This is a genomic window from Maribacter sp. 2-571 (genome assembly GCF_050589625.1).
Lineage (GTDB): Bacteria > Bacteroidota > Bacteroidia > Flavobacteriales > Flavobacteriaceae > Pelagihabitans.
This window is the reverse complement of the sequence record NZ_JBNGOP010000021.1, coordinates 1-57203: the sequence shown is the minus strand read 5'-3', so window position 1 is coordinate 57203 and position 57203 is coordinate 1. Positions and strand designations below refer to the sequence as shown.

The window sequence follows — 57203 nt, the reverse complement described above, 5'->3', positions numbered from 1 at the left end:
TTCAAAACTAATAATTTACGAGGTTGGCACTGAAGGCGACATCCTTATTAAGGATACAATTCTATTAAATTACAACTAGGAAAATGTGAATTATGAAGGATGGAGTCTGTATGAGGTCAACCGTTAAAGGCCTGTATTTTTTGGTGTGGGGTGAAATAAAGAAGTAAATTTTAGAGCGCCTTTAGTTGACTGCAGAGGTACCGAGTTACCCCCAGGAATTCTTGCTTCTGCCTCCGCTTATGACAACATAACATTCGACTGATAAGACCAGATTGTAGTCATAGTATGGATGACACTCAAGGATACTATGGCATGGACTAAACTGGAGGAGGAAGAGAGAGATATACACTGATATATTTTCATATGAACTGACCGGATTTGAACTATTGAGCGTAGGAAAAAAATGTACTGAGGAATGAAAAATACATTGTTTTTTGTGATGCTGTGCCTTGTAACTTCAGGTGTGGCACAAAACTTGGAAAAAGCGACCCATAAACTGATTTCCGATCTGATAAGAGAAGATACGGTTTTTGATGCCATAAAGCAACGGGCGGTGAAGGCCATGATGTCCAGGAACGAGTTGAATACAAAAGATAGTTTACAATACGTGAACTTTGTCAAGAGCCGGCCATTAAGATTAAATAGGCGGAAGATTAATAGTAAATTCAAAAAGCTGTTAACGGAAGATTATGTTACCAATGGCAACTTATCCAAGGAATTCTCTTCGGCAATGGTTAAAAGAATGAACGAGAGTTTACCCGAAGAAGGAGAATGGGAAAAAATCTCCATGTTTGATGGATTTGAACTGTTAGAGATGGTTAACGATAAAGATGGCTACCACGGATTCTCCGATCCGGTTCTGATACGGGACAACAAGTATTTGATTCATCATGTTAGACTGGGTATCGACATTCAGTTTGTAGAAGAATACCTCGTTTTTGAGATAGACGGTGAAAACTATAGTCTCAAGAAACCGATAGGGCTGTACTATCATTGAAGCGGGTACATTTGGTTATTTCGAATAGCATCTAACCGAATTTGCTTTCGGAAAACGGGTCGTTTTTAAGTCAACTCGAATATCTTTTGTGGTGGGGCCGTAAGCTATTTACAGGACTGTTCTTATGGTAATAGCCAAGTATCCTGATTATAAGGCTTAAAAAGGAAAAACTTGATGAAACCCCTAAGAAAAGAATTCGCAATGCACACAACGGGCACGGTATTAATTGCGATTTTAGTTCCATGTTTCTGCGTAAGGACCTTTCGAGTAAATTCTACTCAACAAAAATGGAGTTATATTGAACAAGATCTGCGCAAAACCGTTTTAGAAGTAAATTTAATATAGTCAGAAGCCGTACGTGTTTTGAATGTTTCAGAATTTGATCAAACCCTATGAAGTAAAACCATGGACAACTATAATTTCGAAGATATACCTATGGGTAAGTTCAGTTATTTTAATGCATTTTTTTTAAACCATCCAATTTGATTTCATATGAATTTCAAGGTTTCAATTACTATTGTCAGCGTTTTAGTTCTAGGTGGAATGTTCCGTGATTCGACATTTTCGATTAACATCCACGACACCTATTATCTTTTAAGTTGGTTTGAAATTTCTGTTGTATCGGTTCTGGCTATAGGCGTATACTTTACCTCTAAACATCTTTTTAAAATTTTATCCGGTGTGGAAAACTGAGTTTCTCCTTTGATATTACGGGCCATTGAAATTAGTTGTTCTGGACTACGATATAATAGAGTAGTCCAATAGGATACGATATAAAAATCAAGTATCGGAACAGTATATCGATTTTTTGGAAAAAAGATAAAATACTGAAAAAGTAAAGTAGCTAAATGTAATGGTAATGGCTTTGAATTAGACAATAGGCCAAACGATGTAACCTTACTTTATGCGCTATTCAACTTAACCGATACACCCTTACATTTAGAAAATAATGAAAAATTGGATAATATCAGAATCACAATCAACCGCTACATATTTAATAGCGAGTGAGAAAGCTATTTGGTTGACCGAACAAAATAGCGACACAAACATTGATGAACTTATCGAATCGAAAAGTTTAGGGTCGATCAGGAGTATTCGCTTCGAGGATTTAAAAGAAATCGTATTTATAGATTCGGATTTTACCATTGAAATGAATTTTAGAGATGATAAAACCACGGACGAAGAATTTCAACTGAATAAGAATGTGTATTTAGAAATGCGTTCCTATTTTAAAAAGAACCTGAAAGGAATAGAATTAAAAAACTATTCGGTGCTTAAGCAAATTTACGCTAACCTTATAACCTTGGGTATCGCCATCATTTTTACCAGTGCTACCTATATTTCCGCTATGGAATTGGAAAAGGGAGGCACTGTTAGAATTACTGGCAGAAGGGCATGGTTAAGAAAAATAATAGCCACAATAGCGGAGTTTCTTGGAACAACAGGTACACTAATCGTAGGATTTATTTTTATTGGCGGGATATTATACTTCCTGATGAGGAAAATCCAGAACCCAAAGAAAGGTGTGGTTCTCAAAATCACAAATGCTCCAAAACTAAACGTGTAAAAAAGTGAACTCATCTTGAGTTGTTGTTTGTAACCAGGAACGAAGGCTTTTGTGACGTAATGAAGCCATTTTATGGTTGCATAGCCGGGCTACGGAAGCTGAAAATGGGGAAATTACGGAGCAAAATGCGACCCCGACGCATCGGGGTTAGGTAAAAGAACAACTCAAGATGAGTTCAGTATGTAAAAATGGAATGAACAAATTACTATTAAAGTTAATACTGCTTTTTAGTCTATTTCAGACCAATACATATGGGCAAGAGAAGGACGGTATCTCGTTTCGCCTTGTAAACCAAATAATGCTCCAAGATACTGTGTTGAACAAGTACAAATTGGACATGATCCATGATCGCGTTTTCAAAGGGGTACTCACCAAAAGGGATAGCGTTGCTTATGTAGAGAAGATAAGAAATCAGCCATTACATTTATTTGCATTATGTTATAATTCAGGAATGCAGAAAGCATTAAAAAGCGATTTGAGACAGTCCGGTATAATGTCCAAAAAGCTAACGCCCGAAGAAGTGGTCAGGGCAGCTTTAAAAACGATTTCTTATGACCGGGAATGGCCGAGGAAAGGGTTGGTCGATAGGATCGATCTGGTCTATGACCCTGAACCGTTATCAACCTACCATAAATTTTCGGAGGCGGTTCCTCTTGGAGACGGACGCTATCTACTTTATCATGTAAAACATATCGGAAAATTTAATGTCGAAATCAGGTTTTACCTTCTGGGAGATGATGAAAATGGCATTTTCTCCATTGATGAGACCGTGGAAGTGTACTACCATTAATTTTTTTGTTGAAGGCCATAATTCAAAACGCTTTTCGGAACAATTGTTGAGACCTAACCAATTATGAAAGCACTGTTTACCTTGCTATTGGCGCTCATGGGACATCAGGTATTTGCCTGTGTGTGTTTTCCGATGAAGTTGATGGAGCGGTATATCCGATCGGATTTTGTGGCGACGGCAAAAATTATTGACATCGCTCGGGATGGACAGAATGAAGATTTCCACACTGCTGAAATTTCCATCGCAACTTTATACAAGGGTAGTGCTATCAACTCCCTAAGGATATATACCAGTCTCAATAGTTCCTGCGGATTTTATACCCCAAAGAACACCACCTGGCTCATCTTTGCTTCGAAAAACAACAGCGGCGACCTTGTTTTTGGCAGCTGTTCCGGATCGGAACAAGTTGATAAAACATATGATTCCGAGTACTTCGTTCGAAAATATACCGAAGAAGAATTGATAGCCATCAGGGCCAAGCGCTATAAAACGATGCAGCAGAAACTTGAAGTACTACAATATATAAAGGATAGTGACCTTTACCCTACCAACGAGTACCGGTTAAAAACCTATTTTATGGATGAGTGCCTATGGCAGCCCAGAAGTTTTACCATTACAACGCCACCTTACGCTTTTTATGAGCTGGCCGTCGATACCAACTTGAAAATCAAAATGATCAAACCCCTAAAGGAGTTGGGTAACGCTCCCTTGGATGCCGCGTTGTTGAACTGTATTAAGGAGCATACAATTCTGCGTGGCCTTAAAAATAAAAAAAGCATACCGACCGATACAAAATTGACCCTTTAACTCTATTTTTATGAAGGTACCGATACGTATGAGAGCTTTGTGAGCTCGTTTGGGCCGTGACCCCGAACGGATGTCGGTGTCAGTACCATTGTAACGTAAAAACGGTATAATCGGTTTCTTGGCAGTTATCGAACGAAGTCGGTCATTTTGAAAAACAAGGTAGATTTAACCAAAAACAAGTTGAAATGGATGCGGAAGAATACAAGTGGCGAGTAAACCTGGATAAAAGTCGTTTGGAGTATTTGAACCTGACTTTTGAGCAGGCCGAAAAAGTGTATGCCCATGAAGAAGAAAAACGGATTTCTTCCGAGCATCATTTTTTTTCGGATTGGGAAGAATGGGATTATGACCTAAGTATGTTCAGGGAAATTTTAGATGCTGCCCAATTCGAACGTTTTGAACGCCGCCATATCGAGAATATCCGTAGGTACGAAAAAGCATTGGTCGACGGTGACAAACCAAATACGGTCGACATAGCCTATACACGGGACATACAGGATTTTTACGAACAGCGATTGCTACCGGCCTTTCAAAAAAACAAATATGGACAGCCCTTTTTAGGGACCTCCATGGAAGCCGCAAAAGTGGATTATTTGAGGAAAGAACACCAAAAGTTTCTTCAGGAACAAAAAAAGAAAATGTTGACCCAACATTTTCGCCATTGCAGAAGCTTTAAACCGAACGCATTGGCATTATCGTTACAAAAACATAAACTAGGGTGTACGTTTCCGGATTACCCGTACTTTAAACATTATATGGATGCTCCCACCAAGGCGGTAGCGACCTATCTTGAATCCCGTTTTCAAAATTTGACCGATGACGTAACACGGACCATAGCGGAAAAATTTGAAGAACTGGCAAATTTTACGAACGATCGTTTTGAAAAGCATTACGGAAAAATATCCTTGGCCGATACCTATGTTGTAACGGTTCCACCGCTGGGCGAAACGGAACGGGCCATCCAAAATACGATGACGATTTTATTGCTGGATCAAGAAAAATGACGACTACATTTCTAAAACCTTTCCAAATGGCCAACACACTTTTACATCGTATGGTAGCCTATTTGAAAAATACCAATATGGCGTTGGGTCTGTTGCGGTTCCTATTTCTTTTTGGCCCTTTGACCTCGTTTTCGCAAACAATTACCGAAACGGCCTATGGAATAGTCCCCGAAGTAATACGGCAAGACACCGTACCCGATCCCATGTTGGCAGAGGTGCTTCACGACCTTATTTTAAAGGGAAGGTTTACCGAACAGGACAGTATCGACCAAGTGGAAAAAAGAAAAGAGCGTTCGTTTATCCTGTTAAACTGGGCCGTTAACACGGAGGCGGAGCGCAGTTTGGCCAAGGCCTATTTGGACACTTCCAAAATTGCCGAACATTTTGGGAGGGAACGGATCATGGAATTTTTTGATCGAATAGGCCCGGATAGGCCGCACCCTGATTTTTTAGGGGGTACCGGTGTCACCATTGTCGAAAGAGTAGCAAAACAAATGCACAACCATCGTTTCTCCGAACCGCTGCACGTAACGGAAAACCAATTTTTAGTGTACCACGAAAAGTACTGGGGAAGTTTTGCGCAACTACAGGAGTGGGTTCTTTATCGGGTAATGCAAGAAGGGGTGGTGGTAGAGCAGTATTTTGAGGTTTGGGACAGGGAACAACAAGGAATCATCTGCTTTCCCCATCGATAGCGAAAGCTACCGCTCGGTTGTAACAAGTGCCGTTGGCCAAGAAACCATAACACCAGAAATGGTATAATACACTTCACCTTAAGGTTCTCATTAAATAGAGGGTAACAAATGGATATAGGTAATAGGGATATTCAGTTGTCCGGGGTCATTGAGTAAAACATTCGACTGTCAATTTAATCGCTTTACTCTCCAATATTTGTCCTATAAACTCAATAAATGTAATTATAGAGGGTTTTAAATCTTCTTATTTTGTGTATTTTTGTATATTTAAGAAGAAAACACAACAATGTTAAACCCTATTCCGACAGCAAAGATTATCGAACGCCTTCGCTATGAAAATCCATGGTGGATTACCAGGGAGATACCGAACACGTATAGTGCAATGTCCAAGAGATTGTACTTTGATCTCTTTTATCCATTCGTTCTTGAAAGAAACGTCAAAAGAGCTTTAGTTTTAATGGGACCTAGAAGGGTTGGTAAAACGGTAATGTTATTTCATTGCATTGAAAACTTACTGAAAGAAGGAACAAACCCCCATAAACTATTCTTTATAGGCATTGATAACCCGATTTATGTCAATTTAAGCTTAGAGGAGGTTTTAACGCTATGTAAAAAAGCCTTAAACCTTGAAAACCTTAATGGCTGTTCTGTCTTTTTTGATGAAATACAATACTTGAAAGATTGGGAAAGACATTTAAAGGTATTGGTCGACTCATATCCTGAAACGAAATTCATTGTTTCAGGCTCAGCGGCCGCAGCTTTGAAATGGCATAGTACGGAAAGTGGAGCGGGCAGATTTACCGATTTCTTGTTACCTCCGTTGACATTTCAGGAATATATCCATTTGAAAAATTTAGACCATCTAATTTTTGAAGGTGAAATTCAATATGGAGATAGGGATATACGGTATTGCTTAACCCATGACTCAAAAGCTTTAAATAAAGAATTTGTTCATTATTTAAATTTTGGGGGCTACCCTGAGGTCGTATTATCCGAGAAAATACAAGGTGCTATGGGAAGATACGTAAAAAATGATATCGTAGATAAAGTGCTGCTCAGAGATTTACCAAGCTTGTATGGAATTAAAGATGTCCAAGAATTAAACAGATTTTTTACATATATAGCTTATAATACCGGAAACGAATTTTCTTATGAAACAATGTCCAGGGAAAGTGGGATTCAAAAGGATACCTTAAAAAAATATCTAGAATATTTAGAAGCAGCATTCCTCATTAAAGTATTGAACAAAGTTGGGGTCAATGCAAAAAGATTGAAAAGGATAACAAGCTTCAAAGTATATCTTACTAATTCATCACTGCGCACAGCTTTATTCTCACCGATAAGTGAGACGGACCAGGAGATGGGAAACATGGTTGAAACGGCAATACTTTCACAATGGATGCACCGAGAACAGCTAGATTTAACTTATGCCAGATGGAAAGACGGCAGAATTGAAGGAGAGGTAGACCTTGTTTTAGTAGATGATAAAAATTACAAACCTGTTTGGGGAGTAGAAATCAAGTGGAGTAATCGATATTTTGATAAACCCCAAGAATTGAAAAGTCTAATTAAGTTTTGTGAAACAAATAAACTCAAGGCTGCCGTTGTTACCTCAATTGATGAAATGGGAACGAAAGAAACACAAGACTTGAGTTTTACTTTTCTTCCAGCATCAATATATGCCTATAATATCGGAGAGATTACACTTAAAATGAAAACGAACAATTAAAAAACGAAAGCACAACAATAGGTTTCTTGCATTTCGGCACCCTACGGAATACTAAAACTGCATACCGTAAAAGTTTTAGAAAATCTGAATAAAGTTTATAAAGTATCTTTTTTCCTTTGGCGTCCTTCTCAAATAAACGTTCCACCGTGGGTATTTTCGCTGCAAAAATGCGTACACCTATTTTATAACAATGCTTATTTTTTTGTGCGATAAATATGGCGGATGATGCCAATAGCACACAAATACCTATCTTTAGTATCAAGGCCAACAGTGGTGTCCAAATCGGTGCGTAATAGTTTAGATGTTGTTTTAAGTATTTGAAAATAAGTAGGTTATGGAGTATTTTCGATTTTTTCCAAGACTATTTTTTATACATAATCGTTCTAAAAACGGACGCTTTTAAAAGAGAAACTACTTTTCCTTAAATCACCGAATGCTTAGTTGTTTTGGCCTTAAAAGTACCAAGGCCTTAATTTCTGCATCGGTGCCCCCCAAAGCGGGTCAAATAGAAAGGAAAAGAGCGTATCTTGACCTGACCGCCAAAAACAGCAACGCCGATCTAGGCGTAAATTGAAACAAGATATGACGGATATAAAAAAAGACTTGCGAAGCCAAAAATGGTTCGGTAAAACGGGGAAGGATGGGTTCATTTATCGGGCTTGGATGAAGAACCAGGGTTATCCGGCAGATGAATTTGAAGGCAAGCCCGTTATCGGTATTTGCAATACCTGGTCCGAGCTAACCCCGTGCAATGGACATTTGCGTCAATTGGCCGAACATGTAAAAAGGGGCGTTTGGGAAGCCGGGGGCTTTCCGTTGGAGTTCCCCGTAATGTCCTTGGGAGAAACTTTAATGAAACCCACCACCATGCTATATCGGAATTTGGCGAGTATGGACGCCGAGGAGAGCATTCGCGGAAATCCTATGGACGGCGTCGTATTGTTGGGTGGTTGCGACAAAACAACACCTTCGATCCTGATGGGGGCCGCCAGTGTAGATCTTCCCACCATATTTCTATCGGGAGGGCCAATGTTGAACGGCAAACACAAAGGTAAGGACGTGGGCACGACCGATCTTTGGAAATTAAGCGAGGCCAATAGAAAAGGAGATCTAAGTCAGAAAGAATTTGTGGAGATCGAAGCGGCCATGTGCCGCAGCGATGGGCACTGCGCGGTCATGGGAACAGCTTCCACAATGGCCTGTATGATAGAAGCTTTGGGAATGTCCCTCCCCCATAATGCCGCCATTCCGGCGGCGGACGCACGCAGAAAAGTATTGGCACACCTGACCGGTAGGCGCATTGTGGATATGGTAAAGGAAGATTTGAAACTTTCAAAAGTGCTGACCCGGGAAGCCTTCGAAAATGCGATTATGGTAAACGCGGGTATTGGGGGCTCCACCAATTTTGTGGTGCATTTGCTTGCAATTGCCGGGCGGGTAGGGGTACCACTGACCCTTGAGGATTTTGATGAATTTTCGGCGAAAATACCGCTGTTGGCCAATTTACAGCCATCGGGGAAGTACATGATGGAAGACCTGTATTATGCGGGGGGTTTACCGGTAATCCTAAAAGGGCTGCGTGCCCATTTAAACAACACCGCATTAACGGTGAACGGAAAATCCATCGGCGCAAACTCCGAAGCGGCGGCATGCTATAACGAAGCGGTCATAGGAACGGTGGAAAAACCCGTAAAACACGATTCGGGAATAGCGGTAGTGAAAGGCAACCTATGCCCCAATGGTGCAATAATCAAACCTTCGGCGGCCACTCCGGCCTTGATGCAGCACAAGGGAAGGGCCTTTGTTTTTGAGGATATTGAAGATTATAAGGCCCGGGTAAACCTGCCCGATCTGGATTTGGATGAAAATTCGGTTCTGGTATTGAAAAATGCCGGTCCGAAAGGCTATCCGGGAATGCCCGAAGTCGGGAATATCGGATTGCCGAAAACGATGCTGGACAAAGGGATAACCGATATGGTACGAATTTCCGATGGCCGTATGAGCGGTACCGCCTTCGGAACGGTGGTGTTGCACATATCTCCGGAAGCTGCGGTCGGCGGTACGTTCGGATTGGTGCAAACGGGTGACATCATTGAATTGGACGTACCCAATAGAAAATTGACGCTACACGTTTCGGAGGAAGAATTGGCGGAGCGTAAAAAAAGGTGGAAGGCCCCAGATCTTGGTTATGCCAGGGGATACACCAAAATGTATATCGAACATGTAGAGCAGGCCCACGAAGGGGTCGACCTGGATTTTTTAAAGGGAAATTCGGGGAGCGAGGTCAAGAGGGATTCCCACTAAAGTTTGGAACAAAAAAAACAATAAATATTAACAGATGAAACCAATATTCGACTTGTCGGGAAAAGTTGCCGTTGTTACCGGAGGCGCAAAAGGCATTGGAGAAAGCATCAGCAAGGTATTTGCCAGACAAGGGGCTTTTGTTCATATTTTGGATATTGATGCCGAGAAGGGAAATCTTGCAGTAAAGGAAATTGAAGCACAGTCGGGAGCGGCAAAATTTCACCAATGTGATATCGGCAGTCACGAAGACGTCGGGGCCGTTTTTCAGAAAGTTTATGATATTTCCGGTTCCATAGCTATTTTGGTAAATAATGCAGCTATTGCCCAAATCGGTAATGTGGAACAAACTTCCTTTCTGGATATGGATAAAATGTGCGCCATAAACATCATGGGCGCGTACAATTGTTTGCACTTTTGTGTGCCGTTGATGAAAAAGTCCGGTGGTGGCGTCATTCTCAACATGGCCTCCGTTGCGGCCGTTGTGGGACTTCCCGATAGGTTCGGGTATTCCATGAGCAAAGGGGCCGTGTATGCCATGACCACATCGATAGCCAAAGATTATATCAACGACAACATCAGGTGTAACGCTATTGGTCCCGGACGAGTGCATACCCCTTTTGTAGACAATTATTTGGAGGAGAACTATCCGGAAAACAAACGGGAAATGTTCGAAAAATTATCAAAAACACAACCGATCGGGCGTATGGGACGGCCCGATGAAATTGCGAACCTCGCCCTATACCTCTGTTCCGATGAGGCCGGTTTTGTAACCGGTAGTTTTTACCCGATCGATGGTGGTTTTTTAACGCTTAACAGCTAGTGCAATGATACATTTTTCTTATGATGGCAAAGTAGCCATAATAACGGGTGCGGCAATCGGTATCGGGTTCGAGATTGCCAAAATGCTTTCAAATTCGGGCGCATCGCTCGTATTGAACGATATTGATGACAAAGCGCTTGAAAGGGCTATCGGCGAAATTCGTGCTCATCATGGGAAATGCAGTTCGGTAGTCGGGGATTCCGGCGATCTTGAGGTCATTCAAAAGATGGTGCGGACGGCAATAGCCGACTTTGGGAAGTTGGATTTTGTAATCGCAAACTCGGGCATCACTACTTTTGGTGATTTTATCGATTACAAACTGGAGAATTTTCAAAAACTGACGTCCATTAACTTGCAGGGTTCCTTTTTTCTCGCCCAAGCGGCAACCAAGCAATTCATTGAACAAGAAACCGGCGGACGGATCATTTTTATGTCGTCGGTCACTGGGCATCGAGCACACCCCAAGCTGTCGGCATACGGGATGACCAAAGCCGCCCTGGAGATGTTGGCCAAAAGCTTGAGTGTTGAATTGGCAAAGTATAAAATAACCGTAAACGCGGTAGCTCCCGGGGCAACATTGACCGAACGCACCCAATCGGATGAAAACTACAAGGCTATTTGGGAAGAAATTACGCCTACCGGAATCGTTTCTACAACATCGGATATCGCGAAGACCATTCTGTTTTTATTGGCGGATAGTTCGGGACAGATTACGGGCCAGACAATTATCGTTGATGGTGGGTGGACATCCGTAAGTCCGCCCCCCAAGGAAAGCTAAAAGTATTCCGTCCGTTCTATGAAAAAGGTCGGGCAATGCTTTTGGTGATATCGGCTGAAAAGGTAATTTTCACTCCTAACTCCTAACTTTCGCCAACAATCTTCTCCAGCAGATAGGCCCCTCCCAAAATTTCGGAACAGGTAAGCACACCGCTAATGGTGACCCCTAAAATACCGTGCATGTTAAGGCTTTGTCCGGTAAAAAGCAGGTTCGGAATTTTGGTCCGGGGCGATATGAACGATTTTAACGGATTGCTCACGTCCTTTACATAGCCGTACATGGATCCCCGATTGCAACCTATATAATCACGGTAGGACAACGGTGTTGAGGTATGTACCGATTGAACGCACTCCCGGATGTTCGGAAATTTTTTCTCCAGTTCGTCAAGAAAAATTTCGGTCCGTGCTTTTTTAAAATCCTCATAGGTTTCCCCCCTGTTATTTTTATGGGCAACGGTATTGAAGGTTGCCGCCCATGGCTCCACTTCCTCGTAACGCATATAGGAAATGGCCGTTAATTGGTCGCCCCATTCGTCCTGGTCCTTTCTAACGCCCATGGAGACCATATAGGTTTCCGGCCAGCTTTCCGCCGTGTATTGGTGGCCGTTCCAAACCGCATCATGGTTTTTAAAGTGGTAGTAATTTTTATTGAGGTACGGGAAGGTTTTTGGTTTGAGCACCAAATGGATGCTAAAGGCCGAAATGGTACTATCGATTTCCGAAATGCGTTTGCCGTACGATTTTCGAAAATGCTGTTCCCCTACCAATTTTACCGTGGTTTTGGGTTCGATGTTCGAGATAAAAATATCCCCGCGGACAACATCCCCTTTTTTGGTGCTGACCGAAACCACCCTTTTGTCCACCACTTCAAAATTGACCACCTCTTGGTGTTTAAAGGCATCGCCCCCGTGTTCTTTTAGCTTGCGGATCAACCTTTTGGTGATCTGGCTGCCTCCATCTGCGCACCGATAGGCACTTTCAATATAGGAATTGACGGATAGCGCATGCACATAAAACGGACTTTTATCGGCATCTCCCGCATACAACAGATTGGACCCGGCCAGTACCGCCCGAAGTTTTTTGTTTTGTGTCAGCGAATCGATATAGGGCTTTGCCGGGGCCTCGAACATATCGGAATCTTCGTAATAGGGTTTGCCCAATTGGAGGTTGTACAAGGGAAACTTGGCGCAGATCTCCCGTAATTTGGCGGTATAGGTTCGAATGGCTTTGGCCTCTTCGGGGAATTGCGCGATAAGGCTATTTTCAAAATTTTCATAACCCTGCGCATGTGGATATTCATTGGGATCGTCGTCGAAAGTAATGATGTCAAAACCGTCCCGATCGAGTTGTTTGAATTCCAAGCCGTCCAAAACATCCAAATACTCAAAATACCGATAAAGGTTTTGGCCTTTGGAGAGCCCGCCCAAATAGTGTACGCCCGTATCGAAAATCGTTTTTTCGCGCACAAAGGTCTGTAAGTTGCCCCCGAATTGGTTGTTCTTCTCCAATACGCAGACCGATTTCCCCTCACGGGCAAGAATATTGGCAGCCACTAGGCCGCCCATACCACTGCCGATGATGACCACATCGTATCGTTCTTTCATTCCCTTTGCAATTTTTATGCGATACCTAGGTTTTACCGTGCCGCTAAAACGGTCCCAACTGCTTTACATTTTACGATCATAACATTCTTGATAGCGGAGGATGACCGGTGTTCCATGGCTATGGACCTAAGCTATAAAGATATCACTTTTGTCGTTCTATTTTAACTTTGAAACGATGTACCGATCAAGAGGTCTTTAGCGCATATTCCGTCCAAGAACCATCATAAACGGCCAGTTGGTTCTGCAATAGTTGTTCGCCGGCCAGTAAAACGATACATGCCGTAATTCCGGAACCACAGGAGAATACCAAGGGTCTTGTTTCACCTTGTAAGGGTTCGAAGACCGGTTTTAGGGCCCGGGGCGATTTGAATTTACCATTTTCCAATACTTCGGTATAGGGAATGTTCATGGATCTCGGAATATGACCACCCCTAAGGTCCGCTCGGGGTTCGGGGACCCGGGCATAAAAACGATCTGCCGAACGGGCATCGATGACCAGTGCTTCGGAGCTGGAACTATTGGATCGGATAAACTCGAATTGTTTAACGGCATCGGCATCAAAGCTTGCCTTAAAATTTCCTACCGCTATGGGCCGTTCCGTTACGGCCTCGGTTGCATAGCCCTGCCGTTCCCATTCCGGCAGTCCACCGTCGAGGACCAGTACATTTTTATGCCCCATGGTCCTTAACATCCACCAAGCACGCGGACTTGAATAGATTCCCAGATCGTCATACACCACAACAGTACTCTCGTTATCGATGCCAAGGGCACGGCAGGCTTCTTGAAATTGTTCGACTTGGGGGAAGGTATTGGGAAAAGGACTGTCCCTATCGCTAAAGGCCTTTTTGATATCAAAAAAGCGTGCCCCTGGAATACGCCGTTTTCCTTTTGGTGGAGCGGCACCGGCTACTTTTGGAATGGTCGCATCCAATACGATAAGGTTCGGCGTACCCAAACGATCGCTTAATTCGGCAACATCAATGGTATTCTTTTTCATGGCTAATGTTTATTGTAGGTTAAACGGGGTTGTCCTTGAAAATTGAAAATAGTCCGTAAGCTCCTGCTGCCGTTCAAGGCCAACGGAGCGCAATTTTTCCATCAAAGGGCCGTCTACGGTGCTTTTTAATATGATTACCATAGAAAAACGGCCTAAAAAATCATTTTCCCAACTATCGAACGGTTCGAGATCGGTATCCAAGATAAGTACATCTGCCGTTGTTTCCAGAAGGGCTTCCCGATCATCGGCTACCGTCAAGCGACGGCGCTGTTGGACAAGAAAATTATTTCGGACAAGGGCACGGGTCGAAGCGTCTTCCAGATACAGGGTTACGTTCCGAGTACCGGAATCGAGCATGAGCAGAAAATCCAATTGTCCGTATCCTTCGGAAATATGAACGATGCGGTCCGTTTTTCCGATGTTCCGTAACAGCTGAAAATAGATTTTTGAATATTGTTTTAGGTCCTTTTTCACCGTGCCGTATACCTGGTCCCCTTTGTACCGAAAATGTTCCAACAGGGTAGCATGCCAATAGTTTTCCGTTTCTATGGTGTTGCGCAGGCGGTCGAATTCGTTTCGAAACAGGGCAGCGACCTTTTTGCTACGTTCGGTATAATCTTTTCCGAATTGTGTTGTTTGTGATGGAATTCTAGGAAGTATTTCAACGGTGATGCTCCCGTCCCGAATGCTAAACGTGCCTTTGGGCAGTACTTCCGAATTGCCATGGATAAGTACGGGAAGGATGTCCAGATGGAACGATTCCGCCAGAAAGAAAGCGCCCTTGTGAAAACGTTTTATGGTATTGCTGGTGGATCGGGTACCCTCCGGAAAGGCGATCAGGCTAAAACCCTGTGCCACTTTCTCCTTCAAATAGGCAGTACCGTTTTCGAGCCCGCTCGATACCGGATAGGCCCCCGCCAATTTAGCGGCCCAACCGAATACCGGGGAGTGGTACACCCAGTCGTTGACCAAAAAGATAATTTTGGGATGTAGCATACCGATGCACAAAATATCGAGGAAAGAGGTATGGTTCGCAATGATCATTGCCGGTTTTGCAAAAGTTTCCCCATGCGGGTTCCGAATCGTTTTCCGAACAAAGGGATTGGTGTAAAGTACGGAACCCATAAGTTTGGACACCACGGTATGAAAACCGAGTTGCTTTTTGTTGCGACTGTTGGGAGAAATTTTCAACACGATCCAGGCATACAACGAGAGCAACAATCCCCCCAGGCCGAAATACCCGAAAGAAACAATGGAATGGATGAGATAGCGCACCGAAATGGGCCGTTTTTTTCGATTTCCGATAAACAACCGAAACAATAGGGGTTGTATGGTAAAGGCAACAAAAGCGGCACAAAAAATCCCGATAAGCGATACCAACGATATGGTATACAACACCGGATGTTTTGCAAAAACGAGCACGCCTACCCCTGCAATGGTGGTAATGACCGATAGGATGATGGCCGTTTTATGCGTCGGTAATACCTTTTCGCCCGTACGGTATTCGGTCAACAGCCCATTGGTGACGAAAATGCTATAATCCACCCCTAGACCAAAAATAAAACTGCAAATGATGATGTTGAAAATATTGAACTCGATATGGAACACGCCCATAACGCCTACCGTTAAAAACCACGTGAGGAAAATGGGAATGCTGGTGACCAGGGTTAGGGAAAGGCTACGGTAAAAGAAGCCTAAAATGAGGACTACCACTATTAAGGAATACCCGATAAGACTATTGAAATCGTCCTTTAAATTTCCCAGAAAAGTCTCGTTTAGCTGCTGCCTATCGATCAATAGGGTATGGGGTTCGTTCGCAAAGGCGGCCCTAACGGAATCAATATGGGCGTCCCCGACCTTTACCAGGGACGTAATGGTGGTGCCATTGGCATCTTGCACGATAAAATCGTCCACCGCGAACGATTTTACGGTTTCCAAGTCGGAAATTTTTATGGGGCGAAACTCTCTTTTTAGTAGTCGGTAAAACCCATCGAAGGTGGTTTCCTTAAGCCCTAAGGGCGTACCGCTTTTTATCAGGTTTTCCGAGGTTTTCATTGCCCTGTCGCCTTCCCAAAACGCGTTCCAGGCCGCTATTTTCTGCCGCTGTAGTTTTTGCGACCGTACCAGCGCCCCAATGGAACTAAAGCTGATAATGGCTTCCTTTTCGGCCATGCCTTCCAAAACCCTGTATAGGGAATCGTTTCGTTGCAATACCTTTTCCTGTTGTTCCCCATAGGTGGAAAGGTAAATGGATTTGGAACTGATGTCCGTTAAGGTCTCCAAGCGTTTGCGGGCCGATAGCAGTACCTCAGGTTCGTAATTCAGTTTGGTAAGGTCTTTATTGAATTTGACCGTACCGTACGTAAAACAACTGATTACGGTAAGCAACAACACGGCAATAATGGCCCATTTGTTCCTATGAAAGGCATGTGCCGCCAAACGGTCCAAAATCGTTTTTCCGGGCGTTTTTTTTACGGTTTTATATACCTGTGGGATAAAAACCAGGGCGAATACCGATGCGCCCAAAACGCTTACCGCCGCAAAAATGCCCAAATCTTGCAGGGCCTGCGACTCTAGGAACAACAGGCATAAAAATGCGGATGCCGTGGTGGCACTGCTCATTAAAATTGATGGGGCCACATCGGTATAGAGGCTTTGCACGCTATTGCCGTTTCGGATATGCGTGAGGATATGCAGCGCATAATCCAAGGTAACGCCCAACAGTACGGATCCGATACCAAGGGAAATGATCGATATTTTGGCCCGGATCAAGCATAGAAAGGCCACTGCTAATAGTACCCCGAACAGGGTAGGGGCGAACAGGATGAGCGGTAGGGACCATTTGCGGTAAAAAAAAATCATTAAAATGAGCAGTACGGTCATGGCGATGCTGACCGTAAACTGAATGTCCTTCCGAATCTGTTTGGCATTTGCAACCGCTACCAGCGCGGCACCATAGTATTCGCTTTTTACCGTGCCCTTAAATTGTGCGTTCAACTGCTCTTGAAGGGCATATAGCCGCTCGGAAAAGGGCAGGTTTTTGTCCGTAGCGTTGGAGCTGTGTATCGGGGTGACAAAAAGAAGGATATTGGTTTCTTTTGCATCGAGCAAAAAGCCATTTTTGAGTTTAAAGTCGTCGCCGATACCCAATTGCTGTAATTTTTTTAGCGCAAGGAACGACAGCCCCAAAGGATCTTTTAAAATGGTTTTTCGGGTTACAATTCCCGAAGGTGAAACCAGGGAACGGTAGTTTTTGGCCGTAATCTTGGCAATGCTATCTGGCGTGAGTTGTTCCTGTATGCCCTCGTAATCGGCAGCGTCCAAGAACAGCGGTAAATTGTTGTAGACCAGGTCCAGGGTTTTGGGAAGGTCGTCCTCGTTGATGCGTCCCTGAATGTTTTTGATGTATTCGGAACCGTTCTGTTCCAAACTATCCAAAAAAACCGTGGCGTATGCCGTAAGGTCGTCTATGGTGCCTTGTTCGCCCTTCTGGATGTTGACGACGATCTTATCGGTAAACGTAATGGATTTCAGCACTTTCTGAATGCGTTTGGCATCGTCGTTTGCGGGAATCAGGGAAGTGATGTCATCTTCAAAGCGAATTTGGCGTACAATGGCCAGTAGCGCCGCAATAAGGAGCAACAAACCCAAGAAATTACCCCATTTCCATCGCCGTATCCCGCGGTATATGTTTCCGAACACCTTATCCATTGTCAACGGTGATTTTTTGCTTTGCGATCAGTACGGCGTATCCGATCGAACCGAAAAGTACCGCTGCGATCAGGGCGAGGGCAAAGCTTCCCACCAAATAGGTTTTCAGGTGCTGCAACACTTCAAGGTTTTGGGTAAGGTCGTCCATCGAAAACGAAAGTGGCTCGCCGGTAAGGAACATGCCCAGGTGTACGCTCCCATAAATGATAAAGGGAATCATCGGGGGAATGCTCACATTGGAAAAGGCAAAGGCAATGGCCTTGTTCAGCTTTAAAAAAACGGCCAACGAAAACACCAGAAGCGTTTGAAAGCCCCAAAACGGACAAATGCCGATAAAAACACCAAGGGCAATGGACAATGCCTTTTTTTTGGGAGAGTCGTTATGTTGTAGTACATTCTCTATCAAAAACTGTTTAAATCCCTTTTTTTTAATTTTCCGAAAAAGGTTCCTAGGTTTTATGTAAAATAGGGCAACAATAACGAACCAGGTATTTAAAACACTGATACGGGCAAAATCGGGAACGGTCCTGAAATGGGAAACACGTTCTTCCTCATCGTATGAAATGCGTATGGGAATATTTTGGACCGAGGTGCCGTTCCAGGCAGCTTTTACGATCACCTCTATTTCAAACTCGAATTTTGGGGTTCGCAACCGAAGTTTGGCTATCTCCTTTAGGGGATATAACCGATAACCGCTTTGGGTGTCGGTCAGCCGTTTACCCGTCTCGAACCAAAACCAAAAGTTGGAAAACTTGTTTCCGAAACTACTTTTTCCCGGTACGTCGGATTGGGCCATATTTCGGGCCCCGATAAGCAGTATATTCTTGTTTTCACTATTTTCCAAGGCTTCAAGAAACACAGGAATATCGTCGGGATAGTGTTGCCCGTCCGAATCGATGGTGATGGCATAGGCAAACCCTAATGCGATCGCCTTTTCAAAACCGTGGCGCAGGGCATTTCCCTTGCCTTTGTTTTCCGGTAGGTGTAGTTGTTGTACTTCTGGATACGCGGCTAGGATATCGGCAGTATTGTCCGTAGCCCCGTCGTTTATTACGATTACCGATGTGGTCCGTTTTAAAATACCGTCCAGTACTTTTTTAAGGGTGCCCCCATTGTTGTAGGTCGGTACCAGAACGCAACACCCTAGGCGTTGCATCGTTTCTTGTATGGATGGGGTATGGGTCGGCACGGTATCGTTGGCACTCGCGAAACTGCGGCTTCGCAATTTTATCAAAGATACGATTATGGGGAGTATTTGAAATCGGTAGTGGGGATGAAAGCTAAGGTGTAAAAAGACGCTTACTTTTTGGATGAGCACATCGCCCGATTTTATGTCTTGTTTTAATCTTTTGCCGGGTTCGGCCCATACATACAAACTGCTCGGTTCAGACGGTTACCGGCTATGTTTGCACAAAATGTCACCTGCCTACTTTTAACGCTCTGAACTTGGCCGACCATTCCATCATTTGATCAAGTATGGGTTTTAAAGTCAACCCCTCTTCCGATAAGCTATATTCTACCGTAATCGGAACTGTATTAAATGTATTTCTATTGACAATTCCGATCGATTCCAAGTCTTTTAATTCTTTACTCAACATTTTAGGTGAAATCCCATCTACTTCCCTCTCCAGTTCTTTAAACCTTCTTTTTCCAAAATAGAGTTTTGATAGGATATGGATTTTCCATTTTCCACCTAAAACCTTCAATATAAATTGCAGGGATGAAACTTTATTTTCACATTCTTTCATTTTAATTAAATTTAGAAAATTGATTATCAAACAACTATATAAAAAGAAACTAATATACTATTTGGTTACTACTTTCAAAAGTATATTATTGAGATTATATTTACATGTATAAAAAATGTATTTATATGGAACTAACGCTTTTTTATACCGCTCTTGGAATTATCAGCTTAATTTATTCGATAGCAGGTACTCAAAAATTGATCGGGATGGAACCGATGAAAAGTCGAATGGAAGAAATGAATAATGGTGGAGTGGTAATGCGCATGATCGGCGTATTAGAAATCACGGGTGTTATTGGTCTCTGGTTTTCGAGTATCAGACCGTTTGCCTTAATCGGTTTATTGCCATTTGCGGTTGGTGGACTAGCTGCACATATTGTTTTAAAACACAATTTTATGGAAAGGAACATTCCTGCCGTTCTAATGATAATTTTGATTATCGCAGCGCTGTTTTTAGATTCTAGTTTTTCAATAACATTTCATTGAATTCACTAATCGGATTTTTTTTTGGTTTGCAGCTAACGGTTAGGAGGTTTTGTTACAGGGGGTATTTATTCCGTCGCAATAAATACGTCCACTTCCGAATCCGCTCCGTTTTGTGATTTCGCTCCATAAATTTCAAAGTCCGCTGTGTATCTACGTTTTAGTTCTTTACCTTCTTTCCAGACCTTTTTCCATAGGTCGACGATTGCATTTGGCATTTCTCCTTTTGCCACAAGTTTGCTATATTCTCCGCCTTTAAATTCCCGCCCGATAAGTCCGTCGGGAATTTTGTCCAAGGATGTTACTTTCTGTCCGATTATTGCTCTAATTTTTCCAGTATGATCCGTTTCATAGTCGGTATAAATCGAATAAACTTCTTCAGAGCGTTTGTTAGGTATTTTGTCCGAAATTCCATCTGAGTAGAATTGACCCCAAAGTTTACCTATATCTTCAGTGGATTGTCCGCCCTCGTTGGTCGTTTGGATTGAAATTCCGATTATCTTGAATTCAGCTAAATTTTGTTCCATATATCCACGATTGTTTTCAAATGATAAAGCAATGGTCAGTATTACTATGCTAATTGTCGTTTTTTCATTTTAAATGACATATAACCTCTGGATAATCCAATAACTTTTCAATGCATCATTGGTGCCACGGGGTTCAGGTGCCGGCGACCTGTTCCTTTTCGGCCGAAGTAAAACTGGTCGATTCAGCTACAAACTCCTTGAGGTAGCGTTTCAGTGCCCTGTCCTTCACTTTGGTTAAATGTTCCAAAAGAAATGCCTTGTCTTCGTTTCGGTTTTTACGGTAGCCGGTAATTTTTGGGGCATTTTCCTGTACGCTCAAGCGTATAAAACGAATTTCGATATTGTTGGGGTCTTTCGCTAAGGCATACTCCAAATTGTCCTTCCCTTCCTTAAAATACTTTTTTTTCTCTTTTATAGTTGTTGCATGTTTTGCCATTAGCGTAGTGGCTGCGCCCTTATATGCCAATAATACGGGGTCGGATGTCCTGGAAACGGTAACAAGGTCTCCGTGCAATTGTACCGCTATGGCTTCGCTATCGGAAGCTTGGCGATAGGCGTTTCGCACCTCCGAAATTTCCGGGGTATCGGACCAAAATATGAAAAAGGCGAGTAGGAAGGCTACGCACTTCATACCCTCGTTTTTGGTGTGAAGGTAGCGCTTAACTTTAGTGCCAAGGTATCTTCAAAATGTACGGTGTTCTTCACTTTAAAGGTATCGGGCGTCTCCGTAATGGTCAATGCCAAACGTATGGTATCGTTCTTTTCCGGGTTGATGATGGCCATAAACTTGATGTTGGATGCCACGGATAAAAACAGTTCCTTGTCCAAGGCTTTTTCGGTAAGCTCTTTGATCATCTGTATCATGCATACGCCCGGCATTACGGGGTTACCGGGAAAATGCCCTTTAAATACGGCATGTTCCTTATGCAATTTTACGGTAGCGGTTACCGTAGCGTCCTCTTGTTCGAACGTTTCTATGGAATACAGTCCTTCGATCAACATACTTCTCTTTTTAACCCGTTTTATGCTCTCCGCAACGGTACATCCCCGGAGCGAACTAGCTATCTCATACCAATTCAAAATTAAGGCGCTATCAAAAGGATTTTAAACCGATCTGCAACCTTATGTTCTGGTGGTCGATTTGGATTTCTTGTGCAATGTTATCATTAATTCCCGAGAAACGAAAAACCACTTTTTCCCTTGTGTTTCCCGTTCGCGTTATTTGAACGAGTTTTCCGTTTTCAAAAGTGTAATAATGGAATTTTCCCAACAGTTTGGCTTGCCGTATCGTTGTCGTTCCGTTGGTAAAGCCTTTGGTGGCCATTAGGTTTTCCTTGATCAAGGCCGTAAAGTCCCTTTGGAGTGTTTTTACGATTATTTTACGGTCCAGATCGGCCAGTATGCGGTTTACTTTAAACTGTTCTCCCGTCAGGGTAAAGTCAAATATCGTATTTCCCATTTCCGTTGTGAAAACGATACGATGTTGTTCCTCGGCCGTTTTTTTGATGATCAGGATGCCGCCCAAGGTCTTGTCATATATCGTAATCTTCGATTTGTAGACATAATCTTTTGTAGCGTCGGAAAAAAAAGGATTGACCAGGGTCTCTTTTGATAGTGCGTTAGCGGAAAATCCTTGTTTTTTAGGATAGGGGGCACAGCTGACCAGCAATAGAAAAATACTACTGAGCAAAAACCGCATCGGGTAGGGATTGGTTTTGTTTTCGGTCGCTAAAAACGATAAGGGTATAGTCGTCCGAAGGTTCTATCATTTTTACTTTATCGACCTCTCCTTGCATATTGAAGGTGATATGAAATGCCTTGATAAAATCCGCGAACTGTTCATCTTTTGGGAAAAAATGTACAAGGCTCCCTTTTTCTTGTTTAAAATAGGAAATATCGAAGGCATTCTCATCGAACATATCCCCTCGGATGCTGGCGGTAATCAAAGTGTTCAACTGTTTGAACACCTTACTGCTGCTGAGGTCCATGTCGCTTTTTTGCCCTGCATCGTCGATGTATAACTTTTGATCTTTAAAAAGTACCGAGTATGCAAAGGGTTCGGTGTATTCCCACTTTACCAGATCGGGGGCCTTGAAGGCCATTTTTCCCTTGGATTCGATGTCGTTGGTCAAAAAATCCAAATGTTTGTATTGGGTAAAGCTACTGCTGATGGTGCGGGTCGCATTGGCCTGCGTTTTTACCAGCGTACGAAGGGCTTTGGCCTCAGTACCGCTCATAGCGGTCTGTGCCGTTAACGAAACCGAAAAAAACAAGAGGACGAACAGTGGCATCAGGGAATTCCGTTTCGTACCAAAGGAGAAGCTTATCAGGTTATTTGGCATATGCGTTGCGCTGTAACAACCGGTCCACCGGAACCGATCGTAGGTTGTTTTCCTGTAAAAATAACAATAACTGTTCCAAAACCGCTACGCTTTTCTCACTGGTATCATGTAACAAGATCACGTCCCCTTTTGAAGTTTTGGAGGTAATTCGTTTCAACACCATGGAAGCCGGCCGGGGTGTGGTGTCCAGCGAACGTACGTTCCATCCGATCACATGCAGTCCCAATTGTGCGACGGCCTTTTCGATCTGTGGGTTGGTCACAGCAAAACAGGGCCGATACAGGCGCATTTTTAATCCGGTAATCTTTTCGATAAGGTCGTTGGTCTTGCGAAGCTCGTCCATCACCTGTTGTGTGCCAAGAAACCCGAACGACCTGGCATGGCTATAGGTATGGTTGCCCAGGGTATGGCCCTTGGCCACGATTTCTTTTAGCAACTGCGGGTGCGCCTTTGCCTGCTTGCCGATACAAAAAAAAGTAGCCTTCGCATTATAGGCATCCAAGAGCTGTAGCACTTTTGGGGTAATGTCCACATTCGGACCGTCATCGAAAGTAATGGAAACCCAATTGTCCTGAATTTTTTTATTGGAATGGATGGCTTTCAAGTGATAGTTCCATCGGATCAGAAAAGAACCCAATAAGGTGATCCAGAACCATATAAAGAGTACTGCGCCCGACCACCACCACGAGGTATGAAAAAAAAAGCCGGCAATAGCGGTGAGGGCCAAAAAAAGAACCCCTGCTTTATTTATGAAACGGCGCTTTAGCATTGTCGTAGCACCACCAAACTGTGGTTTTCTCCCCTGTATTGGTTATAAAGCAATATGGTTTTGGGTTTTTTTACTGGAGCTCGGTTCAATTGAACGACAGTAGGAACCGTTCCCGTTCTTAACATTTTAGCGGCCAACCAAAACCCAAAGGCGCTAGCGGTATCGAACTCACCGGAAAGATGTTTGTAATACGCCTGCGGATGTTCGTTGAAAATTCCCTTGGTCAGCACCGCATAGTAATGGTCATAGGCAACATCCCCATTGTTCCCCAATACCACCAGGTCGATACTTTCCGGGGTTTCGCCATGTTCCTCCAAAAAGGCAAGCACCGTTTCCTCCAGTTTTTCTTCCGCTAAGGTGTTGTAGGTACGCACGCCCACCAATTCGGCATAAGCCGAAGGTGTTTTTTTATGGCCAAGGGTAAAAAAATGGGCTCCCTCGCCCATAACACAACCCGGGGTGTTCGACCGTAATAGCGCATCCGAGGCGACCGGGTTTTGCTTTACGTGCCCGATCAGGCGGTGCGTGTTTACATGGTGTGCGACCACCTCGTCTACGCCCCCGACCAAAATGTGGTCAGCCTCTTCGGCGCCCAGTTGCATTTGTGCATCGATCAACGTGGATTCAAAAGAGATCGCCGAATGCACATAGGTATAATTATAGCCTTTACAGCTCAAGCCGATAGCGATCTGCCCGGAAACCGTATTGTGCGAGGACTGGATAAAGCGTGTCGGGGTTAAAAATTGTTCCTTGTTATCGATAATGGCGCTCACAAATTTTTCGGAATCCCCGATGCAACCCAGTCCGGTACCGACGATGATGGCGTCTACCTTGGTCAATCCGGCATCGTCCAATGCCGTTTTTGAGCTTACCGTACTCATTTTTATGCCTTTGGCCATTCGCCGAGCGGCAGCCCTAGGGATGTAAGCCTTATAGTCGGGGTCCAGTACCGTTATCGTAGTGTCGGAGTAGGCCCGAACCTCCTCCAAAAAAGTTTCGTTATCATAGGTTTTTTGTGCGGAAACCGAACCGATACCCGTTATGTATACCGGTTTCATCATGCCTCTTTTGAAAATAATAGGGTGGTACAATTGCCGCCAAAACCAAAAGAGTTGGACAATACCGTATGCAGTTCCTTTGTTTTTAGGGTGGTTTGTGGTCGTAGTTCAAATTCCGACATGGGCGTTTCAAAGTTGAGGTTGGGGAAAACGGTATTGTTTTGGAGCGCCAGTATGCTATACACGGCCTCTACCGCTCCCGCCGTGGCCAAGGTATGGCCCGTAAAAGCTTTGGTGGAACTGAAGTCGGGCACCTTGTTTTCAAATACCCGTAACATGGCCCGTCCTTCGGAAAGGTCGTTGTTGGGCGTTGCGGTACCGTGGGCGTTCACATAATCGATCTCGGTAGCTGCGATTCCGGCAACCTGTAGCGCTTTTTCCATGGCCAAAACCGCTCCATCACCGTTTTCCGAGGAGGCGGTTTGGTGAAAGGCATCATTGGCATTTCCGTAGCCTTTTACATAGCCTAACACCGCTTTCTGCGTTTTTTTCACCACCTTATCCGACTCCAATACCAAATAGGCTGCCGCCTCACCGAGGTTGAGCCCTTTACGCTGATCATCAAAAGGGGTGTTGCAGGTGTCCGATAAGATCATCAAGGTTTTGAAACCGTTTATGGTAAACTTGGAAAGGGAATCCGTTCCGCCCACGATTACCCGGTCCAATCGGCCCGATCTTATCATGCGCGCACCCAATAGTATGGCGTTTGCGGCAGAGGAGCACGCGGTACTGATCGTGGTGGCAAAACTCGCTTCCAGACCCAAGCTTTGGGCAATTTTTTTAGTGGAGTCCCCGGCATGCAGGCCGTTGATATGGTGCCATTCGTTATCGTTTTCAAAGTAATCGTAAAAATGTTGTTCCGATTTGTCCATGCCCCCCACGGTAGTGCCGGAAATCAACCCTGTCCGGTATTCCTGCAGGTCCGCAATATTGGCATGGGCTACTGCTTCTTTTGCGGCAATGGCACCGATCAATGCACTGCGGGACCACGAATTTTCGGGAAGGCCCAGCTGCTTTTCCAATTCGGAATTGGTGGCGCGGATCTCGCCTACCATAATATCGTTTTTATGGATGGTATCGATTTTGGTAATTCGGGAGATGCCCGGGCTGGCGGTCGAAAGGGAACGGTAGTTTTCGGCAACATTGTTGCCTATGGCCGATAGTATGCCCATACCCGTAATTGCTACTCCTTTGCCCATGCTGTTTTCCGCTAAACGGTTACCGCCTGCTAAAATACGAATATCCCAAGTTTAACCGGGTTTAAATGGAAGTTTTGATTACCGACTTTAGCGGATTCTTGACCTTAAAAAAGGGGTGTTTACTGAAAGAAAATGGTACCTAAGCTTTTTTATGGGCTTCGATATAGGCGGCCATGGTCGCTACCGATTCAAAGATGTCCCTGCCTTGTTTGGGGTCGGCCAACTTAATGCCATAGTCCTTGTCCAACATTACGATAAGTTCCAATGCATCGATAGAATCTAGGCCCAGACCGTCACCAAAAAGCGGATCGGTATCCCCTATTTCATCGATGGCGACATCTTCCAAGTTCAGTTGCTCGATGATTTTTTCTTTTAGTTCTAATTTCAAATCGCTCATGGAGTCTGGTATAGCTGGTTTATTCTCTTTTTCGAATGGGTAAAAATACCATTCTTTGCCACAACGTACAAAAAGGCCCCGTACTTTTCGTTGTCGTTGTCCACCCAGCCACAAAGTACTTTTTCGGCACTGTTGCCGTTCAGGAGACCGGTCGCATAGTCGTACAGTATATCGGCATTAAAGGTGTCAAAGACAAAAAAGCTATTTTCCGAAAACAAACGGTGTTTGATACTGATCTCGCCCAAGCAGATATTGGGAAGGGTATACACAAAAACCGCGGGACTGGGATAAAACTGTTCTGGATCTTCGATGCTTTTTTGATGTTTTCGGTCCGTATCCAAACTGGAAGCCCTGTTGGATAGTACCAAAGCGATGTTCTTTTCGGGTTCGGATCTTAAAAGGGGTTCCGAGGCAATCATGGCCAATTTGCTCAGCGTATCCATTTTAAAGAACTTGGAATGGTCCATATCCAGTTGCCGATAGGCCGTTTTTGAAAAGGTCTTCCAATCGGAGGCAGCGCTTTCGAAAATCGTTTTGCCGTTCAGCAGTACACTTCCGTTGCGTACATGACAATAGCTTTGTATGTGATGGGAAGCGTGCATCATCGATCTGCTTTTTGAAAAACGGCTGCCGTATTGCACCCACCAAAACCGGAGGCAGTCTTTAAAAAAGTGCGCATCGGTCTTTTGACCGTTTCTGTTATAATGTGCAATGGTTGGCTTACTCCAAGTTCCTGAAACCCCTTGGAAGCGAACAGGGTATTTTGTGCGAGGGCATGCATGCCTACTATGGTTTCCAATAGGCCCGAAGCACCAAGCGTATGCCCAAAATAGCCTTTTAAGCTGTTTAAAGGGGTCTCGCCCAAGGCCGCTCGGTTAAAGGCGATCGCCTCCATTTCGTCATTGAAAGGGGTAGCGGTACCATGGGCCGAAATGCTATCGATTTCCTCGGGTCGTAGACCGCTTTGGTCCAATGCCGAACGAATACTCCTATACAGTCCTTCCCCGGTCCGTGAAGGTCCCGAAATATGGTTGGCGTCGTTGCAAGAAGCCTCGCCCAAAACGGTTACCGCTTCCTCCGTTAGTAGCGCGGTGTCCTTGGTGACCAGTACACTGGCACCCACCTCCCCAATATTGATACCGGTACGGTGCTGGTCATAGGGCCGGCACGGGGCATTGCTCAGTGCCTGAAAGGCGTGAAAACCGGAAAGGATAAATTTGGTTACCAGATCTCCACCGGCCACCACCACATGGTCATAGGTGCCCTGCAAGATCAATCGTTTGGCGACCGCTATGGCCAATACTCCGGAAACGCAGGCGTTGGAAAGTACGATCGCGTCGTTCTGGAAACCAAAAAAAGTTTTGATTTTGTACCCTAATGCGCCAAGATATGCCCGTTTTTCCGAAAAGGGGTTTTGGGGTTCCAAGACGTCGATATTGCCCTTGGTCGTAGAAATGATCAGTCCTACTTTTTGGGTTATGGGTAGCTGTGCGGCGTGTAACGTTTTAGAAATGGAAAGAAGCAATAACTGCTCCAGTCGCGTATGGTCCTCTTTCGTACGCAATCCTTCAAAAGCATCGTTCAATATACCGGCATCCGGTCGGGAGGTACAAATGGGTACGGGCAAAATGTTGTTGTCCGAAACGACCTTTAGCGCCGTTTTTTCGGCGCGGATGTTTTCCACGGCCACGGCGGAATCCAAACCATAACCGGAAACGATGTTGTTGTGCGAAAGGTATATCGCGCTCATACCGTTAGCCCCATTTTTAGTTTCCAATCCTTAAAAAAATCAGGGGCTGTAAGCGAAAGCTCCCCACCGAGCGCAACAAACACCTGTACCGTTTTTCCTGTGCAGACCACCTGTCCCTTTGGGTTATAGATTTCGTATTTGAAGATCATTTTGGCCGCTGCGGAATCTACATAGGTCGTTTTGATCGTGGCCACATCCCCGTAGGTCAGCGGAAGTTTGTGTTCGCATTGTGAGGATACGATGGGCGTAGCGAAGTTGTGCGCTTTTTGGTCGAGATAAGAAATACCGTGATGCCGCCCAAAGGATTCCCTACCGTCCTCAAAATACTGAATGTAATTGCCGTGCCATACGATTCCCAAAGGATCTGTTTCTGCAAAGCGTACCCGTACCTCACTGGTGTGGCTGATTTCTTTGGCGGTGTTAGATGGCATTTTTTTTGGCATTGTAAAGTAAGGCAATTAGGGTGGTTATGATAAAAAAGAGGCTCAATGCACCAATCTCCGGAAGTAGTTGTGCTATTCCCACGTTCCGCAAAAATACATCATAAAAGGCATTGAGTCCCCAATTCATTGGCGATACCTTTGAGAGGGTCTGCATAAACCCCGGCATGGCGAATACGGGCACCCATACCCCACCGATAGCGGCAAGGATTACTACAAAGGTAGCGGCAAAAGGGGCCGATTGTTCTTGGGTACGGGCGATGGTCCCTACCAAAATACCGAGCCCCACTGCGGCCAAACCGGCAAAAAAGGCAACTAGGAACAGCAAGGGCAATTTGCCCTTGATCTCGAGCGGGGACAGGTTTAGGAGTGGAAAAAGATACATGCCCACTAAAAGCATCAGGGCAAATTGTACCATGGCCACGGCGATAAAAACAAGGGCCTTTCCCGCCAGTACGATCGAATAGGGAACCGGTTGTGTTCGAAGCCGTACGAAGGTGCCCTGATTTTTTTCGTTCACCATATTGGTACCCAGGGGTAAAATGATAAAGAAAATAGCAAAAAGCGTCCATGCCGGGATGTTGTGCTGGGTAGCATTGGGAACCGCCATTTGTTGCTCGCCGTCCGGGGATGCCTCGGTGAAGGTTATAAAATGGTCGGTATCGAAAAGCGCGTCCGACGGGTTTTCGGTAAGCTGTTCCTGAAAGGCTCGGTATACGGCCTCACTTTCCAGCTTGGCCACCATTTGATCGATATTGGTACGTACCGATGTTTTAAAGGCCTGTTGGGTAGCGGGATCAAAATACAAGCGAATTTCCTTGGGGGGCAACACATTTTTTTGCAAACTATCGGCGCTTTCCCCGTCCGCAAAGCGAGAAAGGATACGGTCTACATTCCCGTTTACCCTTTGGGCCAAACTTTCGGAAAGGTTTTCCGGAATAACAATGGCCAATTGAAACGTTCCCTGTTGTACCAGCTTTTGAGCGGCTTTCTCGTTCGGTGAGGGCACTACTTCGAACATTGCGGCGCTATTGAGGTTGTGTTGTATGTTTTGGGAAACGGTACCCTGATCGTTGTCCACCACCAATAGGGGTATTTTAACCGGTTCCAAGGTTTTGAACGTACTGTCCTGTATGAGGGTTACGGTAACGACCAGTAATAAAGGCATCAAAAATAGTACGGCCAGGCCGCCCAAATCCCGTGTCAGTAAAAGCAATTCCTTGTATGTGGCCGCTAAAAGTTTATGCATGGTCCCTTAGGGCCTTGCCCGTTTTTATTAAAAAAACATCCTCCAAATGGCGGGCGTTCGCTTCTTCGGAAACCAGTGTTTTTGGAGCGCCTTTGCAAATAATGGTCCCCCTATCGATTATGGCCACTTCGGTGCAAAACTCCTCCGCTTCGTTGAGGTGGTGCGAGGTGTATACGATAGTGGTTCCCGCTTGTTGCAGTTGTTTTAACTGTTCCAAGATCACCGATCTCGACTGTACGTCGACCCCCACCGTAGGTTCGTCCAAAAAAAGGACTTTAGGCCGGTGCAAGATTCCCGCAATAAGGTTGAGGCGCCTTTTCATGCCCCCTGAAAAGGTTTTGGTCTTTTTGTGCGCAAAATCGGTGAGGCCCATACCTACCAACTGTTGTTCGATGTTGGTTTGCAACGGCTTTCCCTTAAGGCCGTACATGCTACCAAAATACCGAAGGTTCTCCATTGCCGTTAGGGTGGGGTATAGGGCGTATTCCTGTGGTACGATCCCGATGAGCCGTTGCAATTGCCTTTTTTGTGCCGTATAGTCCAGCCCGGCGATGCGAAAACTGCCGGATGTCGGTTTTAACAGGGAACAGAGCATGGAGATCAAGGTGGTTTTTCCGGCACCGTTGGGTCCCAACAATCCAAATATTTCCCCTTCGCCGATGGTCAGCGATAATTGGCGCACCGAATAGTCGGTAGCGCCCTTATATTTTTTGGAAAGTTCGGATATTTGGATCATTCCTTCCATTTCACCGCCTGTGGTTAGATCGTTTTTTTCAATTGGGCAAAAAATGCGGCCTCGCGATCGCCGATGGCCTCTAGTTGGTCCGCTACCTTGGTATAGCCATCGCTTTCGACACTTCGGTTTTTGTACAAACGAGAGGCGTCAAGGGCAAAATCGCGCCATTGATCTCCGATTTCGGTCATCTGTTGCGATAGTTCCGCCAAGCTCGGGTTGTTGAGCACGGTACTGGCCTCTTGTAAAAAAGCGGCATAGATATAGCGAAAACCGCCTCCCCCGGTACCGATCTCTTCTTGCATGCGAACGATTTGCCCCAGATAGTGGTTGGTTTTTTTGCTTCCATGCTTCTTGGGCCATTTGCGGATCATTTTCGCAACGGTCTTTACTCCTTTTGCCCCGACAATGGGTACCGGGGCAAGCATTTCTCGACAAGTATGTCGGATCCCCTTTTTTATCGCTTTTTCCAGTTCCAAGGTTTTGGGAAAGGCCACGGGGTAATACATATGGCCTTTGGGTGCAAAAGGGCCTTTTGCATAACGTACTTTTTCCAATTCTTCCGCGGTCAAGGTAGTGGTGTGCTGCATTACGGGATCGCTGATCAGATAGGTGTCGTCGTCCTTGCCATAGACCACTAAATTGTGGGCATTGAAATGAAAACGGTATTCGTCGGGAAAGTAGGTGAGATTGTAAACCCCCACTTGTAACCCTACCGGATTGTCCTTGGCCAGGTTTTGGTCCAATCGGTCCTTTGCCCTTTTGGGATCTTTGAACTTTTCCCTTTTGATGGTAATGCCCACCCTTTTGGCAAAGCGTTTAAAGATAAAACCGGCCATGGCACGGTAGGTGATCAAAGGGGCATAATTGATCTTTACAAAGGGAATATAACAAAAAAGAAGCCCTGATCCGATACCGAACACCATGGGTTCGCTAACTTGAAACCCGTGGTATTCCATAAGATTGGAGATGACCCCATTTTCACAATGCGCCGATTGCCGGTGCTTGAAATCTATTTTCATGGATCAGTGTTCTATATGCTGTAATTGTGCCACGGTAATATCGAAAACAGCGGCATATTTTTGAAGTGTCCTTTGACTGAGCCTTTTGAATACGGAAGGTTTAAAATGGCGTTTTACCCGCCATTGCCACATGCCCACATAACTGGCAAGTATGGGGAGTTCCATTTTACATACCTCCATATAGTATTCGATAGGGCTTGTGTGTCCGCTCAACACACGTTGTTTGGCGTCGGCCACCCGTTCTTCGATTACTTTTAGGGCATTGTCGAGCGCAATGGTCTTTACGTCCCAACCAGAGCTTAGGGCCGTGGTATAGTTTCCTTCCTCGTCCACCGCATAACACAGTTCCTTGCCGTGTTCTTCCTTTAAAAAACTTTCGTCCTGCGGTACTTCATCTTTTTTCATGGTAGTTCGGTGTTAACGGTGGATGCCATGCACCAAAAAGTTGAACGTACAAGCTACGATTAATTCTTCTTTTCTGAAAGTCTCCGAGGCGATGGTACACAGGCTAAAATGCTCCTCGTCGTACCGGGACAGCAAATTGCCTTTGGTGCGGAGGCGTTCCCCTACTTTCGGCAGGCTGAACACTGCTACTTTTTTGATGGCGCTGATGTACGCAATGGCTTCGCCGATCTGCCGGTCTTGTTCCAGATCGAAGGCGTAGCTCTGGGCTACAATGGCCGCGCTGCTTTGTGCGGCATTTTCAATAAGGCCGGTTTCCGAGAGGTATCGGTCCTTTACAAAAATACAGTCCGCTTCAATATCGAAACAGGTTTCTACCGAATTGGCATCCAGGTAGGGCATGCAGGTGGTCATCAGCATCGGCTTCCGATGCGGCAGGTATTTGGTAATGTCTATGTCGCGTCGTGCCTGATCCACTTAACTTGCCAATGCTGTTTTCATTTCACTTTGTGCCAGCAGTTCGTTTTCGCACATGATTTTGGCCGCTACCAGGGTAATGCCCATAATATCATGTAAAATTTCCACTGTCGTAAACATTTCGGAACCTACTTTTGGCAGGGTGAATATCGTTGCCTTTTTAATGGCCCCTATGTAGCCCACAGGTGCTTCTTTTTGTTCCAAATAATACCGATAGCCGGTATGCAGTGCTACGGTCTGTGCCATATTCTCGATAAGGCCCGGTGCGGAAAGCTTGTTGTCGATACTAAAAAGGTTGGTGTCCAAAACGGTGAAACCCGATGTCAGGTCGGTTTCCGAAAAATGATAGAGCGTATCCACCATTACGAACGGCGCTTTTTGGGGAATCAAGCTCCTTAAAAAATCCCCTTCGGCAATAGGTGTGGTCGGTAGCTGCATTTAGTGTACCGTTAAATAGGTGTGTACATAGGAGAACCTACTGCTCTCCGGCACAAAGAGCAGAATGCGATCGCCTTTTTTTAAGGTGCCGGAATTCATAAGTTCCTCTAGCATGATGTAAATGGATGCCGCACCGACATTTCCTACGCTTTCCAAGTTAAGGAACCATTTTTCAAAAGGGATGGTGATGCCATTTTTCTCCAAGGTTTCGTAAAACCCTTCCTGAAAAAAGTAAGAGGAAATATGGGGCAGAAAGTAATCGACATCATCGGCCGTAATGCCGTGTTTGGACAACGCCTTTTGTAAACTGTCCACCGCTTTGATCAAAATGTGTTCACCGAGCAGTTTTACATCTTGTTTTATGGCGAACACGGACTTTTGGTTCCATTCTGTCCCTTTGTAGTCGGACCATGGTTTTAGGGTGCCGTCTTCCAGTTTTTCACCACCGGCGTACATACAGGTCTCCATTTCATGGGCATAGGAAAACCCTTCTATCCACTCGATTTTCAGAGCGGTATCTCCCGAAGGGCCGTCTTGTAGCAGCATTGCCCCGGCACCATCGGAAAGCATCCATCGTAAAAAGTCTTTTTCGAACGCTACAATGGGGTTGTTTTCCAGGGTTTCCAAATGGGCCGCCTCTTCTTCGAAAATTGCTGCCTTGGTCAAGGCGGAAGCTCTTTCGGAACCCGTACAGACCGCGTATTGTACTTGACCGGAACGAATGGCCATAAAGGCGTATTTCATAGCGTTCATTCCCGAACAACAGACGCCCGAGGCCGAATTGATCTCCATATTGCCGTTCTTTAACAGCCCGTGCACCATAGCGGCATGCGAAGGCAGCAAATGGTCGGGTGTAGAGGTGCCACAGGACAAAAGTTGTACCTGTGAAAGCAAAAAGGAGTCGTCCGCGAGTTTTTGGATGGCCCGTTCCGTAAGTTCGGCATTGTTGTGCGTTACCGTGCCATTTTCGTCTATGGCATAATAACGGGTCTTGATTTTATTGCTACGCAATACAATATTTTTGGCCCTCGACGGTTTTCCGTTAATCATACCGAGTCGGTCCTCGATCTCTTCGTTTTTAACCGGGGCGTTCGGTAAAAACGTGGCCATTTTGGTGATATATACGTCTTTCATTTGGCTTCGACTGAATTGGATAGGTGCTCCTTTTTACACTAAGGGGATTTAAATGTTTGCCATGGGATCGGAATCGCTTTTGTGAAGGCGTTCAAGCGGGTTGCGGCCTTTTTTCATTTTTGAAGCTGCTATGGTTTTGATCCGGGTCAACATTTAAATTGGTCGTTAGTGCTACATCATCGGGCTATCGTTCTTTTTTTAGATTGATGGAGGAATAGTATTGTACATCTCTTTTTATCTTAAAATAAAAGGGGATGTAAGTGAGCAAAAATACAACAAAAACAATAGGGGCAATGATCCAGATCGCAAATTGTAGGTAGCGTTTAAAATAGCGAAGCCATCTACTTCTTTCGGGCGATCCGGGGGTACTCTTTTTGGTGATCAAGGCGGCCCATTTTGAAAAAATGATGTTTCCCCGTTTATCCGTCGGGATAAGGGCCGGCCGTATGGAAACGGCTTTTAATTTTAGCAGATCGCTTTGCAGCCCCGCATAATTTCCAGAATCCAAGGCCTTTTTTATGGGAGGTCCGAATTTGCTTGCGTCGCTAATGTCTTTTTCGGAAACACCGGGTTTGGGAAAAATGCCCCACATGCGATCTTTGTTCCCTTTCATCATCCAGTATTCGATGGTAATTACGCTGATGTGGTTAATATTCCTGTCGGTAAGGGCAATGTTCCCCACAAGTTTGGCATCAAGCTCGACCAAAAGATGCTTTAGTTTTTCCTGTGCCTGGTACCACATGTTGCGCGCACCGATTACAGTGACCACCGGCGTGTTTTTGAGCAGTTTTTTGGCCGCAGCCGAACGGAGGAAGGAATTGACGGGAATGGAGGGGGACAAGTACCATACTTGGTGCCCTAAAATGACCAGGTCATAGGTTTTGGCCAATAGCTCCGGTGAAGGGTCTTTTATTTTTCTCGGTATTTGAAGGAAACTGTCGGGAAAGGTACTTAGGAAGTCCTCCTCTTTCCAAGGAAATGGAAAAGGGGTTTCGGGCGCTATTTCATGATAGGTAACGGCAACGTGCTCCCCTTTTAAAGTGGAAACGATGTTCTCGATAATACGGAACAATTGTCCGGTTTGGGAGTAGTACACGACCAGTACTTCTTTCATGTATTCGGCTTATCGTTCCAAAAGTCAAAATAGTTGAACCACTGAAACGGATATTTTTTGAGCATGGATTCCAAATGACCGGTATACTCGCTCAATAACGCGGCTTCGTTTCTTTTTTTTGCCTGTGCGGTTCTGGCGTAAAGATGGTATTTTTTGTTGGGTTCCTTCATCACATAAACGAAAAGTACCGGAACGTTAAGCCGTGAAGCCAATAAAAAAGGTCCTAACGGAAACTTTGCTTTTTTACCCAGCAAGGGAGCTTCCTGGTATTTGGATCCCTCCAAAAAACGATCCCCGGTAAAGCACACCAATTCTCCCTTGCTCAAGGCATCGTGAATTTGAAAGATATGGGACATATCGTCCGTTACCAAAATAAACTTTACGTTGGATTTTGCCTTTACGGTGTCCATATAGGCCTTGATCTGCTCGTGTTCGGTATCCCAGGTGACTACGCTGATTTGTGAAATTTCGCTAACATCTTCCAAAAAGTATTCGGAAACCTCAAAATTACCGGTATGCGCGCTCAGCAGAATACCGCCTTTTTGTTGTTCCAGAAGCCTGTGGATGTTTTCGATACCATCGAACTCATAGGTAAACCGATCTCGAAGGCCGCTGGCTATGGTAGCACGGTCGATCAATGTCTGCCCAAAGGTGTAATAGCTTTTGTAGATGCCAAAAAAGCTCTTTGTTCTGGAATACTCTTGTCGATAACGAAGATAGCGGTAGATGGCCCGAGTACTTTTTATGGAAAAGACACAGAAATATAAGACAACAAAATGCAACAAGAGGTACGAGGCGTTGAGCCCGAGATGCTTGATAAAAAAAATATAGATCTTATAGCCTAAAACGGTGCCCCTGGATTTGCCTTCCCATTCCAATGCCATACGCTGTATACGTTATGTGGGGGTCAATCCAATTTTTTTTCGATGAGGTCGTAAAAGTCCTGAAGGGTAACGATGTTTACAAAATCGTCACCGACCAATTTTACGCCAAAGTTGCTTTCTACGGCAACTACCAGATCAACAAAATCCAAACTATCCAGACCTACCGATTCCTTTAAATTTGCGCCGGGAACCAGCTCTTCCGAATCGACCTCGAATTCTTCGATTAAAAACGCATCGATCTTGTCAACAATATCTTGTTTGGTCATTATCATTTTTTCGCTAGCATTTTTTTACAATCAAGGTGGAGTTGGTACCTCCAAAACCAAAAGAGTTCGACAAAAATACGTCAATTTTTTTATTTAACGTTTTTTTAACGATGTTTAGCCGGGCCGAAGTGTCGTCCGGATTTTCCAGATTAATGTTGGGTGCCACAAAGGAATGTTGCATCATTAAAAGGGAATACACGATTTCGCTGGCACCAGCCATCCAGCATTCGTGGCCGGTCATCGATTTGGTGGAGCTGACCAGGGGATTCCCTTTTCCGAAGACCTCTAAAATCGCCTGTGCCTCGTTCGCGTCGCCTACAGGGGTAGCGGTAGCATGGGCGTTTACATAATCGACCTCCTCAGCTTGCATGCCCGCCTGTTCGAGAGCACGGGTCATGGCGCGGGCAGGGCCCTCAACGTTGGGTGTGGAAATGTGGTCGCCATTGGACGAAAAACCATATCCTACGATTTCCCCTAAAATAGGCGCCCCTCTTTTAACGGCCGATTCGTAGCTTTCTACGATAACCGATGCGCCACCACCGCTGGGTACCAGTCCGTTACGGTCTTTGTCAAAAGGACGGGATGCTTTTTTGGGGTCGGTTTCATGCATGGCAAACACGCCTAAACCGTCAAAACTACCAAAGGCCAAATGGTTGACTTCTTGTGCCCCGCCGGCAATAATACAGTCCTGAAGACCACTTTTGATCAGGTGATAAGCAGTGCCTATGGAATGGGAACCGCTGGCGCAGGCGGCACTGATCGTGAAATTGACCCCACGTAGTTTAAATATGGTGGAAAGGTTCATGGTCACCGTTGAATTCATGGCCTTGAAAATGGCTCCGGAGCCCACCAATGTGGTGTCCTTTTTTGCCCGCATGATATCAATGGATTCGATTACCGAACGGGCGGTACTATCGTTCCCGTAAAGAATGCCGACCTCGTTTTGGTCCAGATAGTCTTGGTCGATACCGGCATACTTCAAGGCTTCGAGCGTAGCCATATACGCGTATTGGGCTTCCTCGCCCATACTAATGCGCTGCCTTCTGGTGAGCAGTCCTTTTAAATTGGGTTCGTCCACCGCTCCGGTCAATGGGGAGCGATACCCGAAATCGGCACGGCCTTGGTCGTATACAATACCGGAACGGCCCTCATAAAGGGAGGTCTTCACTTCATCCAGGTTTTTGCCTATACAGGAATAAACACCCATTCCACTGATAACGACTCTTCTCATACTGTGCAGGTATTACGAATAAATTCCGCCATTAATGTTCACTATTTCGCCCGTAACGTACGATGCTTTGGGAGAGGCCAAGAAAGAAACCAAATGTGCCACTTCCTCTGCATTTCCGAACCGATTGGCAGGAACCATTTTTTTGAGTTCAGCCTCATCCAATTCCCCGGTCATATCGGTTTTTATAAATCCGGGTGCCACGGCGTTAACGGTCACCTTTCGTTTGGCCACTTCTTGCGCCAAGGCTTTGGTGGCACCGATAACGGCACCTTTTGCGGCCGAATAATTGGTTTGGCCGGGCGTGCCCTTTAAGCCTGAAACGGAGACCATATTGATGATACGGCCATATTTGTTGACCAGTAATTTTTGGATCAAGGCATTGGTGACGTTATAAAACCCATTGAGACTGGTGTTGATCACACCGGACCAATCTTCGGGCGACATCCACATAAAAAGACCGTCTTTGGTAATGCCCGCATTGTTGACCACTACTTCGATTACCGCGTTTTTGTGGGTTTCATGCCAGGCCTCCAAACTTGTTTTTACGGCATCGGCATCGGCAACATCGAACTGGAGTAGCTCACCGCTTTTTCCCGCAGCCGTCACCAGGGAAAGGGTTTCTTCTGCGGCTTCCCTGTTTTTGTTGTAATTGATCAAAATACCATACTCCAGATCTTTGGCCAATTGTTCGCAAATTGCCCTTCCGATTCCTCGGGAACCGCCGGTAACCAAAGCGTACTTTTGTTTTTCTTTTTTATCGGACATTGTTTTCCGTTATGCTAGTTTATAACAACAAAGGGTTCTACATTGGCGTACCATTTGTTGCCCAATACCGTTCCATCTTCTTTTAAAAATGCCCATCCTTTTTTGGATTTCACCCGCACCAGACCGTTTTGGAACCCTTTTTGTTCTTTGCCGGCCAAAAAGGCAAGGCCCGCGGTAATATCATACTCCATTGGGATTACAAGTTTACCGGAGGTATCCATAAATCCCCATTTTTTGTCCTTTACCGGAGCCAATCCGTTTTTTGAAAAAACTTCGGCATCCCTATAGGTAGCGGAAATGACCAGCGCTCCCTTTTCGTCGATATACCCCCATTGTTTGCCCTGTGCTACGGGGGCGAGTCCTTGGGAAAAGGCCCTGGCCTTGTCGTAAGTCGGGGGGATGACCCATTTTCCCGTACCGTCCACAAAACCGATCTTTTTGTCCTTTCGGGCGTAGGTCAGCGGAGCATCTTCATAAAAACTCCATACTTTGTCGGCACCATCGATCGGGTAAAACGTACCGTTGCGAACAATACCGAACCGGCCATTTTTTTTGGCGTCCACTCCGGATGGGTGAAACGTATTTCCCAATTCTTCATATTCCGCAGGGATAACGACCTCTCCCTTGGTATTGATCATGCCCCAGTATACTCCTTTGGAAACCTTTGCATGCCCGTTTCTTATTTTTTTGATGACGTTATAACTGGGTTCGACCAGTAGTTTTCCATCGGCTCCAAGAAGTCCCACCTTATCCAATTTCTTAAAAATGGCCGCACCATCTTCAAAATCATAATACTTTTCCGCTTCCGGTACCTCTAAAACCGTACCGCTTTTTTGGATATACTGCCATTGATCGTCCTTGTTGACCAATGCAATGCCAGAATTGAAATATTTTGCCTTTTTGTATTGCGGTTCGATTACCCATTTTCCGGAAGCGTCGATATACCCCCAAAGGTCATCTTTCTGGGCGGAGGCAAGGCCATCGGAAAAACTTTTCGCTTTTTTAAATTGCGGTTCAATGGCGTAGTTCCCCTGTTTGTCAATATATCCGAAACGATCGCCTTCGCGAACCAAGGCTAGCTCTTGGGCGGTAACTTGGCTTATGATCGTAAGAAGGAATAAAAGGATGATGTGGCAGCGTTTCATTATTTCTTGTTTTGATGATTGATAATATAGTGCTTTACCTGATTCACATAGGGATACATGACAACATCTTCTTTGAACGGGGGAACGATGTTGCGAACGGCGTCGTACATTTTTTTGGTCTTTGAGGAAACTTTTTCCTGAACGCCCAAATACTCGATGGCCTGTACTACGGTCATCATTTCTATGGCAACGATCTCAAAGGCGTTCTCGATTACCCTTTTTGTGATGAGCGCTGCGTTGGTGCCCATGCTTACCACATCTTGATTGTCGTTATTGTTGGGAATGCTATGCACGTACATCGGGTTCGATAGCATCTGATTTTCGGCCGTGGTGGAGGTGGCCGTAAATTGTACGCCCTGCATTCCAAAGTTGAGCCCTAGGGTGCCCAAATTGACGAATGGGGGCAATATGTCGTTCAATTTGGAATTGAGCAGATAATTGAGTTGCCGTTCCGCAAGCATGCTCATTTTGGTGACCACGATCTTAAGTTTGTCCATTTCCAGCGATACATAGTCGCCATGGAAATTACCACCGTGGTATACGTTCTCTTTTTCAACATCGACTATGGGGTTGTCGTTGGCAGAGTTGACCTCCTCGATCATAATGCGTTCCACTTCGTTGAGCGTGTCCAGAACCGGACCTAAAATTTGGGGAACGCAGCGCAGGGAATAGTATTCCTGTACCTTTTCTTCAAAAACGGTTACCTCGTCGGTGGCAACATAGAGGTGATGTTCCCTTTTTCTTATCAGCGTACTGTCCTTCAAGTGGCTCCGCATCGATCGTGCGATCTCTCTTTGGCCCAGGTGCTTTTTGGTCTCGTTGATCTCCTGGCTCAAGTGATCGTCATAGGCTGCCACTATTTCATTAATAGCCGAGGAGCAGCAGATCATCCATTCCAATAATCTGCGCGTATAAATCGTGTTCACCACGCCGATACCGGTCATTACCGAAGTACCGTTGATCAATGCCAATCCTTCCCGCAATGCTATTGTTATGGGCGCTATTTTTTCTAGTTTAAAAACCTCGGCGGTGGGCCGCCGTTCCCCTTGGTAAAAAACTTCTCCCTCGCCGATCAATACCAGGGCCAAATGGGCAAGTTGCACCAGATCACCGCTTGCGCCCACCCCACCATGCTCATAAATCAGCGGTGTAATATTTTTATTGATCAAAAGGGTCATGGTTTCTATGACCGATCGGTGTACCCCGGAATGGCCCAGACTTAGGGTATTGAGCCTGGCCAACATGGCGGCCTTTACATATTTTGGTGCAATGGGGTTTCCCGTTCCCGAGGCATGGCTCCGGATCAGGTTGTATTGCAAGGCAATGGTCTCGGAATCCTTTATCTTGTACTGGGCCATGGGACCAAAACCGGTGTTGACCCCGTAAATAATTTTGTTTTTGGCAAACGTTTTTAAAAAGTCAAAACTCTTTTGAACCGTATTGAAAACATGGTCGTCTACCGAAATGGGTTCTTCTTCAAAAACAACTTGGTAAAATTCCTGTATTCCTAGTGCTCCTTTAATTTTCGGCATGTATGGTTGATTCTGTCGGGTATAAGTAATGAACTCGTTTAAACTTTTTGCATTTGCTAAAAAATTGCTCTTTTTCGTCCATTTGAAGGCTTTTTTTCCTTCCGTAGCCCTGCTATGCAACTTAAAAAAGCCTTCAAATGGCCAAAAAATGACTAAATTTCGCTTAAACGCAAAAAGTTTAAACGAGTTCAATACATTAGTAAATAAAAATAGGAAATTTGGTTGGCAAATTTATAACATTTGATGAATCTATCCCTGAAATTAAAGTTCTATAGGGTCGAAGGCTCATAACCACTGCTTTTGCATGGAGCGTGCGGGATTATAGTGCGGTTTAAAAACGGCTTATGAAAAACGAAAGTGTTGATGTTTTGATTATTGGCGCAGGCCCTTCGGGTGCTGTCGCGGCCGCTTATCTCCATAAGCAGGGCTTGAAGATAAAGGTCGTGGAAAAGAACCGTTTTCCACGTTTTGTTATTGGTGAAAGTCTTATCCCAAGATGTATGGATCATTTTGGTGCCGTAGGCCTCTTGCCCTGTTTGGAAGCAAAGGGGTTCGAGGTAAAGCGTGGCGCACGTTTTATGAACGATAAGGGTGTGGTGTGCAATTTTGACTTTAGCAAAAAACATGGGGACGGTTGGGATTGGACCTGGCAAGTACCCCGCGCCGATTTTGACAAGACGCTGACCGACGAACTAGAACGTTGGGGCGTTGCCATCGACTTTGAAAAGGAAGTGGTAGATGTCGTTTTTGCCGATGATGGTACCTCTGCCACTACGATCAAGGGCAAGGATGGCGACCCATCTGTTATCGATGCCAAGTTTATCATAGACTCCAGCGGTTGGGGAAGGGTATTGCCCCGGTTGTTGGATTTGGACAGACCTTCCGAAATACCCGAACACGCCACTATTTTCACCCATTTAAAGGATGTGAGAAGGCCCGAAGGCGAGGAGGGCACCTTAATTACCTTCGATATTATCGATACGGATACTTGGTTATGGGTGATTCCGTTCTCGAACGGGGATTGTAGTATCGGTTATGTGGGTACCATTGCCTATTTGGAATCTTTTGAAGGAAGCCCGACCGAAAAATTGCGGCAAATGATGCGCCTGTCCACCTACTATCGTGAACGTTTTGAGGGGCTCGATTATCTATTTGAGCCGCGAACCATTAAAAGTTTTTCGGCTTCGGTAAAGCAATTGTATGGAAAAGGATATGCCCTTACGGGGAACAGCGCCGAGTTTTTAGATCCTGTATTCTCCTCCGGTGTGACCTTTGCAGCGGAATCGGCCCATTTGTCCGCTAAACTGATTGACAAACAGCTGTCTGGGGAAAATGTCGATTGGGAAAAGGAGTATACGGAATACATTATGTACGGGGTAAACGTTTTTTCTACCTACGTAAAGGAGTGGTATACGGGCAACCTACAAAAAATATTCTTCCATAGTACGGTAAACAAGGGGATCAAAGCACAAATATGTGCCGTTTTAGCAGGTTATGTTTGGGACCGTTCGAACCCTTTTGTTAAAAACCATGACCGTTTGGTGAAAACCGTCGCCCATATTGCCGATATGGAAATGGAGCGGGCTTTGGAGCGGCAATAGCGCTCTTTTCGCACCAAATTAAAAAGGGCCGGAAATCGTAGATTCCAACCCTTTTTATTTGTTATACCTTTTTTAGAAAGAGTACTTCATTATTTCCATGGCCTTATACCATTTCTTAGGTTAAATTAGCCTTTAAAAATTGTTCTGTTCCATGTGTACTACAAAATAAAAGCTAACCATAGCTGCTGCTATGCTTGGATTTCATTTTTCGCCTACCCAAAAAACCTTGGTTTTTATTTGCGTAATTTAACCTGAATTATGCATTAGAACTTTGTAATGAAGGTTTTAGCTGCGCTACATTTAAAAATGTAGCGCAGCACCATATTTTGATGTAGCTGGAAGCTGTAATAGATTTTCTAATGCATAAAGCGGGTTTAACACCGGAAATGGTATTAAAACGCCTTTTTCGCAATAAGTTTTGCCAACGATTTTCCGGTTTTGGCATATCCTTCACCGACCCTGCTCTCATTACTATAGTTATTGCCCCATTGGTCGCCTGGGGCATTGGTACTGCTGACTTCCAAACGTACGTTTTCGGGTGTTGCCGTTTCTACAAACTTAAGATTGGTCGATACCTTTGCATGCTGTTTCATAATTCCCGCGTCCCACCCCGGATAGAGCCATACGGTTTCTACGATCAAGGTATATGCGGTTTCCGAAAGTTCTTCGGCAAAATAGATGTCCTCGTCGTTGCCAAGGTATTTGTTCATCAGCTCCAAAAATTTGGGTTGCCAAATGAGTTCACGACTGCTTTCCCATGTTTTTTTCCAGGTAGTGCCCTTTCCTCTTGATTTTTTCTCCAGATCTTCCGAGCGCTTGGCCACATATTCGTCGTTGGTAAGATTGTCTTTCATAAGACGCATATTGTCATAAACGAACTGGACGTTTATTTCCTTTTGGCCTTTTATAAAGTCGAAACCTCCTTGTTGTACTTTAAGCTTTTGTGCCTGCATGCTTGCGACAAACAAGAATGCACTAAGAATCATTAGTTTTTTCATTATCTAAAATTTGTTGTTGGTCGTTTCAAAAATACTCCAATTTTGGAAATTTGAAAGTGGGTCGTTCTTCCACCGAGCCCTATGGCTCAATCGTCAATAGCAGCGAACACCATTTGCCGGAATTTCCATGAGGTTTCCTCCACTACCGGGCCTTGGGTCTGTTTCATCAGTATTCCGATTACGTTTTCTTGAGGATCGGCAAAGTATTGAGTGTTAAAGTAACCGCCCCAATCAAAGGTTCCGGTGCTCCCCTCGCCCCCGGCATCTTGTCCCTTTGGGGTAATCACTCCGAACGCCAGGCCATAGTGTTTGTTCCCTTCACTGAATAAATCGCCACTGTGGTTGCCCATAATACTTTGGATGGTGGTACGGCTTAAAATGCGGGTGCCGTTGTATTCCCCTTTGTTGAGGTACATCTGTAAAAAAATGGCATAGTCATGTGCGGTACTTGAGAGTCCGGCACCTCCTGAAAAAAATCGTTTTGCTCCCGTAATGGGATAATCGGTATCGTAAAAGGTTACAGGGTACTTTTCCCATTGCCCATCGGGTTTATGCTGTACCGTTACCAATCTGTTGTGTTGTGCCTTGGGAAGGTAAAACCACGTATCGTTCATTCCCAGTGGATCAAAAATGCGTTTCCTTAAAAAGTCATCAAAAGGCATTCCGGAAACGATTTCCACAAGATAACCCAGCACATCCAGTCCTTCACTATAGGTGAACCGACTACCGGGGTTATGGTGTAACGGAAGTTTTGCGAGCTTTTGAACGCTTTCCCCAATAGAAACATCCGCAGTGGTAAACAGATCGGTAACACCGGCCTTTGCATATATTTTTTTGAAGCGTTCGTCGCGGTCGATCATGCCATAGCCGATACCTGAGGTATGGGTGATCAGGTGTCTTATGGTAATCTGGTTTTCGGCCGGTATGGTGGTATAGGTGGTATCGGTGGCATTAAAGGTCGCTAAAACCTGTGCGTTTTCGAATGCGGGAATATAGGTTGATATGGGGTCGTCCAACCGAAATTTACCCTCTTCCCATAGCATCATAACCGCAGTGGCGGTAATGGCCTTTGTTTGGGAAGCGATCCGAAAAATGCTGGTTTCCTTCATGGGTTTTTTTGTTGCATTGTCGGCCATACCGTATGCATTGTGGAATACGATTTTTCCGTTGCGGGCAATCAAGGCCACTGCGCCCGGTATGGCGCCCGCAGTAACCTGCTCCTGCAGCATGGCGTCTATTTTTGCCAACCGTTCGGTGGACATGCCTACCGCCATCGGGTCGGTCTTTGAGAGTATTGGCGAATGTTGTTGCGAAAGGGTCTGCGCCTGAGCGAACAGTAGGGAAAAGCCCAGTATCAGCAGTGCATATTTTGTTTTCATGTTCATCGGTTTTGAATGTCGGTATATGGCTTCGGTCCCGTTTTCAGCTATTCACAAAAAATCCTTAAAAGGGGTCCGGCTTAAAGATAATCGTTTTCGTCCTAGTTGGGGCCGTAACGGGTCCCGTGCTTCAAGAATAGGCTATTTTTCGTATTCCTTTAATTGTTCCAATAGCGCTGCTGCTTTGAGAATGGGCTCCCACTCGTTTCCGGACAGGAAAAAATCACGCACTTTTGAAACCTTGTTTTTCACGCTCACTTTGTGGTAGAGCCAGTATGCCATATAGGCCAATAGTAAAAAGATCAGACCATGTATTCCGCCATATACGAACGGATTGTCTTTGATCGCATCCAGGCTTACCCAACAAACCGACCAAAATGGTAATTGCAACACTCCCAGTTTTATACAATTGAAACTGGAAAGTCTCAAATTCGACAATTGTTTTTGGGTCGATAGCACATCCTCATCGTTTTTTACCCGGTCTATCAAATACAATTGATAACAATATCCCAGCAATAGGGCTATGGTAACGAGTGCAATGGCGCCAAAACCTATTGCGACAAAATAGGCCTTTGCTTTGGCCGCGATGGTGGTTATGGCGATCAATAGCAGCGTGTAGGGAACCCCGATACCAATGGCCGTCCACTTTGGCACGACAAAGCGGTTCATTTGTCTACGGAGTTTTTGCCGTGTGAGGTCAACGGCCAATTCGGTATTGATGGCCAGCATATCCTCCATTTTTTGATCATACGATTTCCAAATACGTTCGAATTCAATTGGGTCCATTTTTTTTTGTTTTTATAGTGATGGAACTGGATTTTAAGTTTCTTTTTTATTCTTGATATCTTGGTGGTTACGTTGGTTGGCGAAATGTCGATGATATCGGCGATGTCCTTGCTGCTAAGGCCTTCAAGATGTAATAAGAACAAGGCCCGGTCGATTTCCTTTAGTGCTCTCAAACAGTTGGTTAGCAGCAGAAAATCATCGTCCGCACCACCCTGTTCGGAAGTGTTCAGCACTTCTATTATTGGAGGAAGGGGAACGGTCCTTTCTTTTCTGGTCCTATGCCTCCGGTAAAAGGAAATGGAAGTGTTTAGGGCGACCCGATACACCCAAGTAGACCATTTATTGGTGTTGTTGAAATTCTCGATCGTGGACCACAACTGTAAAATAATTTCCTGCGCCAAGTCGCCTTGGTCGGCGGGATCTTTGCAATAGGTATTGGCTACTTTATAGATGATGCCTTTGTGGTCGTTAAGAACGGTTAAGAATTTTTTTTCTTTTTTGTCCAAACTGAAGCTCGTTTACTACATTATTCGCAGCACTGCTGCGTTTGTCACATTTTTATGGTGTTTTTTTGTGAAATGGAGATATTGCCCACGCTGTACTTATGTGTCACACCCTTTTTAACTTATTCCATTTTAACTTTGAAATAGCACTAATAAATCGTTTCTTTTTCAGCTGTTCTCCGTTAAGAAATATAACCATAGCTAAGGCTATGCTTAGATTCCCGGTCAAGCCGGGGACAGGCTTTTTGCCTCGAACAACTAAAAAATAATTCAATTTCTATACGCGCGATTTCAAAGTTAAAATGGTATTAAAGCTGGCTAAAAAAGATACGAATACCGTTTTAATGTTGGAATAGCACTACTACATGGTTCTTGTTGCGTTATTCCTAGTTAAAAAATAGAACCGTAGCTACTGCTATGCTTTATTTTTCTTTTTCTTCTAAGCAAAAAATGATGCCTTTTTATTTGGGTGATTTTAAGGCAGCAGGGTATGAGAAGTTTCTTCTAACGGTTCGTTGGGGACCAAACCAAAAAAATAGGATCTACAATGGTAACCATGGTGGGATTCCCATGCCAGGGCAGTTTGGCAATGGGCTTTTTGCGTTATCCGATAGGGTCATCGTATGGTTTTTCAACCACATTTTTCACCTAAGTGAAGCGAGGGCCGGTACGCATAATACTGTAAAACCGCTTCCAAGGCCATTTTGAGCGCTTCGTTTATTGGTAGAATGAGGTTTCCCAGGGTAAAATCGATCTGATTCAATTGCATATAGTACTCCGTAAAAACGGGTACGTACAGTCCTTTTTGTATTGCCTCGGTAACGGAGTTGTACTTATCGGCTTGGCCTTCCTTGATAATTTTACAGGTGGCCAATCTTAAATTTCCGTATTTATCGGTATGGGCGGCAAATCCGAACAATCTGCAAATTAAACCACGGTATTGGTAATCGCCACAGCGGCCTTGATCGATTACGGACAGGGGTTTGTAGATAAAACAGGTGGAGCCTTTGGTTTTGGCCAGCTGATGCAACGTCTTTTCTGCCTCGCCCCGTAAAAACAGCTGAAACGCCCAGGGTAAAAACTCTATGGGAGAGGCCTCTACGTTGGGGTAACTACAACATTTGCCACAGCCCGAAGCACAACCAAGGCCCGATGAGATTGCAAATTGGGCGGTTTCCTGCTCTAATTTGAAAAAAAGACGTTCTACGGATCGAACTTTATCGGGTATGGACATTAATTTTTTTCCAAGGTAGGCTTATTATTCCCTGAAGTGAGGGTTATTTGTAAAAAGAAAGGGAATACATTTTACAGGTTATGGGATACGATGGTTTTTGTCGATGAATTGTAATGAAAAAGAAAGACGTTCCTTTTTACTCGATAATCGAGATTTAAAATGCTCCGACGCTTGCGTCGAAATCAATGGTAATTTTCGTTCTAATGCCTCGTGGGCTTGCCCCGAGGTTATTTACGCTGTTCATTCAGTTTATAAAACCGGTGTTCATCACAGCGTTTGTCATTTTTGACAATTGCATTCTTGAATATTCCTTCTTTTTTAAAACCATTTTTTTCGAGCACTTTTATTGAGGCGGTGTTGTATGCGAAAACGCCTGCGTATATGCGATGTAGGGCAAGTTGATCAAATCCATATTCGGTAATCAATTCCACGGCTTTGGTCGCAATTCCATTTCCCCAATAGGGTTCTCCGACCCAGTACCCGATTTCCGCCGATCCTTGGTAGACGTCCTCTTGTACTACCAGCCCAACAATACCCGACAGGTGCCCCTTGTAAGTTATTCCGAAGGTTTGCTTTGGGTTTTCTTCTTTTGTTCGGGTTATAAAGGACCCGGCATCATGCTCCTCATATGGGAATGGGATGTAATCCCTTAGGTTGTCCCAAATGTTTTTGTTGTTCGCCAGCTGTGCCAATGTCGCTTTGTCGGAAGTTTGGAGCGGTCTTATCGTTATGTTTTCTTCCATTTGCGGTTGGGGGTTAGCGGTGAGGTGTATTAGAAGGGCGGTCTTACGGCGACCAATAGGTGGTTTTTTCGGTGTTTAAATGGTAAATACGATTAAAGTTAGAAAATTCTAATTTTAAGCTGTCCTATTTTTTGGGGAAGGCTACACATGCAATCCATATTTTGAAGATTATGGACTTGAAATAGGGTTACCGTTGCCGTGCCACGTATTTTTCAGTTCTTATTGTTCTTTCTCAATTCAGCCATTTTTTTTAAATAAACGTCTTCTTTTTCAATAAATTCTTTCAATCCGTTTGGTTCGAGAAACATTACTTTTTTCAAAATTTCAGCACTTCCAAGAGTTTCTATTCGTTTATAGGTTCGATATTCAGTTACATCATTTGGGATATCAAATTGGGTTAAATTTACCGACCCAGTTGTAGAATTTGAGTAGTATACGTTGTTATCATTTAGAAGTTTAAATCTTATTTGAGTATCAAAATTTCCATTGTAAACTTTTGATTCCGTTTTCAAAATCCCGTTTGGTTCGAGTTTATCAGATAGATAGCTATTTTCACACCGGGAATACTTCCAGTACTCAATTGGTTTCCATTCTCCATTTTGGTTTTTCGCTTCTTGAATTAAGAATAAATGCCGATTCTGGCTTGAAATTTTTAGCGAGTCGGTTGTTTTATTGTGCACATAAATAGCGTACAAGCTATCGTTAGTTTTTTCTAAAATCAGATTGATTTCATTTTCAGTTTTGCTTTTTTCACTAATCCTTGCAACGAATTCAGAGTCGGAAACAAAATCTATGTCGATTCGGTTTGCGTTGGTTTCCATTTTAGACGATTGAGCGTTTAAGTCAAAAGTCAGAAGTAGAATTAAAGCGCCAAGTATGAATGTTAGATTTCGGTTTCTCATATGTAATACGACAAAGGTATTTAACTGGGCATCTAGATATACTTCAAAAAGTGGAGTAGGATAACGTTCTTTGAAGGCATTCGTGAAAAGTCTTGTTCAAGTTTTGTTTTTGGCCTTACTACCGCATCGAAAATTGAGTTTGCTGTACTGATTCGACAGTAAAAAGGACGCTTATGTCCGATCCATTTCTTAAAGACCATAGGTTCGTTCAGGGGTTGCCGCTGTTATGCATTTGCTTTATCTATTGCGTGATATACCTTCGGGTTATGTTTCTCCATGTAAAATTCAGGATGAGGTATTTCCGTAAACCCGAACTTTTTATAGAGCCATTCCGCCGTATCGGTCAATAAAATCCAGCGCCTTAATCCTTGAAGATTAGGGTGCTCCATTATTTCATTTATCAGCCATTTGCTTAATCCCTTTCCTCTATACTCTTTTAGAACATAAACATCCCCTAAATACGCAATAGTTGAATAGTCTGAAATTATTCTAGCAAAGCCAATTTGCCGGTTTTCATGATAAAGCCCAAAATTCAAAGCATTTTCAATGGATGTTTTTAGCGTATTGATCGGAATTCCTTTGGCCCAATCCGTTTCGGTAGATAGGAATTTGTGAATACCCAAAATATCCAATTTATCTTTGTCGGTGGAAATGGTATATTCGTTTCTATGTACTTCTCTAATTTTCATTTTCTTTACTAATGCCAATACTCATATACGGTCCAAAATAACCAAAAATCCGCGATGCCAAAAAATAAGCAGTGACTCTTTTGGGTATGGCCTGTATATAAAGCGATACAAAGAAACATTTCTTTTTAGTTCAATACATTCTATAGTCTTTACCGTCTGAATTTCTGCAACCATGCAAAAGTTCTTTTAAGGAATACAGCTGTTCTAGTAACGCTATTTGTGAAGGCTTCAATCGAGGCATGTGGCGTAGCGTAAGTTGTTCCCTCGGGGTTGTCCATGGCCCCAACGTTCGGATCAATAGATCGGTCCTGCAAGATGATCGTCGGCAGAAATGTTGGGTTTTTAGACAGGCTGACGGCTCCGTACATGAAAAGTAGCGATGTATACACTAGCTTTTCGGTTTAGCACAGATCCTAATTAATGAACTTATTTGGACTTTTTTTACCGAACCGTAGGGAAGAAATTGCCCACTACAGCCTTTTTCTTGTCTTTTTTTTCTAGAGTAGCCCGGCAAAGAAACTCAAAAAAGTTTCCAATAGGCCTTTAAATCGCTTCCCGGAAGCATCGAGATCGCTTCAATCCAAAAAGTTTAAATGAGTTCAATGTGTTTGTTTTTCGTTCCAACGATTAAACCGCAATTGTTTTTATAAAATGTTTTAGCTATTGTTAGTTGTTTAATTTCGATACCGATCTTATTTCTTCATAGTCAATTCTTTAATAAGATCAATCTCTTCATCATTGTAAGGAGTGCCATTCTTACGGAAAATATCATGAAACCAAAGTTCGGGATCAGAACCATCCGGAATTGGGTCGTCCCATGCATATTTTGTATTGGACTTCCCGGCAACGAGCCCCCAATTAATAGCCCCTATATTTTGCGTTTTTAAAATAGGCATAATGTTACTGAACAAGCTATTATGTTTACGAGCCATATATTCTGTGCAAATCATTGGTCTATTCAATTTTTTAAGGGAATCAATTGCCCTTTGATGATCGACTTCATCATTGTAGTTGTGATACGTGATAATATCTGAATTTTCGATTTGAAATATATTAAGGTCTGACAAACTATTATTCCAAACTCCAACTGTTAAGGGTTGCTTTGGATCTATAGCTCTAGCCCATTTAAAAACGTCTTTTAAAAGCGGTAAAGATTTATTGCCATACCCCGAGTTTCCAGGTTCATTGTATAGATCCCACAAAATTATTCGTTTGTCGTTTTGGAATGTATCCAAAATATCTTTCACATAAGATTCAAGCAGGGGTGTTAAATTTTCGGCAGTGTAAAGTAAATCTCCGGGATCCCTGAGCCAACCGGAATTATGAACGCCTGGTTTAGGTTCGGGTTGTTTGCCAGCGGTATAGGTAGGGTTCCAGCAGTCATCAAAAATCACAAAAATAGTTGCAATATTATGCTTCTCGGCAATTGACAAATAGGTGTTGATCCGTTCTTTAAATCCAGTTTTGTCAACTTCCCATGCCACATGATGAAGATATACACGCATGCAGTTTAGCCCAATATCTTCGGCCCACCCCAGCTCTCTATCAATGGTTTCGGGGTCGAAGGTTTCCGCTTGCCAAAATTCTAATTGATTTATCGCCGTACTAGGGTTAAAATTCGCACCTCTTAACCACGGTTTGTCTTTTCCCCATGCCTTTGCCTTTTCTTCTGACCACCTTTTGGCGATAGCGAATTCATCGGATATTTCATTTTGGCTTGGTACTGCTTTCTTTTCTTGCTTGCATGCAGTAAAAAAAGAGATGGCCAATAAGATCAAGAGTAGCGACTTGCTGATTTTTTGATGCATGAGCTTTAATTATTTTTGGTGAATACTAAATTTATAAATACACGTCGATTTATAACGTTCGCCCTTATTTAAAATAGTTGAAGGGAAATGCGCTTGATTTGGACTGTCAGGAAAATGTTGTGTTTCCAAACAAAACGCAGTTCGGTATTGATAAGGTAAGCCATTTTTTCCAACATCTTTACCATCTAAAAAATTACCGCCATAGAATTGCAAACCCGGTTCGTCGGTAATAACCTCTATTTTCCTACCAGAAATAAGTTCTATTATTACTGCTGCAGTTCTTAAACCTGAGCCATTTATGACAAAGTTATGGTCGTATCCAAAACCATATGCTATCTGTTGTCCATCATCATTTATATGTTCTCTAATTGGTGTTGGTTCAGTAAAGTCAAAAGGAGTATTCTTAACCTCTTGTATCATTCCCGTTGGAATTAAACCTGTCGTAATCGGTGTGAAATACGTAGCATTTATTTGCAGGATATGGTCATTGATAGTCCCTTTGCCCGCTCCGTGTAGGTTAAAAAATGAGTGATTGGTAAGATTGACCGGTGTGGCTTTATCTGTAGTGGCAGTATATTTGATTTCTAATTCGTTGTTATCTGTTAAACGGTACACTACCGTTACATTTAAATTCCCAGGATAACCTTCTTCGCCATCTTTGGAAAGATATTTCAATTTTAGTTCGGAATTTGAAAATTGATGGGCATCCCAAATTACATTATTAAACCCTATTTTCCCACCATGTAAATGATGGTCATTGTTGTTTGAGGCCAGTGTATAAGTGCTGTCATTCAATGTGAATTTACAATTGGCGATGCGATTGCCATAACGCCCGATTAAAGCTCCGAAATATATCTCATTTGACTGAAGGTAACCCTCAATGGTTTCGTACCCCAATACAATGTCTTCAAAAATACCGGTCTTGTCCGGTACCCATAAACTAACGACACGACCACCATAATTAGTGATTTGTGCAACAAGTCCATTTTTATTCGTTAACGTAAATAAATCGGTCTTTTTGCCATCAACTACGCGTTCAAAATTTTGTCTGTTAATTAGTTTTAAGTCGGATTTATTTTTTTGACAAGAAATACATAATGCGACAAATATTGATAAAACATGGGTCTTGTTCATTAATCTCGTTTTTTAAGATATAGCGTACAACGTCTCTCGTATGTTGTTTTTGCATCCCGTAGGGATGCATATGCAATTTACAAACTGTTGTGTACAGTTTTATTCCGTTATTCTTTTCTTTAAATCTATTCTTTCTTGCAATATTCTGGTTATTTCAACATAATCTGGATTTAACGTTCCGTAGAATATTATGTGTCGATTTACTTTTATTCCGAGAAGCTGTTATGATATACCTTTGTAGTTTTTCCCTAAGTCGGGATTTTCAGCGATTTCTTGGCAATTGAATAGTAGCCCTTCATAATATTTATTAGCTTGTTTTTCAGACCACATCTCAAATGTGTAATCCCAAATCGTTTAATCCTCAACAGCTTTGTTGGTCAATTTATATTCAGCCATTCTAGCGCTTTTTCTCTTTAAGCGATTCAAGATGTTTTTTAGGGTTAAAATCGTGAGCTATTCCACTGTCAATTCCTTCTTGAATTGCTTTTTTCAAGGCAATCACTTCACTTTCTTCTTGTAAAAGCGTGAATCCTGCACGAATAACTTCGCTAGCATTTTTAAATCTTCCTTCCTTAATGCTATTTTGCACAAATTGGTAAAAATAACTTCCGAGTGATATTGATGTGTTTTTATTCATTTGAATGATTAATTTAATGTGAATGCATCAAAATCTAGTATAATTGGCAAATTTTTTAAATTTTACATTATGGTTCGGCCTGTATGAACAGTAATGGAGCAAACTAGCGTTTGCTTACCACCACATCCATCGCGAAATCTTTTGATTTTCTTTTTTCTTTTTCATTTATTACCAAATCAAAAGACTTGGCGGTGTTCCTTGATATTCCGGGTTTATAACTTAAGTAGCCAAGCCCGTATTGTTTTGAGGTTGTGTTGTACTTAGTTTTTACATTTTGATAGTTTCAGTTCTAGAAACTACGGGATTGCCAACATCGTCGAACTCAGGCGTTTCATTTTCAATTTCCCAATCTTCAAAACTAAAAATGGAATCAACAGATTTTTGAGGAGTTAGACAATGAATCTGTAGCCTTCCCCAAAACTGGTAAGGCTACAATATGGTTTCGCAACTTCATAAATGTTAGCAAACCTTTCGGTTTTGCCCTAAAGCCTGAATTATGTTTACGTTGTGTTATAAACAGGTTTTTAGTTCCGTGATGTTTTCCAGCCCAAAATCAGTCTCTTGTAAAGGTTTAAGTTTTACTCCCCTTTCGCTTACTTGGATAATTTGATAAAAATTTTGTTTGTCCACTTGTCCAAGGGTAAAAACAAGAAAATAGTTTTTGTTAATTTCTTTTAAGTACCAAAAGCCATTGTCATTCTCCCAAGTGTGATTTAATAGATTTAATCTTTCACTTTTCTTTTCTAACAATTTATCGATCCAATATTTATCTGCCGTAAATTCAATTTCCATAAAATCATTCAATGGCTCAAATCGGTGTGTTACGAGAAAATCGGTTATCGCTTCCGTCGACAGGTTTAATTGATTGGATAAATCTAATTTTCGAAAGATGTAAGACATGTTTTCTCCTGAATCCATTACTAAAGAGTCATTTCCGAACTTTTTTAGCTTCCCCATCCCTTTTATCCCCCCAACTTTTAGTTTTATCTTTTTCTTCTTAAAAATAAAGGCTACTGCAACTAAGGTGTCGGCACCAATATGCCCCATGGTTGAATTGTCAAAATCAATTATAATTCCCTCGCTTCCTGCTGTATTTAGGCCGTTACTGTCAATAACTTGATTTTTGTAAGACATCCAAACTCCGTTCAGTTCCTGTCCGTAAGCGTTTGCAAATCCAACTAAGAATAATATGAGAATAATTTTTTTCATAGGTCTCGGCTATGATTTCGTTGCGGACATTTCCAATGGAAATTGTCCGTGCGGAATCTAGCCCCTTTCTTTGTTTAAAGGGTTGAAGTTAACGAATTGTAGCAATGAATTATGGCCTTTGTTGTGTGTGGAGTTTTATTTCCATTTTTCACCTTTAGCGATTACCTCGCAATAGTAGCGCCCACTCGATTGTCCGTCTATATTGTACCATTTGTGTTTAGCACCGACCGATTCCCAATCCGTTCCTTTTTTTCATTCCGAGTGTTTTAAGAAACCAAGGGAATCTTGTCCTCCACCACATTTTTCTTTGGTATGGATGTCGATTGTCCATTTAATTAGCAATTGTTCTGTCCTTCAATTCAGGTTTATTCCTTATTTCCGTCCAATACTCTTCTCTTATGTCATCATCGATTCTTATTGGGTTCTTTTCATTGTAAAGTCGGTCGCTTCCATTTTTTTTACATCCCGAAATCCAATATTCTTCTCCAGATTCAGTTTCAAAATAGTTTGCCTTAAAACCGGCTCCTTTTAATGAGTCGAATCTAAGTCCGTTGTAATAGATCGATTTGCCAGAATTAGAGAATGTTACCCTCCCAATTCTAGCTTCACCGGTCAAATTCCCAGCTTTTCTTTCGATATACATGATTCTTGAATCCTTCATTTCTGATATTATACACAACCGGTTCGGCTATGATTAGTTGCGGGTGCAAGGAAACGTTGAGTTTCCGTATTCGCAGGAAGCCAAAGCTTTTGGTTTTACTTTTTTTGTCCAAAGCTAAATCCATAAGATTTTGCGGACTTTATAAAAATACGATAACCTTTAGATGAAGCCCAAACCCCGTATTGTTTATAGGTTGTGTAGTAAAACGTTTTTATTTCTCGAAAAACGTATCTTTCAGTTTCCCCTTTTTGAACGCTTTCAAATAGGTTTTAGCCTTTTTATTGATAGCTAGTCCATTCTCATCATTAGCCACATATGCTAAGAATATTTTTGCGCCCTCTAATTGCACTTCTTTTACATCTTCCTGCTCACTATATTTTTGTCCATCAATTTTGACACATTTGAGAATTCTGTTTTTATTGATTTTTTCACTGAGAATATAATTAGTTATTGCAATCATATAGAAGTATCTAAGATTGCTTTTTTGTTCTAGTTCATTATAAAAACCCCCAAATATTGGGACATTTATGCCAGTATCTTTATTTTTCCAGAAGTCCACAATTTTACAGGCACTTGAAAACTCCTTAGATTTAAAATTCGTTGGATTACTAAAAATATATTCCGTGGCGTCATAAAATAATTGTTCATATTCGTTATAATTTGCTTCTTTGTCAGCTTCCATCAGAGCCAAAGACTTCGCTAATTGACCAAAACCTAAAAGAGGGGCTGTCAATAATGTCAGCATTAATATTTCTCTCATCTATCTCTATTCTTTGTTCAAATGTTCTACAAAGGTCTCGGCAAGTAGGGCAGGCAAGGAAACTTTTCGTTTCCGTCTGGTCTGCGAGCCAGCCGCGAAGCCTTGGGGTTGTTTTGTAATTATTTTTATTTTTTAATTGTCAAATTTGAATATTTCGCTATCGCGTAATTTTCAATTTGGCGGACTTAGTAGATAAGTCCAAGCCTTTAAACATAAAACTTTGTGCCCTATTTGCTATTGTTAGGCATGGTTTTATTCCGTTTCTACTGAAGTTTCCCAACCGTCATATTCTCCACCGAACTTTTTAGCAACCATTCTTAATTTGGAAGTAATGGGATAAATGGAATCAATATCCACATTGTCAATTCTCCAAACTTGTAATTCAAATGGTAGCGTCGCTTCCTTGTTAATGTCGGTATTTTGAACCGTGAAGTTTGATTTAATTAATTCTGTTTTAGCTTTGTTCATTTCCGATTCTTTAGAAAAATAGAGCCAATGGTCCACTCGTCTTGCCTTTGTTAGCTTATCGCCAGCATCTGCTAAACTTCGTAATACTGACTGATCGGCCATATAGTTTTTCGTCTCCTCATTTGGGTATAAGAAATCGCGATAGTAAGTCCATTCTTTATCTTCTTTTACGTTCAGATAGAATTTATAATCGGGATAGTTTTTTTTATAAAAATCCTCAATTTTAGAAATGATATTTTTTGGTTCTTTAATGTAAAAATATTCTAACCGCTCCTTATCGTACATAAACGACCCGACTAATATAAAATCGGTTTCTTTTTTTACTATTTCCACTAATTCATCTCCAACTTTATGAAGCAGACTAAAAGTTTCATTTTCTGGAAAACCATTTTCTTTTGAGGTCTCATAAGTTAATCCAGTAACTAAAACATAATCTAAGCCTCTTATTGGAGTAGAATCAAATAAGTCCATTCTCAAAGTAGTTGAGCCCACCTTTTCATCTTCATAGGCAGCCATATAGGTGTCCCACCTCTCTTCTGAATTTTGTGCATTCATTAGTGTAATTGAAAATATAATTAATAACAAGAATTTGAATGTTTCCTTCATTTTTTAAATTATGCCTAACTTGTTTATAACAACGCCAAATATAGGAATCGGAGCAAGGCAAGCAAGCCTAAATCAATTGATCTATCTGCGCATTTTTATTTCTTTATTAGGGCGTGTTAACACTAATTGCATCGAAAATCAGGGCGATATAGATAAAGGCCGTGAACATGACGTCGAGT

At 43.4% G+C, this 57203-nt stretch carries 58 protein-coding genes (1 of these 58 running past the window's edge); 13 read left to right on the top strand and 45 right to left on the bottom strand.

The features are described from left to right. The 11 genes from ACRD7P_RS14800 to ACRD7P_RS14750 all read left to right on the top strand — a co-directional run. Nucleotides 1-79, top strand: the 3' portion of a protein-coding gene (locus tag ACRD7P_RS14800) for a hypothetical protein (RefSeq protein ID WP_430908412.1). Its footprint begins 512 nt before the window's first position; only the last 79 of its 591 coding nucleotides appear in the window; its start codon lies off the left edge, out of view; its stop codon occupies nucleotides 77-79. A 336-nt stretch (nucleotides 80-415) separates the two neighbouring features. Next, complete coding sequence (locus tag ACRD7P_RS14795) at nucleotides 416-997, top strand: hypothetical protein (RefSeq protein WP_430908411.1); 582 nt, start codon at nucleotides 416-418, stop codon at nucleotides 995-997. A 949-nt stretch (nucleotides 998-1946) separates the two neighbouring features. Continuing rightward, nucleotides 1947-2564, top strand: a complete 618-nt coding sequence (locus ACRD7P_RS14790) for a hypothetical protein (RefSeq protein ID WP_430908410.1) — start codon at nucleotides 1947-1949, stop codon at nucleotides 2562-2564. Nucleotides 2565-2757: 193 nt separating this feature from the next. Next, on the top strand, nucleotides 2758-3354 hold the full coding sequence (locus ACRD7P_RS14785) for a hypothetical protein (protein WP_430908409.1): 597 nt from the start codon (nucleotides 2758-2760) through the stop codon (nucleotides 3352-3354). A gap of 63 nt (nucleotides 3355-3417) precedes the next feature. After that, the gene (locus ACRD7P_RS14780; RefSeq protein WP_430908408.1) at nucleotides 3418-4161 is read left to right on the top strand and encodes a hypothetical protein; all 744 of its coding nucleotides are present in this window, start codon (nucleotides 3418-3420) and stop codon (nucleotides 4159-4161) included. 185 nt (nucleotides 4162-4346) lie between these two features. Beyond that, nucleotides 4347-5165: a hypothetical protein gene (locus tag ACRD7P_RS14775; RefSeq protein ID WP_430908407.1), complete on the top strand. Its 819-nt coding sequence runs from the start codon at nucleotides 4347-4349 to the stop codon at nucleotides 5163-5165. 26 nt (nucleotides 5166-5191) lie between these two features. Next, nucleotides 5192-5860 (top strand): hypothetical protein, encoded by a 669-nt coding sequence (locus ACRD7P_RS14770; RefSeq protein WP_430908406.1) that lies wholly within the window; start codon nucleotides 5192-5194, stop codon nucleotides 5858-5860. A 382-nt stretch (nucleotides 5861-6242) separates the two neighbouring features. Further along, nucleotides 6243-7589, top strand: a complete 1347-nt coding sequence (locus ACRD7P_RS14765) for an ATP-binding protein (protein WP_430908405.1) — start codon at nucleotides 6243-6245, stop codon at nucleotides 7587-7589. A gap of 582 nt (nucleotides 7590-8171) precedes the next feature. Then, a complete protein-coding gene (locus tag ACRD7P_RS14760) occupies nucleotides 8172-9893 on the top strand; it encodes an IlvD/Edd family dehydratase (protein ID WP_430908404.1) in 1722 nt (573 codons plus the stop codon). Between the two features lie 43 nt (nucleotides 9894-9936). Further along, nucleotides 9937-10713 (top strand): SDR family NAD(P)-dependent oxidoreductase, encoded by a 777-nt coding sequence (locus ACRD7P_RS14755; RefSeq protein WP_430908443.1) that lies wholly within the window; start codon nucleotides 9937-9939, stop codon nucleotides 10711-10713. A 4-nt stretch (nucleotides 10714-10717) separates the two neighbouring features. Beyond that, the gene (locus ACRD7P_RS14750) at nucleotides 10718-11491 is read left to right on the top strand and encodes an SDR family NAD(P)-dependent oxidoreductase (RefSeq protein ID WP_430908403.1); all 774 of its coding nucleotides are present in this window, start codon (nucleotides 10718-10720) and stop codon (nucleotides 11489-11491) included. An 82-nt stretch (nucleotides 11492-11573) separates the two neighbouring features. Here the strand turns inward: ACRD7P_RS14750 and ACRD7P_RS14745 are convergent, their stop codons facing one another. The 5 genes from ACRD7P_RS14745 to ACRD7P_RS14725 form a co-directional block, all read right to left on the bottom strand. After that, the gene (locus ACRD7P_RS14745; protein ID WP_430908402.1) at nucleotides 11574-13094 is read right to left on the bottom strand and encodes a phytoene desaturase family protein; all 1521 of its coding nucleotides are present in this window, start codon (nucleotides 13092-13094) and stop codon (nucleotides 11574-11576) included. 184 nt (nucleotides 13095-13278) lie between these two features. After that, nucleotides 13279-14091, bottom strand: coding sequence for a sulfurtransferase (locus tag ACRD7P_RS14740; RefSeq protein ID WP_430908401.1), 813 nt, complete (start codon nucleotides 14089-14091; stop codon nucleotides 13279-13281). Between the two features lie 9 nt (nucleotides 14092-14100). Continuing rightward, a complete protein-coding gene (locus ACRD7P_RS14735) occupies nucleotides 14101-17802 on the bottom strand; it encodes a 1-acyl-sn-glycerol-3-phosphate acyltransferase (protein WP_430908400.1) in 3702 nt (1233 codons plus the stop codon). Continuing rightward, a complete protein-coding gene (locus tag ACRD7P_RS14730; RefSeq protein WP_430908442.1) occupies nucleotides 17795-18958 on the bottom strand; it encodes a DUF2062 domain-containing protein in 1164 nt (387 codons plus the stop codon). The genes ACRD7P_RS14735 and ACRD7P_RS14730 overlap by 8 nt, the downstream gene beginning before the upstream one ends. A gap of 262 nt (nucleotides 18959-19220) precedes the next feature. Further along, the gene (locus ACRD7P_RS14725; RefSeq protein WP_430908399.1) at nucleotides 19221-19550 is read right to left on the bottom strand and encodes a winged helix-turn-helix transcriptional regulator; all 330 of its coding nucleotides are present in this window, start codon (nucleotides 19548-19550) and stop codon (nucleotides 19221-19223) included. 125 nt (nucleotides 19551-19675) lie between these two features. Between ACRD7P_RS14725 and ACRD7P_RS14720 the strand changes: the two genes are divergently transcribed. Then, complete coding sequence (locus ACRD7P_RS14720; protein WP_430908398.1) at nucleotides 19676-20035, top strand: DoxX family protein; 360 nt, start codon at nucleotides 19676-19678, stop codon at nucleotides 20033-20035. 65 nt (nucleotides 20036-20100) lie between these two features. Here the strand turns inward: ACRD7P_RS14720 and ACRD7P_RS14715 are convergent, their stop codons facing one another. The 26 genes from ACRD7P_RS14715 to ACRD7P_RS14590 form a co-directional block, all read right to left on the bottom strand. Next, entirely contained in the window at nucleotides 20101-20559 is a 459-nt protein-coding gene (locus ACRD7P_RS14715) for a GyrI-like domain-containing protein (RefSeq protein WP_430908397.1), read from the bottom strand. 133 nt (nucleotides 20560-20692) lie between these two features. Continuing rightward, nucleotides 20693-21190, bottom strand: a complete 498-nt coding sequence (locus ACRD7P_RS14710) for a hypothetical protein (protein ID WP_430908396.1) — start codon at nucleotides 21188-21190, stop codon at nucleotides 20693-20695. Beyond that, a complete protein-coding gene (locus ACRD7P_RS14705) occupies nucleotides 21187-21561 on the bottom strand; it encodes a 3-hydroxyacyl-ACP dehydratase (RefSeq protein ID WP_430908395.1) in 375 nt (124 codons plus the stop codon). Before ACRD7P_RS14705 ends, ACRD7P_RS14710 begins: the two co-directional genes overlap by 4 nt. Before the next feature lie 91 nt (nucleotides 21562-21652). Next, nucleotides 21653-22258: a hypothetical protein gene (locus tag ACRD7P_RS14700; protein WP_430908394.1), complete on the bottom strand. Its 606-nt coding sequence runs from the start codon at nucleotides 22256-22258 to the stop codon at nucleotides 21653-21655. Then, nucleotides 22239-22901: a LolA family protein gene (locus ACRD7P_RS14695; protein WP_430908393.1), complete on the bottom strand. Its 663-nt coding sequence runs from the start codon at nucleotides 22899-22901 to the stop codon at nucleotides 22239-22241. Before ACRD7P_RS14695 ends, ACRD7P_RS14700 begins: the two co-directional genes overlap by 20 nt. Beyond that, on the bottom strand, nucleotides 22891-23628 hold the full coding sequence (locus ACRD7P_RS14690) for a polysaccharide deacetylase family protein (RefSeq protein WP_430908392.1): 738 nt from the start codon (nucleotides 23626-23628) through the stop codon (nucleotides 22891-22893). Before ACRD7P_RS14690 ends, ACRD7P_RS14695 begins: the two co-directional genes overlap by 11 nt. Before the next feature lie 35 nt (nucleotides 23629-23663). Next, the gene (locus ACRD7P_RS14685) at nucleotides 23664-24728 is read right to left on the bottom strand and encodes a beta-ketoacyl synthase N-terminal-like domain-containing protein (RefSeq protein WP_430908391.1); all 1065 of its coding nucleotides are present in this window, start codon (nucleotides 24726-24728) and stop codon (nucleotides 23664-23666) included. Then, nucleotides 24728-25927 carry a beta-ketoacyl-[acyl-carrier-protein] synthase family protein gene (locus ACRD7P_RS14680; RefSeq protein ID WP_430908390.1) on the bottom strand — a complete coding sequence of 400 codons (1200 nt, stop codon included), beginning with the start codon at nucleotides 25925-25927 and terminating at the stop codon, nucleotides 24728-24730. The genes ACRD7P_RS14685 and ACRD7P_RS14680 overlap by 1 nt, the downstream gene beginning before the upstream one ends. A 139-nt stretch (nucleotides 25928-26066) precedes the next feature. After that, the gene (locus ACRD7P_RS14675; protein ID WP_430908389.1) at nucleotides 26067-26324 is read right to left on the bottom strand and encodes a phosphopantetheine-binding protein; all 258 of its coding nucleotides are present in this window, start codon (nucleotides 26322-26324) and stop codon (nucleotides 26067-26069) included. After that, entirely contained in the window at nucleotides 26321-26929 is a 609-nt protein-coding gene (locus ACRD7P_RS14670) for a 3-oxoacyl-ACP synthase (protein WP_430908388.1), read from the bottom strand. Before ACRD7P_RS14670 ends, ACRD7P_RS14675 begins: the two co-directional genes overlap by 4 nt. Then, nucleotides 26926-28074, bottom strand: coding sequence for a beta-ketoacyl-[acyl-carrier-protein] synthase family protein (locus ACRD7P_RS14665; RefSeq protein WP_430908387.1), 1149 nt, complete (start codon nucleotides 28072-28074; stop codon nucleotides 26926-26928). The genes ACRD7P_RS14670 and ACRD7P_RS14665 overlap by 4 nt, the downstream gene beginning before the upstream one ends. Then, nucleotides 28071-28505 (bottom strand): acyl-CoA thioesterase, encoded by a 435-nt coding sequence (locus ACRD7P_RS14660; protein ID WP_430908386.1) that lies wholly within the window; start codon nucleotides 28503-28505, stop codon nucleotides 28071-28073. The genes ACRD7P_RS14665 and ACRD7P_RS14660 overlap by 4 nt, the downstream gene beginning before the upstream one ends. After that, nucleotides 28495-29763: an ABC transporter permease gene (locus ACRD7P_RS14655; protein ID WP_430908385.1), complete on the bottom strand. Its 1269-nt coding sequence runs from the start codon at nucleotides 29761-29763 to the stop codon at nucleotides 28495-28497. The genes ACRD7P_RS14660 and ACRD7P_RS14655 overlap by 11 nt, the downstream gene beginning before the upstream one ends. Beyond that, nucleotides 29756-30499 carry an ABC transporter ATP-binding protein gene (locus ACRD7P_RS14650; protein ID WP_430908384.1) on the bottom strand — a complete coding sequence of 248 codons (744 nt, stop codon included), beginning with the start codon at nucleotides 30497-30499 and terminating at the stop codon, nucleotides 29756-29758. The genes ACRD7P_RS14655 and ACRD7P_RS14650 overlap by 8 nt, the downstream gene beginning before the upstream one ends. A gap of 23 nt (nucleotides 30500-30522) precedes the next feature. Further along, nucleotides 30523-31518: a BtrH N-terminal domain-containing protein gene (locus tag ACRD7P_RS14645; RefSeq protein ID WP_430908383.1), complete on the bottom strand. Its 996-nt coding sequence runs from the start codon at nucleotides 31516-31518 to the stop codon at nucleotides 30523-30525. Between the two features lie 3 nt (nucleotides 31519-31521). Beyond that, nucleotides 31522-31923, bottom strand: a complete 402-nt coding sequence (locus ACRD7P_RS14640) for a hypothetical protein (RefSeq protein WP_430908382.1) — start codon at nucleotides 31921-31923, stop codon at nucleotides 31522-31524. A 12-nt stretch (nucleotides 31924-31935) separates the two neighbouring features. Then, nucleotides 31936-32397, bottom strand: a complete 462-nt coding sequence (locus tag ACRD7P_RS14635; RefSeq protein ID WP_430908381.1) for an ABC transporter permease — start codon at nucleotides 32395-32397, stop codon at nucleotides 31936-31938. After that, nucleotides 32398-32835 (bottom strand): hypothetical protein, encoded by a 438-nt coding sequence (locus ACRD7P_RS14630; RefSeq protein WP_430908380.1) that lies wholly within the window; start codon nucleotides 32833-32835, stop codon nucleotides 32398-32400. Further along, the gene (locus ACRD7P_RS14625) at nucleotides 32836-33969 is read right to left on the bottom strand and encodes a beta-ketoacyl-ACP synthase III (protein ID WP_430908379.1); all 1134 of its coding nucleotides are present in this window, start codon (nucleotides 33967-33969) and stop codon (nucleotides 32836-32838) included. A 184-nt stretch (nucleotides 33970-34153) separates the two neighbouring features. After that, on the bottom strand, nucleotides 34154-35083 hold the full coding sequence (locus tag ACRD7P_RS14620; protein WP_430908378.1) for a dialkylrecorsinol condensing enzyme DarA: 930 nt from the start codon (nucleotides 35081-35083) through the stop codon (nucleotides 34154-34156). Further along, nucleotides 35080-35967 carry a lipid A biosynthesis acyltransferase gene (locus ACRD7P_RS14615; protein WP_430908377.1) on the bottom strand — a complete coding sequence of 296 codons (888 nt, stop codon included), beginning with the start codon at nucleotides 35965-35967 and terminating at the stop codon, nucleotides 35080-35082. The genes ACRD7P_RS14620 and ACRD7P_RS14615 overlap by 4 nt, the downstream gene beginning before the upstream one ends. Before the next feature lie 23 nt (nucleotides 35968-35990). After that, nucleotides 35991-36233 (bottom strand): acyl carrier protein, encoded by a 243-nt coding sequence (locus ACRD7P_RS14610; RefSeq protein WP_430908376.1) that lies wholly within the window; start codon nucleotides 36231-36233, stop codon nucleotides 35991-35993. Between the two features lie 13 nt (nucleotides 36234-36246). Beyond that, a complete protein-coding gene (locus tag ACRD7P_RS14605) occupies nucleotides 36247-37464 on the bottom strand; it encodes a beta-ketoacyl-[acyl-carrier-protein] synthase family protein (protein WP_430908375.1) in 1218 nt (405 codons plus the stop codon). Nucleotides 37465-37476: 12 nt separating this feature from the next. Continuing rightward, on the bottom strand, nucleotides 37477-38229 hold the full coding sequence (fabG, locus tag ACRD7P_RS14600) for a 3-oxoacyl-ACP reductase FabG (RefSeq protein ID WP_430908374.1): 753 nt from the start codon (nucleotides 38227-38229) through the stop codon (nucleotides 37477-37479). A gap of 14 nt (nucleotides 38230-38243) precedes the next feature. Further along, entirely contained in the window at nucleotides 38244-39374 is a 1131-nt protein-coding gene (locus tag ACRD7P_RS14595; RefSeq protein WP_430908373.1) for a WG repeat-containing protein, read from the bottom strand. Beyond that, nucleotides 39374-40906, bottom strand: a complete 1533-nt coding sequence (locus ACRD7P_RS14590) for an HAL/PAL/TAL family ammonia-lyase (protein ID WP_430908372.1) — start codon at nucleotides 40904-40906, stop codon at nucleotides 39374-39376. The genes ACRD7P_RS14595 and ACRD7P_RS14590 overlap by 1 nt, the downstream gene beginning before the upstream one ends. A gap of 344 nt (nucleotides 40907-41250) precedes the next feature. Here ACRD7P_RS14590 and ACRD7P_RS14585 point away from each other — a divergent pair, with 344 nt between their 5' ends. Then, nucleotides 41251-42507, top strand: coding sequence for an NAD(P)/FAD-dependent oxidoreductase (locus ACRD7P_RS14585; protein WP_430908371.1), 1257 nt, complete (start codon nucleotides 41251-41253; stop codon nucleotides 42505-42507). 392 nt (nucleotides 42508-42899) lie between these two features. Here ACRD7P_RS14585 and ACRD7P_RS14580 read toward each other — a convergent pair whose 3' ends face one another. The 14 genes from ACRD7P_RS14580 to ACRD7P_RS14515 all read right to left on the bottom strand — a co-directional run bounded on the left by ACRD7P_RS14580 (nucleotide 42900) and on the right by ACRD7P_RS14515 (nucleotide 57024). Next, complete coding sequence (locus ACRD7P_RS14580) at nucleotides 42900-43505, bottom strand: hypothetical protein (RefSeq protein WP_430908370.1); 606 nt, start codon at nucleotides 43503-43505, stop codon at nucleotides 42900-42902. 86 nt (nucleotides 43506-43591) lie between these two features. Then, on the bottom strand, nucleotides 43592-44884 hold the full coding sequence (locus ACRD7P_RS14575) for a serine hydrolase domain-containing protein (RefSeq protein ID WP_430908369.1): 1293 nt from the start codon (nucleotides 44882-44884) through the stop codon (nucleotides 43592-43594). Nucleotides 44885-45549: 665 nt separating this feature from the next. Then, complete coding sequence (locus ACRD7P_RS14570; RefSeq protein ID WP_430908368.1) at nucleotides 45550-46176, bottom strand: RNA polymerase sigma factor; 627 nt, start codon at nucleotides 46174-46176, stop codon at nucleotides 45550-45552. 628 nt (nucleotides 46177-46804) lie between these two features. Then, the gene (locus ACRD7P_RS14565; RefSeq protein ID WP_430908367.1) at nucleotides 46805-47407 is read right to left on the bottom strand and encodes a YkgJ family cysteine cluster protein; all 603 of its coding nucleotides are present in this window, start codon (nucleotides 47405-47407) and stop codon (nucleotides 46805-46807) included. Nucleotides 47408-47634: 227 nt separating this feature from the next. Beyond that, nucleotides 47635-48150 (bottom strand): GNAT family N-acetyltransferase, encoded by a 516-nt coding sequence (locus tag ACRD7P_RS14560; RefSeq protein WP_430908366.1) that lies wholly within the window; start codon nucleotides 48148-48150, stop codon nucleotides 47635-47637. A 212-nt stretch (nucleotides 48151-48362) separates the two neighbouring features. Then, entirely contained in the window at nucleotides 48363-48971 is a 609-nt protein-coding gene (locus ACRD7P_RS14555) for a hypothetical protein (protein ID WP_430908365.1), read from the bottom strand. A 305-nt stretch (nucleotides 48972-49276) separates the two neighbouring features. Continuing rightward, nucleotides 49277-49741 carry a GNAT family N-acetyltransferase gene (locus ACRD7P_RS14550; protein ID WP_430908364.1) on the bottom strand — a complete coding sequence of 155 codons (465 nt, stop codon included), beginning with the start codon at nucleotides 49739-49741 and terminating at the stop codon, nucleotides 49277-49279. Between the two features lie 692 nt (nucleotides 49742-50433). Continuing rightward, nucleotides 50434-51549, bottom strand: coding sequence for a cellulase family glycosylhydrolase (locus ACRD7P_RS14545; RefSeq protein WP_430908363.1), 1116 nt, complete (start codon nucleotides 51547-51549; stop codon nucleotides 50434-50436). A 9-nt stretch (nucleotides 51550-51558) separates the two neighbouring features. Further along, nucleotides 51559-52683, bottom strand: coding sequence for an aldose epimerase family protein (locus ACRD7P_RS14540; RefSeq protein ID WP_430908362.1), 1125 nt, complete (start codon nucleotides 52681-52683; stop codon nucleotides 51559-51561). A 397-nt stretch (nucleotides 52684-53080) separates the two neighbouring features. Then, nucleotides 53081-53320, bottom strand: coding sequence for a type II toxin-antitoxin system ParD family antitoxin (locus ACRD7P_RS14535; RefSeq protein WP_430908361.1), 240 nt, complete (start codon nucleotides 53318-53320; stop codon nucleotides 53081-53083). A 510-nt stretch (nucleotides 53321-53830) separates the two neighbouring features. Beyond that, on the bottom strand, nucleotides 53831-54529 hold the full coding sequence (locus tag ACRD7P_RS14530; RefSeq protein ID WP_430908360.1) for a hypothetical protein: 699 nt from the start codon (nucleotides 54527-54529) through the stop codon (nucleotides 53831-53833). Nucleotides 54530-54860: 331 nt separating this feature from the next. Beyond that, nucleotides 54861-55190, bottom strand: a complete 330-nt coding sequence (locus ACRD7P_RS14525; protein ID WP_430908359.1) for a hypothetical protein — start codon at nucleotides 55188-55190, stop codon at nucleotides 54861-54863. 211 nt (nucleotides 55191-55401) lie between these two features. After that, on the bottom strand, nucleotides 55402-55950 hold the full coding sequence (locus ACRD7P_RS14520) for a hypothetical protein (protein ID WP_430908358.1): 549 nt from the start codon (nucleotides 55948-55950) through the stop codon (nucleotides 55402-55404). Nucleotides 55951-56202: 252 nt separating this feature from the next. After that, nucleotides 56203-57024 carry a DUF695 domain-containing protein gene (locus ACRD7P_RS14515; RefSeq protein ID WP_430908357.1) on the bottom strand — a complete coding sequence of 274 codons (822 nt, stop codon included), beginning with the start codon at nucleotides 57022-57024 and terminating at the stop codon, nucleotides 56203-56205. Nucleotides 57025-57203: the final 179 nt, after the last annotated feature.

What these genes read in the sequence shown, in the direction of transcription:
- ACRD7P_RS14575 (WP_430908369.1), bottom strand. Translation starts at nt 44,884, where the DNA reads ATGAAAACAAAATATGCACTGCTGATACTGGGCTTTTCCCTACTGTTC.
- ACRD7P_RS14740 (WP_430908401.1), bottom strand. Translation starts at nt 14,091, where the DNA reads ATGAAAAAGAATACCATTGATGTTGCCGAATTAAGCGATCGTTTGGGT.
- ACRD7P_RS14720 (WP_430908398.1), top strand. Translation starts at nt 19,676, where the DNA reads ATGGAACTAACGCTTTTTTATACCGCTCTTGGAATTATCAGCTTAATT.
- ACRD7P_RS14790 (WP_430908410.1), top strand. Translation starts at nt 1,947, where the DNA reads ATGAAAAATTGGATAATATCAGAATCACAATCAACCGCTACATATTTA.
- ACRD7P_RS14640 (WP_430908382.1), bottom strand. Translation starts at nt 31,923, where the DNA reads ATGAAAAAAGATGAAGTACCGCAGGACGAAAGTTTTTTAAAGGAAGAA.
- ACRD7P_RS14585 (WP_430908371.1), top strand. Translation starts at nt 41,251, where the DNA reads ATGAAAAACGAAAGTGTTGATGTTTTGATTATTGGCGCAGGCCCTTCG.
- ACRD7P_RS14615 (WP_430908377.1), bottom strand. Translation starts at nt 35,967, where the DNA reads ATGGCATTGGAATGGGAAGGCAAATCCAGGGGCACCGTTTTAGGCTAT.
- ACRD7P_RS14675 (WP_430908389.1), bottom strand. Translation starts at nt 26,324, where the DNA reads ATGAGCGATTTGAAATTAGAACTAAAAGAAAAAATCATCGAGCAACTG.
- ACRD7P_RS14795 (WP_430908411.1), top strand. Translation starts at nt 416, where the DNA reads ATGAAAAATACATTGTTTTTTGTGATGCTGTGCCTTGTAACTTCAGGT.
- ACRD7P_RS14705 (WP_430908395.1), bottom strand. Translation starts at nt 21,561, where the DNA reads ATGTTGATCGAAGGACTGTATTCCATAGAAACGTTCGAACAAGAGGAC.
- ACRD7P_RS14535 (WP_430908361.1), bottom strand. Translation starts at nt 53,320, where the DNA reads ATGAATAAAAACACATCAATATCACTCGGAAGTTATTTTTACCAATTT.
- ACRD7P_RS14715 (WP_430908397.1), bottom strand. Translation starts at nt 20,559, where the DNA reads ATGGAACAAAATTTAGCTGAATTCAAGATAATCGGAATTTCAATCCAA.
- ACRD7P_RS14655 (WP_430908385.1), bottom strand. Translation starts at nt 29,763, where the DNA reads ATGCATAAACTTTTAGCGGCCACATACAAGGAATTGCTTTTACTGACA.
- ACRD7P_RS14730 (WP_430908442.1), bottom strand. Translation starts at nt 18,958, where the DNA reads ATGCAACGCCTAGGGTGTTGCGTTCTGGTACCGACCTACAACAATGGG.
- fabG (WP_430908374.1), bottom strand. Translation starts at nt 38,229, where the DNA reads ATGTCCGATAAAAAAGAAAAACAAAAGTACGCTTTGGTTACCGGCGGT.
- ACRD7P_RS14650 (WP_430908384.1), bottom strand. Translation starts at nt 30,499, where the DNA reads ATGATCCAAATATCCGAACTTTCCAAAAAATATAAGGGCGCTACCGAC.
- ACRD7P_RS14540 (WP_430908362.1), bottom strand. Translation starts at nt 52,683, where the DNA reads ATGAACAAGACCCATGTTTTATCAATATTTGTCGCATTATGTATTTCT.
- ACRD7P_RS14660 (WP_430908386.1), bottom strand. Translation starts at nt 28,505, where the DNA reads ATGCCATCTAACACCGCCAAAGAAATCAGCCACACCAGTGAGGTACGG.
- ACRD7P_RS14710 (WP_430908396.1), bottom strand. Translation starts at nt 21,190, where the DNA reads ATGAAGTGCGTAGCCTTCCTACTCGCCTTTTTCATATTTTGGTCCGAT.
- ACRD7P_RS14775 (WP_430908407.1), top strand. Translation starts at nt 4,347, where the DNA reads ATGGATGCGGAAGAATACAAGTGGCGAGTAAACCTGGATAAAAGTCGT.
- ACRD7P_RS14725 (WP_430908399.1), bottom strand. Translation starts at nt 19,550, where the DNA reads ATGAAAGAATGTGAAAATAAAGTTTCATCCCTGCAATTTATATTGAAG.
- ACRD7P_RS14625 (WP_430908379.1), bottom strand. Translation starts at nt 33,969, where the DNA reads ATGAAAGACGTATATATCACCAAAATGGCCACGTTTTTACCGAACGCC.
- ACRD7P_RS14580 (WP_430908370.1), bottom strand. Translation starts at nt 43,505, where the DNA reads ATGAAAAAACTAATGATTCTTAGTGCATTCTTGTTTGTCGCAAGCATG.
- ACRD7P_RS14555 (WP_430908365.1), bottom strand. Translation starts at nt 48,971, where the DNA reads ATGGAAACCAACGCAAACCGAATCGACATAGATTTTGTTTCCGACTCT.
- ACRD7P_RS14765 (WP_430908405.1), top strand. Translation starts at nt 6,243, where the DNA reads ATGTCCAAGAGATTGTACTTTGATCTCTTTTATCCATTCGTTCTTGAA.
- ACRD7P_RS14700 (WP_430908394.1), bottom strand. Translation starts at nt 22,258, where the DNA reads ATGCGGTTTTTGCTCAGTAGTATTTTTCTATTGCTGGTCAGCTGTGCC.
- ACRD7P_RS14525 (WP_430908359.1), bottom strand. Translation starts at nt 55,190, where the DNA reads ATGAAGGATTCAAGAATCATGTATATCGAAAGAAAAGCTGGGAATTTG.
- ACRD7P_RS14695 (WP_430908393.1), bottom strand. Translation starts at nt 22,901, where the DNA reads ATGCCAAATAACCTGATAAGCTTCTCCTTTGGTACGAAACGGAATTCC.
- ACRD7P_RS14520 (WP_430908358.1), bottom strand. Translation starts at nt 55,950, where the DNA reads ATGAGAGAAATATTAATGCTGACATTATTGACAGCCCCTCTTTTAGGT.
- ACRD7P_RS14610 (WP_430908376.1), bottom strand. Translation starts at nt 36,233, where the DNA reads ATGACCAAACAAGATATTGTTGACAAGATCGATGCGTTTTTAATCGAA.
- ACRD7P_RS14565 (WP_430908367.1), bottom strand. Translation starts at nt 47,407, where the DNA reads ATGTCCATACCCGATAAAGTTCGATCCGTAGAACGTCTTTTTTTCAAA.
- ACRD7P_RS14605 (WP_430908375.1), bottom strand. Translation starts at nt 37,464, where the DNA reads ATGAGAAGAGTCGTTATCAGTGGAATGGGTGTTTATTCCTGTATAGGC.
- ACRD7P_RS14770 (WP_430908406.1), top strand. Translation starts at nt 5,192, where the DNA reads ATGGCCAACACACTTTTACATCGTATGGTAGCCTATTTGAAAAATACC.
- ACRD7P_RS14550 (WP_430908364.1), bottom strand. Translation starts at nt 49,741, where the DNA reads ATGAAAATTAGAGAAGTACATAGAAACGAATATACCATTTCCACCGAC.
- ACRD7P_RS14595 (WP_430908373.1), bottom strand. Translation starts at nt 39,374, where the DNA reads ATGAAACGCTGCCACATCATCCTTTTATTCCTTCTTACGATCATAAGC.
- ACRD7P_RS14780 (WP_430908408.1), top strand. Translation starts at nt 3,418, where the DNA reads ATGAAAGCACTGTTTACCTTGCTATTGGCGCTCATGGGACATCAGGTA.
- ACRD7P_RS14750 (WP_430908403.1), top strand. Translation starts at nt 10,718, where the DNA reads ATGATACATTTTTCTTATGATGGCAAAGTAGCCATAATAACGGGTGCG.
- ACRD7P_RS14670 (WP_430908388.1), bottom strand. Translation starts at nt 26,929, where the DNA reads ATGATGCACGCTTCCCATCACATACAAAGCTATTGTCATGTACGCAAC.
- ACRD7P_RS14785 (WP_430908409.1), top strand. Translation starts at nt 2,758, where the DNA reads ATGAACAAATTACTATTAAAGTTAATACTGCTTTTTAGTCTATTTCAG.
- ACRD7P_RS14745 (WP_430908402.1), bottom strand. Translation starts at nt 13,094, where the DNA reads ATGAAAGAACGATACGATGTGGTCATCATCGGCAGTGGTATGGGCGGC.
- ACRD7P_RS14645 (WP_430908383.1), bottom strand. Translation starts at nt 31,518, where the DNA reads ATGAAAATAGATTTCAAGCACCGGCAATCGGCGCATTGTGAAAATGGG.
- ACRD7P_RS14685 (WP_430908391.1), bottom strand. Translation starts at nt 24,728, where the DNA reads ATGAAACCGGTATACATAACGGGTATCGGTTCGGTTTCCGCACAAAAA.
- ACRD7P_RS14665 (WP_430908387.1), bottom strand. Translation starts at nt 28,074, where the DNA reads ATGAGCGCGATATACCTTTCGCACAACAACATCGTTTCCGGTTATGGT.
- ACRD7P_RS14545 (WP_430908363.1), bottom strand. Translation starts at nt 51,549, where the DNA reads ATGCATCAAAAAATCAGCAAGTCGCTACTCTTGATCTTATTGGCCATC.
- ACRD7P_RS14630 (WP_430908380.1), bottom strand. Translation starts at nt 32,835, where the DNA reads ATGCAGCTACCGACCACACCTATTGCCGAAGGGGATTTTTTAAGGAGC.
- ACRD7P_RS14530 (WP_430908360.1), bottom strand. Translation starts at nt 54,529, where the DNA reads ATGAAAAAAATTATTCTCATATTATTCTTAGTTGGATTTGCAAACGCT.
- ACRD7P_RS14590 (WP_430908372.1), bottom strand. Translation starts at nt 40,906, where the DNA reads ATGCCGAAAATTAAAGGAGCACTAGGAATACAGGAATTTTACCAAGTT.
- ACRD7P_RS14680 (WP_430908390.1), bottom strand. Translation starts at nt 25,927, where the DNA reads ATGGGCAAAGGAGTAGCAATTACGGGTATGGGCATACTATCGGCCATA.
- ACRD7P_RS14760 (WP_430908404.1), top strand. Translation starts at nt 8,172, where the DNA reads ATGACGGATATAAAAAAAGACTTGCGAAGCCAAAAATGGTTCGGTAAA.
- ACRD7P_RS14560 (WP_430908366.1), bottom strand. Translation starts at nt 48,150, where the DNA reads ATGGAAGAAAACATAACGATAAGACCGCTCCAAACTTCCGACAAAGCG.
- ACRD7P_RS14515 (WP_430908357.1), bottom strand. Translation starts at nt 57,024, where the DNA reads ATGAAGGAAACATTCAAATTCTTGTTATTAATTATATTTTCAATTACA.
- ACRD7P_RS14620 (WP_430908378.1), bottom strand. Translation starts at nt 35,083, where the DNA reads ATGAAAGAAGTACTGGTCGTGTACTACTCCCAAACCGGACAATTGTTC.
- ACRD7P_RS14735 (WP_430908400.1), bottom strand. Translation starts at nt 17,802, where the DNA reads ATGGATAAGGTGTTCGGAAACATATACCGCGGGATACGGCGATGGAAA.